Source organism: Oceanirhabdus seepicola (assembly GCF_023684385.1).
Lineage (GTDB): Bacteria > Bacillota > Clostridia > Clostridiales > Clostridiaceae > Oceanirhabdus > Oceanirhabdus seepicola.
Genome location: NZ_JAGSOJ010000002.1, coordinates 807,398 through 865,068, shown reverse-complemented (window position 1 = coordinate 865,068; position 57,671 = coordinate 807,398). Strand labels below are relative to the sequence as shown.

The following is a 57,671-nucleotide window of genomic DNA, read 5'->3' as shown; positions in this document are numbered from 1 at the left end:
TAATAAATCTTCTCTTGAAAATCCTCTTACACTTTTTTCTGTTCCAAGAACGTCATATTTCAAAGAATTGTTTGGAAAAGCATTCTCCTTCAAAACCCTATAGCTATAATCTTCAATATCATCATAGGAATTTTTAATCTCTGATAAAATAACTTTTCGCTCTTTTTCAATTTCTTCCCCCTTAAAATCAGAATTCAATAGCATGTCACTTAATATATCACAGGACTTTTCAAATTCTTCTTTAAGGGCAGTGATACTGATAACAGTACTTACACTATCTGTATATGCATCATACTCTCCACCAGTCTCTTCAAGCTCATCAATCAACATTTTATTATCTCTTTTCTCAGTACCTTTAAAAATCATATGCTCAATGAAATGAGCAAGACCTCTTTCATGATCTTCCTCATGAAGTGAGCCAATTTTCATTGCATTAATTAAACAAACAAGATCAGTTTCTTTCTTTATAGATACAATTTCTAATCCATTATCTAGGGTTGTATTCTTATAATCTAAATATCTTTTCAAATAAAATTTCCTCCAACTCTATTTTAAATTGCTTATTTTAAAACTTATATTACTAAATTTATTCTCTGTTAATTGTTATTTTATATATAAGATAACCAAATTCACACTAATATTCAAGCGAACTAACAAAAAAATACCCAAAAGGGTATTTTATTTATTTATTTCTAAAATGTCTTTTATAACCTCTCCACCAATAATCATACCTGCTACAGGTGGAACAAATGAAATACTTCCTGGTATCTGCCTTTTATGAGAGCATCTCTTACTACTAGTTGAGGAACAAACACACCCTTCTTTGCATGTTATTACATCATCAACCTTAGGCTTAATTGGTAGTTCTTCTGAATAAAGTACTTTAACCTTCTTTATTCTTCTCTTTTTCATCTCCTGCCTCATAACCTTTGCTAAAGGACATACTTTTGTCTTTTCTAAATATGATATCTGAAATTGAGTAGGATCTAGTTTATTTCCTGTTCCCATACTGCTTATAATTTTAATATCTCTTTCATGACAGTATTCTATCAACGCAATTTTTGAAGACACTGTATCAATTGCATCCACAACATAATCAACTGTTTCATCAATTATTTCATGAATATTACTTTTATCCACAAATGTTTTATGAGTAATAACTTCGCATTTTGGATTTATAGTCAATATTCTTTCTTTCATAACATCAACCTTAGGTTTTGATATAGTATCATAAGATGCTATTATTTGTCTATTTAGATTTGTTAAACAAACAGTATCATCATCTACAATTATAAGTCTCCCAACGCCACTTCTAACTAAGGCTTCAACGGTGAAACTCCCAACTCCTCCTATACCCAAAACTACAACTGTTGAATTTTTTAACTTCTCTAATCCTTCTTTTCCTATAAGTAACTCGGTTCTTGATAATGAATGTTGCTTAATCATAAAAATAACTCCTTATTTATCTTTTTTTCATCTTTTTGTTATCTTTTTCTTATCTTTTGAGAATCACTATTAATTATATATAATTTATAATGTAATATCAATAACAGCTATTTCCTTTTAGGCATGTGAAAATAAATAACAAGTCAAAGATGCGAAGTATATTTTGCAAACTACGAAGAGTTGGGTTCCGCTGATAGTGGTTCTCTCAGTGGGTTCCAAGGATGAAGTAGTTTACAAAATAGACGAGTATACTGACTTGTTATTTATTTGAACTTGCCTTATGTCTAAAGTTTATTTATGATACTAGCAGAATATCCTGCACCGAATCCATTATCAATATTCACCACAGTTATCCCACTGGCACAACTATTCAACATAGTCAACAATGGGGCTAATCCGCCAAAGTTTGCTCCATATCCAACACTGGTTGGCACAGCTATAATTGGTTTATCTACCAGCCCTCCAATTACACTAGGTAGAGCACCTTCCATTCCAGCTACCACTATGATTACTTTTGCATTTTTTATTATATCCAATTTTCCAAACAACCTATGTATGCCCGCAACTCCAACATCAACAACTCTTTCAACTCTATTTCCAAACAATTCAGCTGTAATTGCTGCCTCTTCTGCAACTGACAAATCGGATGTACCAGCTGTTACCACAGCAATATAACTCTCTGACTTTTTTATTTCTTTATTCCTTATAACGATAGTCTTTGCCAATTCGTTGTATTCTACGTGATTACATATCTTCTTTACTTCTTCATAAGCCTCTCGGGATGCTCTAGTACCTAAAATATTATTGTTCTTTTTAAGCATAACACTTACTATTTTACTTATTTGTTCTTTTGTCTTCCCTTCGCAATATATCACCTCTGGGTATCCAACTCTAATCTCCCTGTGATTATCTATGGTTGCTATACCAATATCAGTATATGGTAATTCTTTAAGTTCACCAAAGGCATCTTCAACACTTACATCCCCGTCTTTAACCTTTTCAAGTAGATTTTTTATTTCATTATTATTCATATTAATTATTTCTCTCCTCAATACTTCTATTCATCTTACCCATAGAATATCCTCCTAGGTCTAAAGTTACAACCTTATATCCCAATTCTATCAACTTCTCATTTATGTCTTTAATATTTTCGTAGTTCAAAAATCTTTCCATATCCTCTTTGAATATTTCAATTTTAGCTGTATCTCCGAAGCTTCTCACTCTAATTCCTTTAAAACCTTTATCCATGATGAATTTCTCAGCCAATTCAATTTTTCTAAGTTCATGTGTGAATATTTGAGTATTGTATGGTAGCCTAGATAGTAAACAAGCATACGCTGGTTTATTCCATGTTGGCACTTTTTGTTGCTTAGATAACTCTCTAATTTGTGCCTTAGTAAGCTTACTCTCCAATAAAGGACTCCTTACATCAAGCTCTTTTAATGCTCTCATTCCAGGTCTATAATCTTTAGTATCATCGTAGTTTGAACCATCAACCACATATTTGAAATCTATTTCATTTTTGTACTTAATTATATTGGAGAATATCTCCTTTTTACATAAATAACATCTATCTTCTGGATTATTTGCTATGTTATCCGGAATATCAACTTTTATTATATGATGTTTTACGCCAAATAAAGAAACAAGCTCTTTACTTTCCTCTATCTCCCACCTTGGAATGTATGGAGAATCTACCGTTACTGCTATAACATTATCTCCTAGTACTTGCTTACATGCATACAAGAGAAACGTACTATCCACGCCTCCTGAAAAAGCAACAACAACACTTTCTAAACTTTCTAAATTTGTTAGTAAATCAATATATGCTTCATTCATAAACTTTCTCCATTCCAGTTATTTATAGATTCAAGTTCAACTATTAATTTATACAAGTCCAAAACTCATTAATTCATTGAGATTTTGGACATGATAAATTAAGTTTCATTATAGAATCTATATAATAGTCAGTTCCTTATTATATTCATTAAGAACTTTACATCCTTCATTAGTCACAACAACTAAATCCTCTATTCTAACTCCAACTTCCCCTGAAATGTATATTCCTGGTTCAATGGAAAATATCATACCCTCACTTACAGTATCGTGATTTACTGAGCTTACATTTGGTCCTTCATGTACATTTATTCCAATATTGTGTCCTGTTCTATGAGTGAAGTATTTCCCATATCCACACTCTTCTATATAATCTCTTGCTGCCAAGTCTATCTCGCTGAACTTAACTCCAGGTTTAACTTTAGCAATTGCCCTTCTATTAGCCTCTAAAACAATATTATATATCTTCTTATGTTCTTCACTACACTTTTTATAGAAAACAGTTCTAGTCATATCCGAACAATAATTATTTGTACGTCCACCAATATCTAGAATAACACTGTCCCCTTCTTTCATTATGGAACCATCTGAATCGTGATGTGGCTCTGCTGCATTAGCTCCATAAGCAATAAGTGGATGGAATGAAAAACTTTCCGTGCCATACTTTCTATATATTTCACCAAGTCTTTTACATACATCTAACTCGTTCATATCTCCATTCAATTCATTTATTATATCTCCCATTACAGAATCATTCACTCTTGAAGCTTCTTCCATGAGTTCAATTTCTTTTGTATCTTTTATATTTCTCGATTCATCAACCGCAATAGACCCTATATCTACCTTAATATCTTTATTGATTTTCATAAGTCTTATTAAGAAATGTGAAGGCCATTCTTTATCAATACCAATGGTACCCTCTGTATTTATGTTATTATGTAATATTTCAATATCATTATCACTATCTTTAAATATTATAAGTTCATCTGCTATATCATTTTCTACTGGAAATAACTCATTTATAAACAACTTAGTCTTTCCATCTTTACTCACAGCGAGAACCATCATTCTCTCGCCAGGCTCAATCCACTTTCCAGTTAGATAAAAAACTGAAGCTGGTGAAGTAATCATTACCTCATTAAACCCGTGCGACTCCATATGTTTACACACTTTTCCAATTCTTTCATTAAACATTCAAACACCCCTTAATACTTATTCTTATTTTCCTCTTTTACCAGCAAGATTTATTGGATCCCATACATTTGAGAATGGCGGAGCATAGCATAAATCAAGCATACCTATTTCTTCAACAGTCATATTATTATATATAGCTGCAGCAATAACATCTGTCCTTATCCCAGCTTCACTTTTACCGGCTATCTGACCTCCAATAATAGTTCTATTATTCTGATTATATATAATTTTAACATATATATCCTCACTTTTGGGATAATATTCTGGACCAGTTTTTGACTTTATAAAACTTACACCATACTCAATATTATTATCTTTTGCTTCTTTCTCCGTTAATCCTGTTTTCCCCACTTGAAGATCAATTATTTTTACAACTGTTGACCCTAATATCCCTTGAATTTCATGTTTATCTCCATTCAAAATATCTGACAATGTTTTCCCTTGCTTGTTTGCATTTGTCCCAAGTGGTACATATGAATTTTTCTTCAACATTAACCTTTACAACCTCATGATTAAGAACTACCTGAATATTACTTTCTCTAAATTCCTCAGGTGTTCTTACAATCATATCTCTCCAATCATCAAATTCTCCTCCAATATAATAAGGAATTCCACAAGCACTATATGAAACCACTCTCGTCTTTTCAAATACCTTGATTTCTATATTCTCATTTAACCTTCGTAGTTTTGATGCACAACTCATCCCTGCTGCATCTCCACCAATTATAACAAGCTTCATATCCTTTTTTTCCGCCCTTTCATCTCATTATTTTCTATAACTTTAATATTCCTATAGATATAAAATAAATGCAGATACTAAAGGACTCTATTGTATAATGTAGAAATCTTAATAATACAGTAATTTCGTAATTGTATGAAATAAGACTAATTAATATAATAGGAGGAAATAATGAAACAGGAAAACATAATAGAACAGGAAATGTATCGCAGAGCCATTGAATTTATTCCAAAAAGGTATACTAAAGGCTGGGGTGGAGTAGCGATAATCCATTCAGAAGATGACCAATATTTTACCAGTGTTTCAATTGACACAGCAAATAGTAGTGTAGATTTATGTATTGAAGTAGGAGCAATGTGTGAAGCACATAAATATAATGTACGTGTAACCCATTGCTTGTGTGTTGTTAGAGATGATGAAAACAGTCCTTTTAAGATACTTTCTCCATGTGGTGTTTGTCAAGAGAGATTGCGTTTTTGGGGTACAGATGTTAAGGTTGGTATTACTACTCCAGATAATACCTTGAAGTTTGTGACATTAAATGAGTTACAACCACATCACTGGACAAATGCTTATCCATCAGAAGAATTAGAACATTATCATAAATAATCAATATTAATTCAAACGAAATTAGTGCAATAAGTAGTTAAGTTAATTCGCATCTTTCTTATTTTACGAAATAAAGCTATTCCTATTTCTTTAGGGATAGCTTTATTAATTTAAACTTTTAATTCAATTAGTTTTTATTTTTTTGAATAAGCTTCAATTAAATCAGTAATAGCTTTAACCGCATTAATACTATTCCTTGATTTTATATTACTTATATACTTTTCTCTATTACTATATAAATCATCTATTTCTTTACATATTCGTTCATTACTCATATCTTTTTCCAATAATACTTCGCTATATCCATTCTTTTTTAAAGACTGAGCATTTAATATCTGATCATCTCTCGTAAATCTTGCCTCCATCGGAATTAACAAACTTGGTTTGTTCAAAACTAATAATTCATTTGCAACTGTTGCCCCTGCTCTAGTTACAATAATATCTGCCATTTTATAAAAATGGGCAAGCTCTTCATTTACGTATTCATACTGCACATATCCATCTATATTTGAGAGTTCTTTGTCTAACTTATTTTTACCACATAAATGACATATTTGATAGTTCTCCAATAATTCAGGTAAATTATCACGTATTGCAGAATTTATTAATCGTGAACCTACACTTCCCCCCATAACTAAGATAACTGGTTTTTCCTTAGAAAAATTACATATCTCAAATCCTTTATCAGCACTCCCATTTTTTATTGATTCTCTAATAGGAACACCAGTAAATATTCTTTTTGATTTAGGAATTTTTTCTGATGCTTCTGGAAATGAATAGCATATTTTTTTTGCAAATGGGAAAACAACTTTATTTGCTACTCCTATACATATATCCGAATCGTGAATAATAACTGGCACTCTATAAATCCAACAAGCGATCACTACAGGGAAAGATACATAACTTCCTTTACTAAATAAAACATTAGGCTTGATTTTTCTAACAATATGTAAAGATTTAAAAATACCTAAAATGGTTTTAAAAACATCAGTAAAATTTTTAATAGAAAAATATCTTCTTAATTTGCCCACACTTATACTATGAAATGGTATATTAATTTCTTTTATTAATTTTTTTTCAATACCTTCTTCTGTGCCCACATAGTGCACTTCATAATTTAAATTTTTTAATTCTGGTATTAAAGCTATATTTGGATTAACATGACCAGATGTCCCTCCGCCTGTTAGTATGATTTTTTTCATTATTTCACCCCATGTCTAAAAATACCCTTTATAAAATAAAGAACTTTAGCAAATTACTAAAGCTCTTTGATATTTATTATTTAAGAAGTTTTTGTTTCATTTCACCATTCATCTCTTGAATTCTCTTAGTACCTTGAATTCTTAATTGATTATTTTCTTCTTGAATTCTCTTTGTTTCATCAATACCTTCCATGATTGTTTGCCAAGTCTTCTCAAGAGTGTCTAATTTCACACTACTTCCACCTGATAATCTCTCAATATCAATACTTTGATTCTTAATACTTTCAGCATTTTTCATTAGAAGTTCATTAGTTGTCCTATCAAGTTCACTTAAAGAATCAGAAACTAACTTTTGTCTCTTTAAAGCAATTGCTTGAATAATTCCATTTTTAAATACTGGTATAGTAATTACAAATGCAGAATGTATTTTAGAAACTAATCTATAATTTCCTTTTTGAATCATTTTTATTTGCGGAGCAGTTTGCAATGCAACCATTTTACCCATTTCTAAATCATAAATTCTCTGTTTTAACATTTCTAATGAAGATTTTGCATTTTCCAAATTCATAACTTCAACTTGATCACCTGTTGCTGCTAATTGTTCCATCTTAGGAATCTCTTCTTGTTCAATTCTTTCAACCATTAAATTTCCAGCAGCAATATATTTTTCTAATTCCTTATAGTATTCAAAGTTTTGCTCATACATGTGTTCTAGCATTAAATTTGAATCATTAAGATCTTTTTTATACTTAGTTATTTCTGTGTATATTACGTCTATCTCTCCGCCTATTGTCTTATATTTATTCATCATCTTTGCTATTTTGTCTTCACCTTTTCCAAACATCTTAGCAAAAAATCCTTTTTTCTCTTCTTTCTCAAAATCATTTCTATCAAATTTATTCATTATACCTGTAAGCTGTTTTATCATTACACTAGTACCTTGAGCACTAGTAGCTTTAATATTATTCAAAATATTATCAGCAAATTTTGATACTTCTTCCGCTGGCTCATTACCAAAATTAAGTACTGCATTCGCATCTTTAAAATTAATAGTTGTGGAAAGGGCTTTAACCTCCTCAGACTCTTTAAGCTGAACTTGATATTCTACAGCCTTTTTTTCAAGATTAACTTCTTGCACTTCAATTATTCCTGAATTATTGTTTTGTACATCACTCATTCTAATCTCTCCTTATCATTATCTTTCTATTTTCCAAAGAATTTCTTAAAAAATCCTTTCTTCTCTTCTGTTGCTTTTTGATAATCAAGTTTAAATCTCATTTTTTCTAGAGTATGATTATCATATTCTGTTTTGCTAATAAATCTTTCAATATCTGAATATCCAGATGGATTGAATATCATTATATCTACTCCCATTTTATTCAAAAATGCAAGCATAATGCTATCTTCATAAGTAAGATTACCATTCTTTTCATTATTATATATGATTATTTTTGGAACTTCCCCTGGATAATCGAAGCCCTGAAGCAACTCCATTATTTTAGGTTCTAAATTTATTAATACTGAGAAAAGGTACACTTGAAAATCTCTTAGTTCCTCATCATCAATATTTTGAATTACTGGATTAATTATTATTTCTTTAATTTTTTCAGCAATATTTCTTTGAAGCCCTAACCTTAAATCCTTATATTTCCACCATGGAGCTCTAAGTAATTTATAAATATCAAATTCTGAATAAGCTCCTCTTGGATAGATATCACAGAACTTATTATATTCAATATGAAAAACTTTTTTATTTAAAGGAAGTTTATCATAGAACAATACATTCTTAAGCTCAATTATTTTGGATATTTCTCTCCAATATTCTTCTAAATCATTATGCGTTCCAGAAATTTTTGCAAAAATATTAGGAATAAACAACTTCTTTCCTTCTATCTTCCATCCATCTCTGAATTGTGTATTCTCTTTTATCCAAATTTTTATTTCTTCATAAGTTGTCTTTAGAGTAACATTCTCAATCTCATACTCAACAAACTGCCAAGGTCTATAAAACCCTGATTCATCTGTAAATAGACTCTTATTCATATATTCTTTTGCTTCATATGCTGATGTTTTGTATCTGTCAGTATCTTCCCTTGGAAATTGTTCTAATGCTTCGCGAGTATTATATAAAATCTCTGTAGAAAAAATTCCATTAGGGTCAAACTTATCAAAACTTTCATCCCCTTGAGGATTATAATATAAAACATCTACCCCAAGTGTTGAAACAAAATTAAGAAAAATAACCTCATCTATAGATATATCCCCAAAATATAATATCTTTGGATTAATAGATGTATAATCAAAGTCTTTTATAAGTTTTTTGAAATAGAGATTTAGCCAATGAGTAATATTATTTATAATCAATTTAATCTTTGATTTTTCAATATCTTCATTGTTTCTTATATAAAACTCTAAAAGTCCTCTTAAGTTATTTTTTACTTGTAATTCTAAAATTTTATTATTGAAAATAGGTATTAAACCTTCTTTTTCAATTTCCTCAATTATGGTATTTGAATTTATTCCTCCTAATGCATATATCCTATTCCAAGCATTATCTAATTTTCCAAGAGTCCCTAAACTTATCTCTCTATTTAATCCCTTGTCAAATCTTACGTATAATGCTCCAAACTTAGATAATTCTTTGTCAATTTTAAACAGTTCTGCCTTATAAGAATTAATATTTTCTTTTATTCCTATAAATCTATAGAATATTCTAGGAATTTTAACAGCATTAGAAGAATAATTAAATCCATCCCTATTACTTACAGGTACTTTTGCATTTGTAATAACATCTCCCGATATTTGCCATTTTATTCCTTCTACTTCCAAATGATTTAAACTCCAATTTTTCATTAACATCTACCTCGTGTTTGCTTTTTAAGAGTTTTATGATAAAATTTAAATGATTTAATTATGTATTGTTTTCCAAATATTCTCTATATAAGCGTTAATATATTATTAATATAGAAAATAATAAGGTATTATTTGTAATATAATTGTCCAATAATATTATACCATAAAATTGAAATAATGAATAATATGTTAGATTATATTTTTATTAATAATTTTTGAATTTTTGGAGTAAGAGTAGTTATTTATTTAAATATGCCTTATATAATCAAATTAACTAAGAAAGGATCGTTGCATATGAAAAATTCTTTTATTAAAGTTTCTTCAGCTTGCCCAAAGACCAATGTATCTGATATAGCATTTAATTTAGAAAATATAAAAAATTGTATAAATATGGCTCATGAAGATGGTTCTAAAGTATGTGTTTTTCCTGAATTATCTATCACTTCATATACATGTAGTGATTTATTTTTGCATAATCAACTACTTAAAGCTTCAACTGAAGCCCTTAAGGATTTGTGTGATTTTTCAATTTCTAAAGAAATGCTAATCATAGTTGGTGCTCCAATTTTGCACCACTCTTGTTTATATAATTGTGGTGTTGCCATATACAAAGGTAAAATACTAGGTATAGTTCCTAAAAGTTATATACCTAACTATAGTGAGTTCTATGAAAAAAGATGGTTCACTGAAGGTTTTGAGGTTGTTAACAGAGAAATAAACCTATCATTTCAAAAGAATATACCTTTTGGGGTGGATTTACTTTTCAAATGCGATACTTTTGTTTTCGGAATTGAAATTTGCGAGGATTTATGGGTTACAATTCCTCCAAGTAGTTACCTTGCCCTTCAAGGCGCAAATATCATATGTAACCTTTCTGCCTCTAATGAACTTGTAAGTAAATCTGATTATAGACGTTCATTAGTAAGCAATCAAAGCGCAAGAGGACTTTGTTCTTACATCTTCTCTTCTGCAGGCGTTCATGAGTCAACTACTGATTTATTATTCGGCGGTCATTTATTAATAAGTGAAAATGGTAGTATATTGAAAGAAAACGAAAGATTTCAAAGAGATAATGAAGTTATAACCTCCATAATTGATGTTAGTAAATTAAACGGAGAAAGAATAAGAAATATGAGTTTCAGAGATAGTTTAAAAACTTGCCCCTACCAATGTAGAACTATTGAATTCACTTTAAATAATAAGGCAATTACTTCTTTTGATAGATATATTGCGAAACATCCTTTTGTGCCTAACAATAAAAACGAGACTGAAACTAGATGCAAAGAGATTTTCAACATTCAAAAAAATGCCTTAGCTAAACGACTTACTCATACTAATCTTAAGAAAGCAGTAGTAGGTATTTCTGGGGGACTTGATTCAACTCTTGCCTTACTGGTTATAATAAAAACTTTTGATATGTTGAACATACCTAGAGAAAATATAATTACAGTTACAATGCCAGGATTCGGAACTACTGATAGAACATACAACAATGCTGTGTCTTTATGCAACAACCTAGGCTGTGATTTCAGAGAGATAAGCATTGTAGATGCTTGCCTTCAACACTTTAAAGACATTGGTCATTCTGTAGATATACATGATGTAACATATGAGAACGTTCAAGCTAGAGAAAGAACTCAAATATTGATGGACCTAGCTAACAAAGAAGGTGGAATTTTGGTTGGAACAGGTGACTTATCTGAATTAGCCTTAGGCTGGTGCACTTTCAATGGAGATCATATGTCAATGTACTCAGTGAACTGTTCTATACCAAAAACTCTTGTTAGATTTTTAGTTCAATATGTTGCTGATTATGAAGTTTCTGAAACTATAAAGACTGTACTGTACGATATAAACAATACACCTGTGAGTCCTGAACTATTACCTAAAGATGCTGAAGGTAATATATCTCAAAAAACTGAAGATATTGTAGGACCTTACGAACTTCATGATTTCTTCCTTTACCATTTCATGAAAAGTGGAGCATCTTATGAAAAAATTTTATTCTTAGCAAAACATGCATTTAAAGAAGATTATGCGCCTGATCAAATAACAATGTGGCTAGATAAGTTTATTAAGAGATTCTTCAATTCTCAATTTAAACGTTCAACTCTCCCTGATGGTCCTAAAGTTGGTACTATAAGTTTATCTCCACGAGGCGATTTAAGAATGCCTTCTGATGCTAGTTATAACACATGGCAGTAATATGCCCGCTTCGCGTGCATTAATGGATAATTGAGAATGATTGACATTTCACTCCGTGAAATTTTAATTTTGTTGTTCCTTACTGAAAATGCTTCATCTTTGATGAAACATTTTCAGCATTAAAAAAATCCCCCCATGTTCTTTGGCATGGGGTTTGTTGTAATATAACTTTATGGAGGAAAATTATGAGACAGATTTTTCAGATGTTTTTTTGTTTTTTTAAGATTGGTGCCTTCACTTTCGGTGGTGGGTATGCAATGATACCTCTCATTGAAAAAGAATTCGTTGATAATAAAGGGTGGATTTCTAAAGATGATTTTGTAGATATTATAGTGTTATCACAAAGTTTACCTGGTGCTTTGGCCGTTAATTCATCTTTATTTGTTGGTTATAAAATTTGTGGAGTACTAGGGGCAATTCTTGCATTACTTGGTGTAGTTATTCCGTCCTTCTGTATAATAATTATTATTTCAATTTTATTTATGAAGTTTAGAGATAATCCAATTGTTATTCAAGGTTTCAATGGAATTAAAGCTGCTGTACCTATGTTAGTGTTATTTGCCATAATATCTTTAAGCAAATCACTAAAAAAGAACATTCCAACTTTATCAATTATGGTTATTTCAATTTTTCTTTTACTCTATTTTAATTTACATCCTATTTTTTTGATTATTTTCTCAATTTTTTGCGGCATTATATTTTTTAGGAAGAAGGTATAATAAATGGATATATTATTAAAATTATTCTTAGTATTTTGGAAAATTGGAACCTTCGCTTTTGGTGGTGGTATGGCAATGCTACCTCTTATTGAAAGAGAAGTTGTAACAAATTATCATTGGATTTCCAAAGAGACCTTTATTGACATTATTGGTATTTCTCAAATGACCCCAGGTCCCATAGCCATTAATTCAGCAACCTTTGTAGGCTTCACCTCAGCTGGTGTTATTGGCTCCATTGCAGCAACCTCTGGTGTAGTACTTACTTCTTTTATATTGGTTTCTATATTACATCATTTTGTTTCAAAATTTAAAGATTCCAAACTACTAAAAGCTTCATTGTTAGGTATGAGACCCGCAATAATAGCTTTAATATTTTCAGTTTTCATTAAACTTTCATACACAAGCTATAGCGATATATCCGGCTTAATTATTGCTTCAATCTCGTTATTCTTGCTATTTAAAAAGGCTCATCCAATATTAGTTATACTAATTTCTGCTACATTAGGCATAATATTATACTAAAGCCTATTCTATAAAATAACTAGCTAGTATGCTAGTCAATTCTATTTCATATACTAACGATAAATCATAACTTTTAATGGTTTTCAACTCAAATCTTAATTTATACTTGTCCATAACTCATTAATTCACTGAGATTTTAGACAAGTGTAAATTAATTTTCGTAATGATAAGCATGTAAAAGTTTAAAATCTAAAGATAAACAAATAATAGATTTAAGTGATTTAAAGGAGTGATAGCATGTGGTTCAATAAAGATGTTACTGAAATTACTAAAGAATTGAATAGCAACTTGGTAAATGGTTTATCTAGCAATGAAGTAAAAAACCGTTTTGAAAAGTATGGTTATAACAAATTAAAAGAAAAAAAGAAAAAAACAATGATACGTATGTTTTTTGAGCAAATTAACGATGTGATGATTTATATTCTATTAGGCGCTGCAATAGTGTCTGGACTGTTAGGAGAGTTAACTGATTCAATTATTATTGGAATTGTTATAATTATAAATGCAATAATTGGAGTAGTACAGGAAAATAAAGCAGAAAAATCATTAGAAGCTTTAAAGAAACTCTCAACTCCTAAAGCTCTTGTTAAAAGAGATGGTACTTTAAAAGAAATTTCCTCTGAGGAAGTTGTACCAGGAGATATTATTGTAATTGACGCTGGAAGATTTATACCTTGCGACATGAGAATCTTAGAATCTGCTAATCTAATGATAGAAGAGTCAGCACTTACCGGAGAATCAGTACCCGTTGAAAAAAGCTCTAAAGTTATTTCAGATAATGAAAAAATACCTTTAGGTGATCAAAAGAATATGGCTTTCATGTCTACTCTCGCTACATATGGTAGAGGTGTAGGTATTGCTGTAGGTACTGGTATGGATACAGAAATAGGTAAGATAGCTAAGCTTCTTCATGAAGATATCGATACCAAAACCCCTCTTCAGAAAAAACTTGATCAGGTTGGCAAACTATTAGGTTTCCTTGCATTAAGCGTATGTGCTCTAATTTTTGTTGTTGGTATGTTACAGGGCAGAGATGTCTTTGATATGTTCATGATTTCAATTTCACTGGCTGTAGCAGCAATCCCCGAGGGATTAGTTGCAGTTGTTACAATTGTGTTGGCTATGGGTGTTCAAAAAATGATCAAAGAGAATGCAATTATACGTAAATTACCAGCTGTTGAAACCTTAGGATCCGTTTCAATTATATGTTCTGATAAAACTGGAACATTAACTCAGAACAAGATGACAGTAACCAAATTCTACTGTAATAACAGATTTGGAACTTTAGATGAACTTTCAAAAAATAATGCAACAGATTTATTACTTCTTGAGAATATGGTTTTAAATAATGATGCTACTTTTGATAAGAATAATTCTACTGGAGATCCTACTGAAATTGCGCTTTTAGAAGCTGGCTTTAAGTACAATATTTTTAAAGATGAAATTGAAAAAGTTCATAAAAGAATAGATGAGATTCCTTTTGATTCAGACAGAAAATTAATGACAACTGTGAATGAATATAATAATGAGTATTATGTTATGACAAAAGGAGCATTAGATAACCTTTTAAATCTCTGTAATGAGATACTTATTGATGATAAAGCTATAGAATTTACACCTGAATTAAAAGAAGAAATTCTTTCTAAATCTAATAATATGTCTGATGAAGCATTGAGAGTCATAGCATCAGCATATAAGGTCATTCCTAGCAAAGATATCAACATTTCAGATTTAGAAACAAACTTAACTTTTATAGGTATGGTAGGTATGATTGATCCTCCTCGTGAAGAGGTTAAGGACTCTATTAAGGTTTGTAAGGAAAGTGGAATAAAAACTGTTATGATTACTGGTGATCATAAAAACACGGCTTTTGCTATAGCTGAAGCATTAGGTATCGCCACTTCAATAGATGAGACAATCGATGGATTAACACTTGATAAATTATCTCAGGAAGAGTTAAATTCAAAGATTGATTCATTAAGAGTATTTGCTCGTGTATCTCCTGAGCATAAGGTTAAAATTGTAAAAGCACTTAAGTCAAAAGGAAATATTGTCTCAATGACTGGTGATGGTGTTAACGATGCTCCCTCTCTTAGAATGGCAGATATAGGTGTTGCCATGGGTATAACTGGTACAGATGTTTCTAAAGATGCTTCTGATATGATTTTAACTGATGATAACTTTTCAACAATAGTTAGAGCCGTAGAAGAAGGACGTAATATTTATACAAATATTAAAAAGACAATTGCCTTCTTGCTTTCTTGTAATATAGGGGAAATAATTGCTTTATTCTTAGCAATTATTATGGGTTGGTTTGCTCCATTAATACCAATTCACATACTATGGGTTAATCTTGTAACTGATACATTGCCAGCTCTTGCTTTAGGAGTAGACCCTGGTGATAGAGATGTTATGAAAGACACTCCTCGTAATCCAAAGGAGAGTTTATTTAAAGGTACAGGTCCATTTATATTCCTAAATGGCTTTATTATTGGTATCTTAACCTTAATTGCATTTATGATTGGTATAAAACATACAATGGGTATTTCAAATATTTTCCCATTAATGCCTGAAAATATACCATCTGAAGCACTTATCACTGGACGTACAATGGCATTTGTTGTTTTAAGTATGTCTCAACTAGTTCATAGTTTTAACTTAAGACATAGTAAAAAATCAATATTCCAGGTAGGTTTATTTACTAATAAGTTCCTTATATTTTCAATGTTAATAGGATTAGCTCTTCAACTTATAGTAATTTCAGTACCTCCTTTAGCAGCAATATTTAAGGTTAAATTCTTAACTGGCTCACTATTAGTGACAGTTATATTCCTATCATTAGTACCACTTATCATTAATGAGATAATTAAGATATTTAAACGAAGCACATCTAAATAGCAGAGATAAAAGAACAGAGAATAAAGAACAAATATTGTTGATATTCTTCATTCTTCAGAATATCTTAATTTTAATAAAAATAATAAAAAGCCCCTTTTGGGGGCTTTTTCAGTAAAATCAACTTTCTATAAATTAAAGGCTTTCAGCTCGTGTGAAAGGTATCATGATTTGTTCTTTGTTCTTTGATATTTGTTCTTTAAACATAAATATTACTTTTGAATTTCTTAATATGTTAAGTTTTCAATTAAGAAATCTATATTATTCTATTCCAATCAACATATTCATTTAAAAGATCTACGAACTTCACAAGATATTTTTCTTCTAATTCTGAGAATCTATCAAATTGTGGACTATCAATATCAAGCACTCCATACACAATATCATCTTTAATTAAGGGTATTACTATTTCAGATTTAGATGCTGCATCACAAGCAATATGTCCTGGAAACTTGCAAACATCAGCAATTCTCTGAACTTTTCTTTCCACTACTGCGGTACCACATACACCCTTCCCTATCTGTATCCTATTACATGCTGGTAACCCTTGAAAAGGGCCAAGTACAAGCTCATCATTTTTAATAAAATAAAATCCTGCCCAGTTAATTCTATCAATTATAGCATCAATTATAGCTGTTGCATTGCTTATATTGGCTAATTCGTCTTCTTCAGAGCTCAACTGTGCTTGTAACTTATTAATCATATATTTCATCTTTTGCTCTTCATTCATCTTTTCAATACCTTTTAATTGAAACATCTCTCTACTCCTATTCTACATTTACATCAATCTTTAATCTTCTAGCACTTTCACCATAAATATTCTTAGCATTTATTGTAATTATATGTGCACCATTTTTTAATACCTTATCTGGAACTGCTATCAATTCTTTAGATTTTTCATTATAAGAAAATCTTGCCTCTACTCCATCTACTAACACTTTAATAGAATATGGATCTATAGCAGTGACCTCATCATATAACTTAGCTTTTATAGCGAACTTTCTATTGTTTATACTCATATTATTTGATGGATATATTCCTTCTATTTTAGTTGTGAGTTCTTTTTTAGTATTCTTATATGCGTCTTTATAGATAAACATAATATCATCAATAAAGATTTCTCCAGATTTTTTCTCTATTTCTTTATGTGTTTCAACAAAATATATTTTTTCTAATTTAATAGGTAAAGCTACTTCACTTGGCATCTCGCCTCTTACTTCACGCCACCCATTCCAATCAATATTAGAAGCCATATCCACAATAAATTCTTCACCATTAGCATCAGTGAAACTAGCCCTCATCCACGGTGCTTTTCCATCTCCATATACCATTGCGGATATGTATTCAGGTCTTCCATATGATGTTTTTGGGCTCTCTTGTCCATTAATCTTTAGATTTATTGTTCCATTATATTCTTTGTTCCAGCTACTATAGTCATAGGTTATCTTAAATGAATTATTTCCATTGTATGCCTTTTCCTGAGATACACTTCCTTTTCCACCCATAAATCCATCAACATCATAATAAAACTTCTTTTCTTCAAAACCATCTATCAGTGCATGGTCTTGTCCAACTTTAACTTTCACCTCTGTAACTTTATCTCCTACAGAGCAAGATACAATACCAATTCCACTATTAGATGTTATAAGTTTACCAGCCTCATCTATTTTACCAATTTTCCCATTAAGCTTCCATTCTATATTGTTTTTATTTAATTCTATTTCTCCCAAATAAGAACTCTTACCAATTGCCTTAAATTGAAATTCATCCCCTTTGTTAAGATGCATCTCATATCCACTATTTATCTCAACTTTGTCCAGCTCATCAATTACTATTGCATATGTAACAGCTTTCTTGTTGTCATATTTACCTTCAATCATAACTAATCCATTGGCATTCCCAGCATTGAATATACCATTTGCGATTTCACTTGAGGAGTCTGATACCTTCCACTTAACCTCAGCTGCATCAACATTCACTTCAAATCCATACTTATTTTCTGCCTTAACATTTAAAGGGATTGATGAATTTTTCAGTATAACAAAGGGTTCTTTTAAAGAAATTGAATCTACCTTTTTATCACTTTTATTATCTTTAGTTGTAAAAAGTAATGAGTTGCTTATTTTTCTTTCTTTACCATCTTCAGGTTTATTAATAATTTTAAATTCTTCTTCTGCATAACTCTTTAAAGTTATCTCTGTAGAACCTCCACCATCTAAATTCACAGCTGTTTGTAATCCCATCTCTTCCAATATGAGTGCAAATTCACTTAAAGATGCTCCATCTGAGTATTCATTAGCAGCTGTTCCACCTTCTACAGTTACCGCTACTAAATTTCCTTTTTTATCAATCCCCAAAGCAGTTCTTGATCTCTGCAAAGTTAAAAGTCCACCTTGATATCCAGCTTCTTTTAATTTTTCTTCACTATATCCTTTACCATCTTCAACTAAATAAGAATATGCAGCCATAATTCGTTCAATCTCTTGATCTCCAAAACTTGCTTTAAGTCTTATTTGATCACCAATTTCAACATTCTCTTTAAGCCATTCAGCTTTATTACCACTTGCAGCTATTATAATTCCATTCTTAGGTATATATCCATCTTCGTTTCCTCCGATACTTACAACCTCACCTCTATACTCCTTGTCCAATTTTAACCCACTATCCAATAACTCACTTGATTGAGATTTTACGTTATTTAACACTACAAGAATCTCATTTGGTGCATAGGATGATTTTCTTAATCTTCTATCTTCACTATAGTTAGGTGTTGTTACAGTCATATAGTTGCTCACTTTGTACCTATTAACATCAAATTCTTCATATCTGTTAACTGAATCAAATGAGTATTTTAAGATCTCACTATCATCTATTACACCATCTGGAATATCCGAATCGCCATATCCTTTTAAAACTTTTAATCCTCCACTAAAGACTAATTTTTCAATAGAAACCTTATTGTTCTTTCTTTGTACAATAAGAGGATATTTATTTCTATCTGTTGTTGAAGTGAAAGAAGTTAAAATCTCTCCATATTCTACATGAGGTCCAACACTTACCCCTGCCTTTACATTAAAGAAATCTCCATTTATCCCAGCTACAACTCTATTTCCTTGTTCAATTGCCTCATTAACATGTTCTGATAGTTCAGATTTTCCTAATGAATACTGTTTCTCTTTTGCAAATATCACACCTACATCTTCATTATTTAAATCTATACTTAACTCATTAACTCTATATTTAGAATTATTTCCTTTAAATATTTCTTTCTCTATATATTCAATTCCATCGACTATTTCTCTATATTCGCTATTCACAGTACTTCCCAATGCGTATTGTGAACTCGCTCCAAACAAAAAAACAATTGCCGAAAAACAACATAATTTATTTCTAATACTCTTATTCATTATAATCACCTCTCACTACTTTCTACGAAATCTCAGATAAAAAGTCAGTCCTTCATCAATAATATTCGACAATAGTTATTTCATTTCCTTTTTATTCAATGTTCCAATTTGTTTCAGTGTTCCAATTTATTTCATTATTCCATGTATTTCTTACTTTTATCTATATAATGACTACTTGAATGTTCTATAGATTGAATTTCTTCTTGTGTTAGTTCTCTTATTACCTTTGCAGGTGATCCTAGACACAGTACTCCTGAAGGTATCTTTTTACCTGAAGTAACTAAGCTTCCAGCGCCTACTATAGTATTTTCTCCTATTTCCACACCATCTAGTAATATACTTCCCATTCCAATTAATGAATTATCGCAAACCTTACAACCATGCAATATTACATTATGTCCCACAGTTACTCCTTTACCTATTTCCACAGAATATCCTTCATCAACATGAACAGTACAATTATCTTGTATATTACTCCCTTCCCCTATCTTAATTAGTTCATTATCTGCCCTAAGAACTGTATTGAACCAAACACTAGCATCCTTTTCTATAATTATTTCTCCTATTAAAGTAGCATTTTCTGCACAAAATGCATTTTGTGCAATAAGTGGTTCCTTATCTAAATATTTTTTAATCATACTTTACCCTCCATTTTTACATATAAATATCTTACCTCAAAGTTTAATTTATCAAAGTAATTTGTATCAATATTTATTCTTATTCTTTGCTATTTTTTCTTTATAAAATACAATATTATTTTTCGAATTCTTAAATAAAATAAGTTTTAATGCAAGAAATCTATACCTAATATATTTATCCTACTTCTATATATTCATTATATCAAACCTACCTCTTATTTTTCACACAATTTCAACAAATTCCATGAAAATCATAAGAGAATATGTATACTAAAATAGTATTTACTAAATTATATTTTTATGTTAAATTAATAAGTGCATACAATATATAGTATTGTTCAATTTGTCCAACACTATATATTGTGTATTTTATTGAAAGGGGTACTTATATGCATTCAAATATTTCTGATATTTTCAAAAGAAGATTTACAAAAGAGCTCCTGGCTGATACCAGCAAGGATGTATATGATTTATTTCAATGGAAAAAAGTTAATGTTAAGTTAACGGATTATAAAACTGGTGATACTTTAGTACATATGACGGATTTAGAATTTCCTGTTCATTATTCTCAAAACGCATGTGATATTATTGCTTCAAAATACTTTAGAAAAAGTGGTATACCTGGTTCTCAAAATTACGAGAATAGTTTGAAACAGGTTGTTCATAGACTTGTTAACTTTTGGATGGAATCCCTTAAAAATGAGGGTTTAATTGAGACTGAGGAACATGCAAATATTTTTTATGATGAACTTGTTTTTGCATTACTATCTCAAATGTTTGCACCGAACTCACCACAGTGGTTTAATACAGGACTTAAATTATCCTATGGAATTAAAGGCTCCGCTACAGGATATTATTATGATATAGATTCTAAGAAAGTTGTTGAGACTGAAGATTTTTATACACGTACACAAGCTTCAGCATGTTTTATTCTTTCAATACAAGATAAATTACTAGGACCTCATTCCATCTCAGAACAGTATGTAACTGAAACTAAACTGTTCAAAGGTGGCTCAGGTACAGGTACTAATTTTTCCCCTATAAGAGCAAAAGGAGAACTTCTATCAAGTGGAGGAATATCTTCAGGTCTTATGAGCTTCTTAAAAGGGTTAGATAAGAATGCAGGAGCAATAAAATCAGGTGGTACTACTCGTCGAGCAGCAAAAATGCTTTGTTTAGATATTGACCATCCTGAAATTTTAGATTATATTACCTGGAAAGCGAAAGAAGAAGATAAGGTTCGTGCTCTAGGTAAAATGGGTTATGATATGGGCTTCGAAGGAGAAGCCTATGATACAGTATCAGGACAGAATGGTAACAACTCAGTTAGACTCTCTGATGAGTTTATGAAGAAAGTTGAAAATCTAACTCAGAATCCTGATTCTGAATTATTACTAGCCGGAAGAGTAGATAATACTGTTGATAAGAAGGTTAAAGTTTCTTCTCTATGGGATACTTTTAATGAATCTTCTTGGAAATGCGCTGATCCCGCACCTCAGTTTGATGATACATTTAACGCTTGGCATACCTGTCCTCATGGTTCAGATGGAGAGTATAATGCAAAACATAATAGAATCAACAGCACAAACCCTTGCGGTGAATATGCTTTCCTTGATGATAGTGCGTGTAATCTTGCTTCTATAAATTTAATTAAGTTTTATGATGAAAAAAGTGATTCATTCTTAATAGATGATTATAAACACTTAGTAGGACTAATTCAGTTAGCCTTAGAAGCTTCAGTACACTGGGGACATTTCCCAACAGAAGACATTGCTCTTAACACTCATATGTTCAGAACAACAGGTCTGGGAATATCCAATCTAGCTTCTTTATTGATGATGATGGGACTTCCATATAACTCAGCTGAAGCAAGATCAATTTCTTCTGCCTTAATAGGAATATTAACTGGTCATTCTTATTTTGTTTCATCTTTAATGGCTAAAAAATTGTCTCCTTTTGAAAAATATAATATAAACAAAAAGTCAATGCTAAGAGTTATAAAGAATCATTGTATTGTGGCTGGCGCTCAAAATGAGCCTTACTTAGATCTCCACTATACACCACTTAAACCTGATCATGATTTATTGATAGGCTTAAATCATTCTAATCTTTCCTCTACTCTTAAAGAGTGTTGGAATGATGCATATAAATCTGGTAAAACTAATGGTTTTAGAAATGCACAAGTTTCAGTGATTGCACCAACAGGTACTGTTTCTTTTGCAATGGATTGTGGTTCAACATCTATAGAACCATTCTTCGGTCACATTGTATATAAAAAACTTTCTGGTGGTGGATATATGACCATAGCCAATCCAGTAATAGAACCTGCTTTAAAAAAACTTGGCTATGGTGATAATGAAGTACAGGATATAATGAACTATATAACTAGAGTTGAAACTGTAAAAGAAGAAGGATATGAATATGAGAAAATAATTGACGGTAAAATTGAAGGTGCTCCTCACCTAAAAAAAGAACATCTACCTATTTTCGATACTGCTAATAACTGTGGAAGCGGAGAGCGATTTATACATTATTCAGGACATGTGTTTATGGTAGCAGCTTTAACTCCTCTTATTTCTGGAGCTATATCTAAAACCGTAAATCTTCCTTCAAATGCAACAATAGATGATTTTAAAAATGTTACACTAACATCTTGGAAACTTGGAGTAAAAGGAATATCTCTTTACCGTGATGGGTCAAAGGCAAGTCAGCCTCTCAACTCACAGCTTACTGATGGAAGAGAACGTTCTCTTGAAGAATTGACTTATAAAGAACTTCTTCAGAAGGTATACGATCAACAAGCTTCAAAATTTACAATGAGAGATAAACCTTCAGGTATTCGCACAGGAACAACACATCCAGCTCAAATAGATGATGTTAAAATATATACCACTGTAAATCGCCGTCCTGATGGGGAAATATGTGAAATATACATCACTACTGATAGAGAAGGAACAATAATAACAGGATTATTGAATTCACTTTCAAAGAGTATCTCTGTTATGTTACAACACCATGTGCACCCAAGAGATATAGCAAAAATGTTACGTGCTCAGAAATACGAACCTCATGGTTATGTTCAAAAACATCCATACATTAAATATGTTAGTTCAATATCTGATCTTATAAGTAAGGTCATAGATATTGAGTTAGATGATTACTCTCGCTGCCAGGTTAAACCTGAAACAATAAACGCTTATAGTGCAACCGACAGTATTGCTACATCTTCTTTAAATAATACTGAACAAACTGGCGAGAGAATATATACTGAATTATGTCCAAATTGCTCAAGTAACAAACTAGTTAGAAACGGAACTTGTAAAGTTTGCTTGGAATGTGGTTCTACTACCGGATGTTCGTAAAGATAAAAACAAATTGAGAATGGATAATGGAGAATTGAGAATGATGGATGTTTCTGCTTTAGGGCAGAAACTACATTATATCAGGCAAAGTGCTTGTTAGTGAAATTGAAACATTATCCTATATATAATAAATAAAAAAGAACTTATCGGAAATTCTATTCCTTTAAGTTCTTTTACTATGATATCAATATATCACTCTGCACTTACATTTAATACACATACTAATAGATCGTTTCGTAGAAATAGTCAGCCTAACAAGCTAAAGAATAGTTATCGGTTTTTCTCCAATACCATTTAAATGATTTTTGATATTTTCAAAAGAAAAGGCATTGAGCCCTTGTGATGGTAACTGTCTAAGCAGCTCTAATCTACAAATTTCTGTTTCTTTTGTATTTCCTAACTTCTTATAAAGTTTCCATAATAACCACCATGCATTAAAAATCTGATACTTATCTTCATTATTTTCTACAATTTTATTAAAACATATTTTTGCATACTCTATATCTTCAATTACCAAAGCAGCCTCCATTAAATTAGGATAAATCATACCTTGTTCTTCTATACTGAATGTTTCAATATAATCATCACCCCATCTGCGTATCTCTTCATATTGATGTCTTTCTCCAAGTGCAACTAATAGATAATTAAAGTCATCTACTGATTTTGTTATTTCAAATTTCTTCATATAATCTTCAATAAAACTATAGTTACCTAGCATAGCATCAATACGCATCAACTGAATTTTTGCACGTTTCCTCCAGTTTTTATCTTTCCCATCTCATGCTTTTAGTAAATTTTCACAAGATGCCTTACTTTTTAATAAAAATTCTAAAGCTCGTTGATATTCAAGATGACACAATAATCCCAAAGCTTTCATATCTTCACCATTCATATCTAAAAGTGTTTCTACTGCTTCTTTAGCCTCTTTGTAATTCTTTTCATTTCTTACAGTAGAATACTTGCTGACCAACAAATCTGTAGTATCAATATTTGAAGTACCAAATAAAGTATCTATTGATACATTGAAGAAAAAAGCAATTTTCGGGATGAGATAAACATCAGGTATTGCTGCTTCTTGTTCCCATTTAGAAACAGCCTGCGGTGATACACCTAAATATTCTGCAACTTGTGCCTGAGTCATTTTATTTTCTTTTCGCAGTTTTGCGATATTTTTACAAATCTTTATATTCATATGTTCACTCCTTTCTTATTGGTGAACCGTCGACTGTTCATAATACAATTATACCTTAACCTTATAAGACTTACTAACAATGGCTAGTTGATATTTACTCAACCACAATATAATACACCCACGGGAATAGAAATCTATACAAAGTCATTGATGAAGAAAGTAAATTTTTCTAAGCGCTTTTATGATTAATAAACCTAAATGTTCCAGCAGTTACGAACAAAGCTGCAAATAATAGAGGAACTAATATATTAGGGAATATACTTCCTTCTGTTATACCCTTAAACACCCAATATTGTGGTGTTATTTTAGCAAATCCTCTTAACACTTCAGGCATAAAATACAAAGGTATAAAAGTACCACTTAAGAATCCTGTAGCTGTTGCGAATATATTTGTTACCATTGTACCTATACCTTCATTATCTGTAAATCTTGAAACCATTACTCCAAGACACATTGATGCTAATGCTATAGATAAAATATTTACAAAGTAAGTAATTATATTTGTGTCTATGCTTATACCTAATAAATATTTTTGTATTACTATTATTACCAAATAAGATATTCCTTGCATCATTAGTAGTCCCAGTAGCACTCCTACTACTACATGTGAACTCTTATTTGGAGTTGATAGATTTCTAGTGAATATCTTTTGTCTTTTAAGGTCCATGAGTTCTGTGCATACATTTATGGAACAATACATAGCAAAGTTTAATAATAAAGTAATCATCAAGTAAGTTTTTATAGGAAGTCTGCTATTATCTTTTTTTTCAGTAACGACTAGAACCGATTGTTCTTCTTCAAATGCTTTATTGTCTAATTTATCTTCTTCTAACTTATAGCTTATAGAAAAATTCTTTAATAATCGCAATATTTTATTATCTAATGCAAATGTATTATTTGTATTAGACTTTTTTAACATTTCAATTTTGGGAACTTCTTTTTCTTCTAATAATTTAGAAAAATTCTCTGGAATAACATACGCTATATCATAATAACCTTTTCCTACTAATTCATTCGCGTCTTCTCTATCTTTAATCTTTACATTAGCTACCCCTTCACTAATAAGCTTTTCCTTAAATGCTTGCCCAAGAACCCCTTTATCTTCATTAACAAGTAATATATTATTCTTTATAGGTTTATCACTCATAAAAAATGCTAAACCTATCATTACTGTCATAGGTATTACAAATAATATAATAATGTTTAATTTATTTTTAATAATTCTTTTAAATTCAATGAGCCCTATTTTAAATAATTTCATAGCTAATCCTCCATAGATATTTTCAGTTTCATAAATGCAATAAGTGAAGTAATTATTCCAACTCCAATGATAACCAATATTATACTTAATAACTCCTGTAAGCAGTTACCTCTCATTAACTTATTATATATGCTCTGAATCCAATAATTGGGTGTTAATTTAGGAACTATTTTGAAAAATACACCATCGCCCACATTATCAATATTGAAAAATGTCCCACCTAACATTCCAAATATAGGTATTAATATTCCTGTAAGTAAATTTACCACCTTTGTAGATTTTATAAATGAGGACATTAATGATGCTATTCCACAAATCAATAAACTATGGACTAATATTGTAATAACAAGGGGTACTAAATCTACCTCAAAGCCTGAAACCATTACATTTTTAATAATGACGTATACACTTATTAACATGAAACAAAGAAAAAAATTGAATATGAATTTACCCGCAAATATCTGACTTTTTCTTATATTAGTTGAATATAATCTTTTTAATGTTCCATCTTCTTTTTCTTTTATAAATCTTCGTGCTAACTCAAAAATCATCAAAAGTGTTATAAAAGCTAATATAGCTCCTGAAAAATATTGGTGAGAAGTTAATGTTATTATTTTATCTATATTATTAACTTGAAGAACTTCACCCTCATAAAAAGCACTTAAATATTGAGAATATTCATTTATAACCTCTTCTTTTTCTTTATCTAACAACTGTGAATCATTTATGCTATTTAAAATTTGTTTATATGAAGTATTATATTCCACATAGTTTTCTACTATTGATTTTACAATAGAACTCTGAATCTCCGCATCTTTGTCTAACTTTTCCAATTGAACTGTAGTATTTTCTCCTGTGTATAGACTTTCTTCAAATCCATTTGGTATATTTATAGCAACTATACTTTCTTCCTTTGACGCTATTTCAATTACCTCATTAATTCCTTCATAGGTTAATACTTCTTTAAGATTCTTTGACAAGCTACTATTATCCTCATCATTTACATAAACATTAAATCTTTCTATGGTTCTATCAGGCTCAAATACTTTTTCATTAAATGCACCATATAAATGACTTAACAATACAGGAAATATGATAAATAGTAGAATATTACTCTTTATATTTGAAAAAAATATTTTTACATCATTTACAATAATTCCTTTAATCTTACCCATGACTCTTCCCCCTATACCTTAATCTCTAAGTTTCTTACCAGTAAGACTTAAAAATACTGACTCAAGATTAGGTTCAATTATTGATATTGATTTAATCTTCACCTTTGAATTCATTAACTCTTTCATAATATCCTCCATACTATATCCATCTTCTATAACAACAACATTTAAAGTTTTGTTTTTTTCATCATAGAAGCAATCCTTTATTCCCTTAATTTCTTTTAAAATTAAAACTACACTTTCATTAAAATCTTCAATTACAACTTCTATATTATTTTCATTTGATACTAATCTTTTAATTTCTTTCTTAGTTCCATTTGCTATTACATTTCCCATATCTATAATAGCTATATCATTGCAAATTTGCTCTACTTCCTCCATGTAATGACTTGTATAGATTATTGTAGTTCCATATTCTTTATTCATCTTCTTTGTAAACTCCAGGATGTGATTTCTTGACTGTGGATCAATTCCAACAGTTGGTTCGTCCATAATAAGAATCTTTGGATGGTGCATTATTGCACATGCAATATTCAATCTCCTTTTCATACCACCTGAGAAAGTTTTAACCTTATCTTTCTTTCTTTCCTTTAAACCAGTTAGTTCTAAAGCTTCCTCCATTCTTTCCTTTAATAACTTTCCTTTTAAGCCATACATTTCTCCCCAATACTTTAAATTATCTAAAAGAGATAGTTTCTGATGTAAAACTATTTCTTGAGGTACAAATCCAATATACTCTTTTGTCTTTAATGAATTTTTTTGTACTGAATTACTATCAATTAATATATCACCGTTACTTCCCTTTAATAGACCACACATTATATTTATTAATGTAGATTTACCTGCTCCATTAGGACCAAGCAATCCAAATATTTGTCCCTTTTCAATATTAAACGAAACATTATCAAGTGCTAAATTATCATTAAATCTCTTTGTTAAATTTTTTATTTCTATATAACTCATGCGAATTCTCCTTTTATATCTTTTTGTTTACATCTTAAATTAATTATATGAAATTAATGGTAGTATGAATAATGTCTTAAGTAATCACTCTACAAAAAAACCATTACTTTAGTCATTTCTAAAGTAATGGTTTTTAATTTGTTGAAAGGTTATTCTTAACAGCAAAGATTGCCACTTGCGTTCTATCTCTTAAGTTAAGCTTACTCAATATGTTACTAATGTTATTTTTTATAGTGCCCTCTGTTAAAAATAATATTTCTGCTATTTCCCTATTGGACAATCCATTCCCTATCTCCTGAATAATAGTCATTTCCCTTTTTGTTAAAGAATATTTTTCCTTAACCTCATCTTTGGTACTCTTGTCATCCCTTTGTTGTTTTACAAGACTATTAGCTATGTCTGGATGTACAACCACATTTCCTTTGTATGTGGATTTTATCCCTTCATATATTAAATCATAGGAACTCTCCTTTAAAAGATATCCTGATGCTCCATACTTCATAGCATCAAAAATATATTCTGTATCCTTAAAGGTAGTCAATATTAATACTTTTACCTTAGAATATTGTTCCTTTATAAGCTTAGTACCCATAACACCATCACAAATAGGCATCCTTATATCCATAAGTACAATATCTACATCTATTTCTCCACACTTCTCAAGTGCCTTCCTACCATTACATGCAGTTCCTACAACCTCAATATCTTCATATGTATTTAGTATAATACTTAACCCCTCACTAATTAACTTCTCATCATCTGTTATTAAAACCTTAATTTTCTCCATGATTCCTTCCCCCATCATTTTAAATCCCTTTTGGTATAGTTGCTATAAGTTCAAAGCCTTTATTTTTCTCACTATAAAGCGATACTTCACCTTTCACAGATGTTATTCTCTCTTGAACGCCTTGTAACCCAAAGCTCTTATTAATATTTGAGCACCCTACTCCGTTATCTTTTAAATTAATATATACTTCATTTTCATTAAAGGTCACGTTTATATTTATTAAGGATGCATATCCATGTTTTACAGAATTAGTCATGAACTCTTGTACCACTCTATACAATACAGTACATTGATCAGAGTTAAGGTTGTACTTTTTCTTTGAAACTCTTAGGTTTACATCTATGGATGTAATCTTCTTAAAATTTCTAACCAACTCCTCAATAGCCAGTAACCCTTCATATGTCTCAAGAGTTTTTGGTTTTAAATCTCTAACCATAAGACGTAATTCTTGAAGACTTTTTTGACAATATGTTGTTATATTTTGTGTCATAGCACTTGCTTTTTCTGGACTACTTGATATTAACTTTTCTATGGCACCTAGTTGAAATATTATAGCTGAAAATGAGTGCCCAACACTATCATGAAGTTCTCTTGAAAGCCTATTTCTTTCTCTTAATAATGTTACTTCTTCTATAGTATTAGAATAAGACTCTAGTTCTTCATTAGCTTTCTTTAAACTTTCTTGCGAAACTCTTAGTTTATCATATAGCTTCTGCGCTTCAGTTTTCCTATGTACTTCCTCTTTTATATATATACCTAATATTCCAATAAAAAATAACACTATGATGGTTTGAAATTTATCCTTGATTAAGTGATTTGAAAAGGATAAACCAATATAAGTAGTTACCATAATAAATATGCCTATACTATATCTTCTACATAATAAAATAGAACTATCTAAAACTATATTTGTAAAGTATAAGAAATATATTCCACCAAATATATCATTTAACTTTATAGCTATAAAAGCTTCTACTATAAGTGTTATTACTACCAGTAATGGTTTTTCGTAAAAATAAAAGAATCTCAGCTGCCCTACTATTAAAAATATAATAAAAATACTAATATTAAATAATGTAATCTGGAATTTATCTCCTGGATATAAAATTATTGATAATACTATAAACATAATACTTAAGTATCTAATTGCTATTAGAAATTTATTATTTGAATACATAGAATCACCACCTTAAATAAAGCAACTGTTTTTCTTAATGTAAATATTAGATAACCTGGTATTATTAGTATATCAAATCACACACTCTTTGAATATACTCATTTTACCTACTATTCTTAAGTCTTCTATTTATCTCCATCTACTATACTGATATAATATATTCATACACTATTTGGTGTTTCAAATGAGAGAAAGGGGAATTTGTTATGTCTATTTTTATTAACGGAAAAGTAGTTACTTTAGATGATAAACTTAAAATTGCTTCAGCTTTCAAGGTGAAAAACGGTCTTTTTTCTGCAATTGGAAATGATGATTTAATTCTTGAATTAAAGGAAGATTGTGAAGAGGTAGTTGATTTAGGTGGAAAGACAGTTTTACCTGGATTCAATGATGCTCATTTGCATTTTCTTAGCTATGCTATAACAAAGAATTCTGTGGATTTAACAAAGGTTACTTCCATTGATAATCTAATTGATACTGTGAAGAACTTTATTAAAGAAAGATCAATAGAAGATGGCGAATGGATTGTATCAAGAGGATGGAACGAGAATTTTTGGGATACCCCTACTCTTCCCAGTCGTTATGATTTAGATAAAATATCAAAAACTCATCCTATTTATTTTTCTAGAGCTTGTGGTCACATAGGTGTTACTAACTCATTAGCATTGAAAAAACTTAATATTGATAGAAACACTCCTGATCCTGATGGAGGAATCATAGATAGAGAAAATGGAGAACCAACAGGTGTACTAAGGGAGAATGCCCTTAATTCCGCACTTGAATACCTTCAACCCATGAGCAAAGAAAAAATCAAAACACTTCTTAGTTCTGCATTTATTGACGCTCTCTCAGTTGGATTAACATCTATGAGCACTGAGGATATATGGCAGAGTGGTTCAATAGAAAATACCATAGAAGCTTATGAAGAGTTAAAGAATGAAGATTTACTTCCTATTAGGATTGTTCAACAGATGTATCTTCCTGATAATGAAAGTTTTGATACTTGTAAGAGAATGAATTTAAAAACTGGATATGGGGATGATTTCTTTAAAATAGGACCTATGAAGTTGTTCCAAGATGGCTCTCTTGGTGGGAGAACAGCTGCAATGGAAGACGAATATAGTGATACAAAAACTAAAGGTGTTTCAATACATAATGACAAATCTTTGAACGAACTTATTCATAAAGGACACGATAATGGTTTCCAGATATGTGCTCATGCAATAGGTGATAGAGCAATGAGAGAACTCCTTAATGTTTATGAGGGTATATATGACTCTTCTAATAAAGATCTTCGTTTCAGCATAATACATTGTCAATTCACAAACGAGAATCTATTAAAAAGATTCCAAAGTAAGAATATTATTGCTAATGTTCAACCCTCATTTGTTATGACTGATTATCCAATAGTTGAAAAAGCAGTTGGTAAAAAAAGAGCAGAAACAAGTTACGCTTGGAGATCAATGCTCTCTAATTCAATACATACTGTATTCAGTTCGGATGCCCCTATTGAAAGCTTTAATCCATTTGAAGGTATTTACGCTGCTGTTACAAGAAAAGATTTAAAAGGAAGCCCTTCTGAAGGCTGGAATACACATGAATGTATTTCAGTGGAAGAAGCACTAAAAAGCTATACACTAGAACCTGCTTACAGTAATTTTGAAGAGAATAAAAAAGGAACTTTATCCACTGGTAAATTTGCAGATTTCATTGTTATATCCCATGATATCCTTGAAATTCCTGCTGATGATATAAAAGATATTACTGTTCTTGAAACGTACGTAAATGGAGAGAGGAAATTCAAAAAAACAAATGTATAATTGATAATGGATAATTGATAATGATTGATGTTTCTGCCTTATGGCAGAAACTACATCTTATTGGTCAATAGCTTTGAACATTTTACTTATTTTATCTGTGGTAAAATATTGTATTTAAATTACAATTTATCATCAAAGATTAAACAAGCAAAATTCTATTGATTCATAGCCAACTAAATATATCTGATGACCAATTTCATAAATATTATTAGCTCTTGAATTGATGTTTACTTAAATAGAATTTTATATATAACAAAAAATGATTATAGATTAAATCTATAATCATTTTTTATGTATTGGTTTTCTACAATAAAAGCTTAGCTTAAAACTACAATGTTTCATTCAAAATGAAACAAGTAAATCCCTATTGTCCAAAGAACAACAAAATTAAAATTTCACGGAGTGAAATGTCAATCATTCTCCATTGTCCATTATCAATTCTCCATTAAGGTTTTATGTTTTAGTCTTTCTTCGCTCTTCTTGGATTTGGTTTAGCCTTTGGCTTTATTGCCGTTTTCTTATCTACTTTATATTTAACTCTTTTAACTCCGCTTTTTTTCAACTTATCTTTTTCTGCAAGTTTCTGAGTAGCCTTTTCATTTCTTTTTCTAGTAAAGCCTGCTAAATCAAGGAACCATAATAGAAGAATAACCATTACCCCTTGAAGCACCAATACTACGTACTCATTAATACCTCCAAATGTAGTACCTATAACTGCTGGTAGTAATAATGTAAGTGCAAATAAACCTAAAACTATCCACTTGTTTATTTTTATCTTTTTAAGTACATAAGTGCTTAGTCCATAGTAAACCAGAAGAAATACTAATGCCAATCCTATTGTCTTTCCTGCCATTACGAGAAACTCCATACCCTTCCTCCTTCTTATGTGATATAGATATTATATCAGTTTATAGGTAGAAATTTCAAACTTAATTTCTTGTTTTGAAGTAATCCATTTCTCTCTTAAGTAAGTTTAGTTTTTCATTTAACTCCTCAATATCATTCAATCTGTCATTCATCTTTTCAATTATAATATTAGAAGTATCCAAAGTTTTATTTCCATTTTCTTCTATTTCACCAGCATTATAAGCAATACCTGAAACTGCTTTAGTAACATCTTGGGCAGCCATGCTCTGCTCTCTAGTAGATTCAGATATATTAATTATTTCATTGTTATTCTCCTCAGTAATTTCAATCACTTTAGTGATATTTTCTTTAACAACATTACTATATTCAATCCCCTTATCTACATCCTCAGATACCTTATTATTTGCATTTTCAACTGTTTTCACTTCAACTTGAATATTATTTATTATATTTCCAATCTTCTCTGTTTCAAGGTTTGTCTGTTCTGCAAGTTTTCTTATCTCATCTGATACAACTGTAAAACCTCTTCCTGCCTCCCCTGCCCTTGCTGCTTCAATTGCAGCATTAAGTGCAATTAAATTTGTTTGTTCTGATATACTTTGAATTGTACTTAGAATATCGCCAACATTTTCTGCAAGAGAAGTCAATTTATCAATCTGCTTCTTAGAATTCATTACGCTTTCATTTATCTTATTCATTCCCCCTACCATTTCTTCAGCATTATTGAAGGCTTCTCCTGCTAAAGTAACAGCATTCTGTGATGACATAAGTGTTTTTTCTGAATTTTTACCAATTTCATCAGCAGAAGCACTTATCTCTTCAATTGCAGCCAATGTCTCTTCTGTACCCGCCACCTGATTTTGAGTTTCAGATAGTACTTCCTTAATTGAATCTTTTAACTGTTTCAATCCATCTTCAACCTTATCATTTATCTGTTTATAATAATCACTATCTTCTCCTTTTGCAAAGTTATCCATTGCCATAGTGATTGCTTTATTCTTCTCTTCCACATCACCAACAACAGTTTTTACACTCATTATAATCCCATTTAATTTAATCATGAATGAGTTAAACTCTACTGCTAATTGACCTATTTCATCTTTTGATTTTATATCTATTTGTACATCAAGGTTCCCCGCTGCACCTTCTTTAAATTTATCCATGAATATCATAAGCATCTTAGAAATAGATTTTCCTAACAGAATTGCAATGAATATAGCTAAAATACTCAACACAGTAGCAACAATAATAATAAATGTTCTAAAATCATTAACACCTTTATTCATCTCTCCAACCTCGGGTGCTGCAGCTACTATCCAACCATTAGACATTTTTTCATATGCTAGAATCTTCTCATTCCCCATATATTCATAGGTTTCAATTCCATATGCTTCAGTATTATTCGTAATTTTTGTAGTTAAAAATTCAAAATCTCCATTTTGTATAGTTTTCATATTATCAAAATCTTTATTTGGATGATATAAAAAATCAAAATTTTCATTCATCAACGTCATATAACCATTATTATATATCTTAACCTTACTTACGTCTTCCTTAAGATCTTGAAAGAACACCTCTGATCCTATTACTCCTATCACTTCACCATCTAGTACCAGTTTTTTGCTATAAGTAATAACCTCAGCATTCCAAACTTCCCATTCATATGGTTCGCTCCAGTATTCACCTTTTTCTAAAGCCTCTTTCCACCAATCATCATTATTATTATTTTCAGCATACACATCGTATTCCTCAGCTCTGACAAGTTTACCCTGTTTTTCAAATATTTCGATTGTATGTCCTCCTTTAAATACTTTTGAATCAAATACCACCCATCCACTTTTTTTACCAAAAGTCTCTATTGTACCAAAAAACTCCTTAAGTATATCCTCTTTGAATTGTTCCATATATTCAGGATCATTTTTTGCTTTCTCTAAATCCATATTACTTACAACTAAATTTTCAAGATTATTTGTTAATAATTCTACTTCGTCTAATTCACTGTCTAATTCGGCATTATAATTTCCAACAAGTTGCCTAAGATATCCCTGTGCTTCCACTCTTATTAAGTTTTTACTCTTACCATAAGCCATAAATCCTATGATAAGTACTGAAACAAAAACACATATACCAATTGCAAGAGCAATTTTATTCGCTATTTTCTTCATATACCCGTCTCCTCATACGTAAGTATTTTCCCTATAATATATTCTTATCGTCGAATTTTAAGAAATCTTAATAAAATAATCTATATATTATATTTTTTTCTCAAATCACTATAATCTGATTATATATTTTTTGATATTTCCGTCATCTTTATTTAGTGTTAAATCCAAACTTTATTATTTAACTATAAATGGATTTGTGTTAAAATTACTTTGGGTGGTATCAAAACGAGCTGCACCGAATTGTTTTAACAAGTGTTAATATATTTTTATTTGCTTATATCCTTATATAGTTATACAGCGCATTAATTAATTTACACTTATCCATAACTCATTAAACCACTGAGATTTTGGAACGGTTATCGTATACCTTTTTCTAAGGTGTGCATAAATTAAATTTCGCTAAGATATAACTATGGAATGAGACAAATGAGGTGATAAAATTGAAAATATCTTTTGTTGGGGCAGGTAAGGTTGGTTTTACCTTAGGTAAATACTTTAAACTTAATGGCCTGCACATTGAGGGATTCTTTAGTAATAATCCCGAATCTGCTATGGATGCAAGTGATTTTATTGGATGCTCATATTTTTTGTCCTTGGATGAACTTGTGAAAAATAGTGAAATTATTTTTATTACAACAAATGATGATAATATAATAGAAGTTTGGAAAAAACTTAAGCATTTAAACATAGAGGGTAAGATTATTTGCCACTGTAGTGGTTCTCTATCCTCAGAGATTTTCTATGATATAAACAATTCAGGCGCATATCAATATTCCATCCATCCTATGTATCCGTTTAAGGATAAATATAACTCTTATAAAAACTTTAAAACCGCATATTTTTCTATAGAAGGTCACCCTAAACACTTTCACTATTTAAAAGGACTTATTGAGTCTTTAGGTAATAATGTATTAGGCATATCCAAAGAGAGTAAAGGAGAATATCATTTAGCAAACGTGATGGTTTCAAACTTGGTTCTTTCTCTGATAAACATTGGTGTTAATACACTAAGTAATTGTGGGGTAGATTCTGAAACTGCACTTAACGCTATGGCCCCTCTTATAAAAAGCAATGTTGATAATATTTTATCTCAATCCTTTGAAGATGCCATAACGGGTCCTGTAGTACGCGGTGATGTTAATACTCTTAATAAACATATTGAAAGTATTAGAAGTGAATATGACGAGTTATATAAAACACTTTCATTAAATCTATTAAAGATCTCAAAGACCAAAAATTCAGAGAAAGACTATTCTGACATAGAGAGATTTTTAGAAAATATTTAATAGAATGAAATTTTCTAACCATATTACATGACAACCAGCCTTAAAACGTTGGCTGGTTGTCATGTATCTGGAAACAAAATTTATTTCATTCTATATAGGAGGATGAATTTATGGCTTTTACAGTTAGTAATTTCTTAAAATGCAAAAATAATAGTGAAAAAATAACTATGTTAACAGCTTATGATTACTCGACAGCTAAGCTTTTCAATGATGAAAAAATCGATGCTATTCTTGTTGGTGATTCACTGGGAATGGTGTGTCTTGGTTATGAAGATACTCTAAAAGTGACTATGGAAGATATGATACATCATACTAAAGCTGTTTCAAGAGCATGTGATCATACTTTTGTAGTTGGAGATATGCCATTTATGTCTTATCAAACTAGTGTATATGATGCAGTAGTAAACGCTGGCCGACTTGTTAAAGAAGGTGGAGCACAAGCAATAAAATTAGAAGGTGGAGCACTATATTGCGACCATATAAGCGCAATTGTAAATGCTCAAATTCCTGTTATGGGTCATATAGGTTTAACCCCTCAATCAGTAAATGTATTCGGCGGATTCAAAGTTCAAGGGAAAAATGAAGATAATGCTAAAAAATTGATAGAAGATGCAAAAAAACTTGAAGAAGCTGGTGCTTTTGCTATTGTTCTCGAATGTATCCCTTCTCAACTTGCTAAGATAATATCAGAGTCAATCTCTATTCCAACCATAGGTATAGGCGCTGGGGTTTACTGTGATGGACAAATATTAGTTTATCAGGATATGTTGAATATGTATTCTAATTTTAAACCTAAATTCGTTAAAACTTTCAGTGATGTTGGGCATGCTATACATGAAGGTGTCTCATCATATATACAAGAAGTTAAAGAAGGAGTTTTCCCTGGTGAAGAGCATTCATTTTCATTAAAAGAGGAGACTCTGAAAAAATTATATTAAAAGGAGCAAGCCATGAATAACATAGAATCATTTTCATCAATTAATGATATAAAAAATAAAATATCACAGTGGAAATCTGAAGGGTATTCAATTGGATTTGTACCTACCATGGGATATCTCCACGATGGTCACACTAGCCTTATTCAAAGGGCTAATAATGAAAACGATAAGGTCATTGTTAGTATATTTGTTAATCCAACTCAATTTGGTCCTAATGAAGATTTAGACAACTATCCTAGGGATTTAAAAAGAGATACTGAATTATGTGCAGAGAATGGTGCTGATGCAATCTTTAATCCATCAGCAAGAGAAATGTATGGTGATAATCCATATGCATATGTTGATATTAACCAACTTTCATCTGAATTATGCGGTACTTCTAGACCTGGCCATTTTCGAGGTGTTTGCACAGTAGTGCTAAAACTTTTTAATATCATGACTCCAGATAGAGCATATTTTGGTGAAAAAGATGCACAACAACTTGCAATAATTAAGAAGATGGTTCTTGATTTAAATATGCCAGTTCAAGTTATAGGTTGCCCTATAGTAAGAGAAGCTGACGGACTTGCAAAGAGTTCTAGAAATACTTACCTTTCTAGTGAACACAGAAAAGCTGCAGTTGTTTTGAGCCAAAGCTTAGCTTTAGCAAAAACTTCTCTTAAAAATGGAGAAAGAGATGCAGAAAAAATACTCGCTATCATAGGCGAAAAAATATCATCTGAGCCTTTAGCAAAAGTTGATTATATTCAGGTTGTAGATTTAAAATCACTAAAAACTGTAAAATCTATTAAAGATGATATTCTAGTTGCTATAGCAGTACACTTTGACAAAACAAGATTAATTGATAATTTTTCTTTTAAAATAAAAAATAACTAATAAATATTGATATATAGATTCAACTTCAACTATTAATTTATACATGTACAAAACACGTTGAACCTTCGTGATTTTGATACAATTATAAATTAAGTTTCACTAAGGAATCTCTATAATTAAACATACGGAGGAAATACTATGAAAATTACTATGTTAAAAAGCAAAATACACAGAGCTACAGTTACTGAAGCAAAATTAAATTATGTTGGTAGTATAACAATTGATAGTAATTTATTAAAAGAAAGTGGAATATTACCCTATGAGAAGGTTCAGATAGTTAATAATAATAATGGAGCTAGAATTGAAACATATACTATTGAAGGTGAAGCTGGAAGTGGTGTTATTTGCTTAAATGGTGCTGCAGCAAGACATTTTCAAAAAGGTGATAAAGTCATAATCATGGCATATTGTGATATGGATTCTATTGATGCACCTAATCATAAACCTACAGTAGTTTTTGTAAATGATGATAATACCGTTAAAGAAGTTGGCCACTATGAAAAACATGGAGAAATAAAATAAAAATCTAATACTATTTTTAACTCTATTTCCCTATAGAATAATAACACTAATAATGGAAATACTATTAATGTTATTATCTAAAAAGGAGATGGAATAATTAATGAAAACTCTAGATATAATAGCACTGACACTAGTAATAATCGGTGCAATAAACTGGGGGCTTATAGGTTTCTTCGGATTTGACTTAGTAGCTTCTTTATTTGGAGAAATGAGCGCATTTAGTAGAGTTGTATATGCTCTAGTAGGAATTGCAGGGCTTTATTCATTGTCATTCTTCGGAAAAAGAACTGAATCTCCAAGAACATAAACCTAAACCACTTTATAGTGGCAATCTATAAAGTGGTTTTTCTTTGATGTCATATTTCTTCTACTCAATGACTTATCCACAGATTCAAAAATTTTAATTTTCTATTGAGTAAAAATTAAATAATTAATTCTCACATTAAGTATTTTTATGATATCATTAAGTTAAATATACAAGTTATATATAGATTTTTAGTTAAAAACTTAACTTATTCAAGAAATTCAAAAGTATAATTTGGTTGTAAATAACAACTATCAAAGAATAGAGAACAAATCACCTTCGGATAAAATTACATTTATACTATTTGAATAAATTAACTTTTACCATTAAATCTCTATATAGAGATTCCAACTCAAATCTTAATTTATACATGTCCATAACTCGTTGATGCGTCGAGATTTTGGAACAAGTATAAATTAATTTTCGTACTGGATTCTCTATATTAAATAAATCTAATTAAGATCATAAAATTATCATTTGAATGATCTGTGATGGTAGCATTATATTTAGGCAATTTCTTCATTAATTGTGACAAGTGTATGGCTTTCTTCCCTACTATTTCTCCTAATAATTGAGAATTGTTATTTAACACACTGATTCTAGAATTATCTTGTGATTTGAAGTTAATCCCTTTCCATGTTTCAATATTAGGGTTCTGTTTTGCTATTATTAACTTTAATCCATTTTGCTTATAATGTGCTATAATTTGCTTCATATTATTTTCAAGTTTTTCTTCTTCTTCTTTTAATGATGTATAATATTTTTTTTGATTTAATACTTTTTCATCTAATTCTTTTATTTGTTCCTTTGCTTCTACTATTTGTTTGTCCAATTTTAATATCTTTTTATTTAGAAAATTATAATATTGTTTACTCATTATAAACTCCTTATGGTGGTGATATCCTTGAAAGAAAGCATTGTTAAATTAATTGAAATTATTTTAGAAACATGCAACATTATCTATCATGAACTTAAGAAACTTTTTTATCTTACCCGAAAAAGAGTGCTATTCCTTTTACATAAACAAAGAACAATGAAAGAATTAACTTCTCCCTTAATTACTGAACGGGAAGTTGAACTTAAGAAATTGTGTAAAAAAAGAGATACACTTAAAACCTGTACCTCACACTATTCTGATTGCATATTAAAACATGAAAAAAATATTGAAGAATTAAAACATGAAATAGATATTTTAACAAATCTATAATTCTATTTATATATATCTATTAATAGTCCAGTTATATCATCAACTGTTGCAGCAATATTCAAATTTTCTTTTTCACCTTCTATCATTATTCTTGTAAGATCTTCTAATTTCAAATCTATAGTATCAACTGTGATGAAATATTGAGTTTGCCAGAATGATATATCCTTTTTTACATCATACATATGATTTAATACTGATTGAAGATATTCCTTTATCATATTCTTATACGCTTTTACATCTGAGTAGCATTTTGTTAATACCAATCTGCTGCCTTTCTTTCTTATATCCTCAATCATTTTTTTTAATTCTTGCTCATTTTTTTTCTGTCTTTGAAAACTAAAATTCTGAGAAAAATCTTTTTTTGTAGCAATCTTTTTATTTGATGATGTAACTACTCTATTTCTACCTACACCTTTAATCTCCACAAAATCACCTCTTAAAATATTATATCATAATTGTACAATGGCATTAACTGAAATATTTTCATACGCCTAATATTTTTTATAAAACTTAGAAAGAATAAGGAATATGACAATACCCAAATATGAGGTGATAACTTTGTTTGAGAATATAAAAAAAGAATACTGTTATGGTAATTTTTTAAATGGAGAATGGGCTTTTTTTGATAAATGTTTAGACATTATTGATCCAACTTCCAAGAAGTTGGTAGGTCGAATATCTCAAATGAAACATGAGGATGTAGATAATGCTATTGAAAGTTGTAGCTCTGCTCAGAAAGAATGGGGAAAAATGCCCACAAATGAAAGAGCTAAAATTCTTCATAAAGCAGCTAATCTTCTTGTGGAAAATCAGGATCATATTGCTGATATATTAATGCATGAAATTGCAAAAGATAAGAAATCATGCCTCTCTGAAATTAACAGGACAGCTGATTTCATAAAGTTTACAGCTGATGAAGGAGAGAGAACAATAGGCGAAGCCCTTAATGCCGATAACTTCCCAGGTGTTAAAACAAACAAATTAGCTTTCGTTATTCGGGAACCTTTGGGCGTTGTATTGGCTATCTCACCTTTCAATTACCCAATCAATCTCTCAGCTTCTAAAATCGCTCCTGCTCTTATTGCAGGAAATTCAGTTTTACTTAAACCACCTACTCAAGGTGCTTTATCAGCTATGCATATGGTTGAAATATTTAATCAAGCAGGGCTACCCGCAGGAGTCCTTAATACGATAACTGGGAAAAGTTCTGAAATAGGGGATTATGTTGTTACTCATCCTAAAATAGATTTTATTAACTTCACAGGTTCTACAAAGGTTGGTAAACATATTGCTAGTATTTCAGGAATGGTGCCATTAATCATGGAATTAGGCGGAAAAGATGCTGCAATCGTTCTGGATGATGCTAATTTAGAAGATGCCGCGAATGATATCGTTTCAGGTGCTTTCAGCTATTCTGGACAACGATGCACAGCAATAAAAAGAGTTATTGCTGTAGATTCAATTGTTGATAAACTTATAGAACTTATACTCCCTAAAGTTAAAGAATTAAAAGTAGGTAATCCGAAAGATAGCACTATAACACCTCTTGTAAATGATAAAGCTAAAGATTTTGTCCTTGAACTTATGCATGATGCCGAAGAAAAAGGAGCTGTCCGGCTTATAGGGGGAAACTATGAAGATAATCTAGTTTATCCTACTGTATATGATAAGGTAACTGAGGAAATGCGCCTTGCTTGGGAAGAACCTTTTGGACCTGTTTTACCAATCATAAGAGTGAATAATATTGATGATGCAATCTCACTAGCAAATAAATCTCAATATGGTCTTCAATCTTCAGTTTTCACTATGAATATAAATAATGCATTTTATGTAGCTAAACGTCTTGAGGTTGGAACAGTCCATATAAATAATAAAACTGAAAGAGGACCTGATCACTTCCCCTTCAGTGGCATAAAAAATTCAGGTATGGGTACTCAAGGCATTAAGTATAGTATAGAAGCCATGACGAGGAGGAAGAACATTGTTCTTGAATACAATTGAAAACTTTAAAACAAATGTATAATTGATAATGGGCAATGGATAATTATGGATGTTTCTGTTTACGCAGAAACTTCATCTTATTGTTCTTTAGGACAATAAGTTTTAGCTCATTTTATCTACGATAAAATGTTGTATTTCAATTACAATGTTTCATTTTAATGAAACGAGTAAAACCTTTATTATCTAAGGGTCAATAAGATTAAAATTTCTCGAAGAGAAATGTCAATCATTCTCCATTATACATTTCCCATAGCATCTCCCTCATTTTTATTATTTAGAAGTTAATTTGATTTACTTAAGAACAAAAAAAGCTGATGTATCGCTAAACAGCAATACTCTCAGCTATATTTTTTCTTATTTTCTCATGTATATCAACAAGTTCTTCTTTTGATAATTCTTTTGTATCTATTGGTTCATTAAAAATTATTTTTGCATCAACTCTGTTGAATCCTTTAGTCTTCTCATAAGCTTTGTATGTTCCTTCTACTGATACCGGCACTATCTTTGCTCCTGCTTTTATAGCAATTTTCATACTACCTTTTTTGAATGGTGCAACCTCAGTTCCCTTACTTCTAGTTCCTTCTGGGAATATTACCATGCTTTGTCCATTCTTAATTTTATTCGCTGCTTCATTAATAGCTTTAAGTCCTTGTCTTGGATTTTTCCTATTAATAAATACACAATGGCCCTTTACTAACCAATATCTGAAATAAATTATTTTTTTCAATTCCTCTTTTGCCACAAATCCCACTGACTTGCCTACAGCATGTGTAATAGCTAGTACATCGAAATAACTCTGATGATTACTAACAAATAAACATGCTTCATCAGGTATATTCTCTTCTCCTACAACTTCATAATTCAATCTTATGCCTTTAGATATATTTGCTGTTACTTTTAATACAAAGCGTTCAACAATTGCATTCAACTTATCCTCTTTACCTATCTTTTCATAAATTTTCGCCCAAATTAAATAAAAAATACTACGTATTAAATTTATAACAACGAAAAAATAAAATGCCACTTTTCTCATAATGTAAACCTCTCTCACAATCTTCTTTCTAAAATATATGATTTTAAAAAAAGTTATTTAATAACTTAGGCTATCAAATAACTTCACTAGTATAATGCATATATTTTATTATAAAATATCTACTTAAAGTTGTCAATTTCACAAAAGAAGCGTTTCATGCGTTTTCTGCGCTTTTTTATCTCCAGTTTGAATCAATAATATCCCACATCATCTTAGCCAATCTTGAAATAATAGTTATTCCATATACATTACTTGGAAGGTTCTTTGTCATTACAGTAAAAACGAAATCGCCTTTTTTTATATTAAGTAAAGAAGAGTCAATCTCTACATTTTCTTTATGACCTGCTTTATTAGCAATGGAGCTCCAACTATCTATAGGCAAGTAAAAAGGTATCTTATTTCTAAATTGACTATTTGTAAGCAATTCAATTAATAACTTGCTATTTTTCTTGTTTAAATATTCTTCTCTATATAGTATTGAGAAACATTTTGATAATTCATAAGCTGTAGATAAATTATTACCATTTTCTCCAAGCTTACTGTTTATCACTGTGTTTTTTAACCCCATACTCTTTAAATGCATATTTATTTTTTCAAAACCCAAAATTTCTATAATTTTATTTGATGCAGTTAAATCACTCTGAACTGTAATAGCTATTAATAATTCATTTAATGTAAATTCTCTACTGTTTAAATATTTCATAATACCACAATAACTATCATACTTTTCATCATCACCAATTGTTACCTTATCTTCTAAAGATAAACTTTTGTCTTCAACTTCCTTCATAAGAGCTATAGCAATCGGTAACATGATGCTTTCAGCGGCATCCATCTGTTTTTTATGATGAAATCCATATGTGTATCCACTTTTTAAATCTTCGAAATAAAAACTAAATTCACCAATTCTGCTATCCAGATATCTTTTAAGCTCCTTCATTATGCCCTCCCCATTAAAACCTCTAAATTTTTTTATTATTTTTTCTTTTCTGAAAATTTTAGATGCACAATCTCTATTCTTAGGTCTATTATAATATTTTATTACCACATTTGTCAATTTATCCTACTAATGTGTACGCTTAAAACAAATGTATAATTGATAATGGATAATGTTAGTCCCCAAAGGAAATTCCTATACTTTTAGCAGTCTCAACTAACTCCCCTTTAGGGTCTACCATTTTTTGACTTCCTATAACATTTTCCAAGTGTACATAAGTCATTTTCCTTCCTTGAAGAGATACCATGTTACCAAATCTATTCTCTGCTAAGAGTTCCACAGCTTTAACCCCATATCTAGTAGCTAAGATTCTGTCAAAAGTGGATGTAATTCCCCCTCTTTGCGTATGACCTAATACAGTACATCTTATTTCATGGTTATTAACATACTTTTCCAAGTCATAAGCTAACTTGTTCCCAATTCCTCCAAGCCTAATTGGATCTGGACTATCATCTACAGTCTTTTTAACAACTACTTTCCCACCTTTAGGCTTAGCCCCTTCTGCAACTACAATTATACTAAATAATTTACCTCTGTTTTCTCTATCCTTTATTTTCTCCACAATCTTTTCAATATCATATTCTATCTCTGGAATCAAAATCACATCAGCTGATCCAGCAAACCCTGACTCTAGAGCAATCCACCCAGCATTTCTACCCATCACCTCAAGAATCATTACTCTATGATGTGATGCAGCTGTTGTATGCAACCGATCCAACGCTTCTGTTGCAACATTTACAGCTGAATTGAATCCAAATGTTGTATCTGTTGCATGGAGGTCATTATCGATTGTTTTTGGTACACCTATAATCTTTACCCCTTTTCTAGCAAAATCTCTTGCACTGGTTAAAGTCCCATCTCCTCCAATAATAATTAAGGCATCCACTTTTTCTTTATTTAAGTTCTGTACAGCTACATCTGAAACATCTTTTTTAACTTTCTTTCCGCTTTCCTCAACTGTGTAATCAAATAAATTATCTTTATTTGAACTATAAAGAATTGTTCCACCAATATGCCCTATCCCTGAAACTCTTTGCAAAGTTAAAGGCATATAATCATTATTATATAATCCTTTATATCCGAATTTATACCCTATAACCTCGAGACCATATTTCAAAATCGCTGTTCTGGTTACCCCCCTAATAACGGCATTTAACCCTGGACAGTCCCCTCCTCCAGTCAATACACCAATTTTCTTTATACCGTTTTTCATCATAACATTTACAGCTCCTTTTATTTTTAGCACATTTTCCCTAATTTTATATTACCATACACCTTCTTTGTTTTCAAAATATAATTCTTAATTTTCACAATTTTGTAGCAATGCACAAAATGCCAATGAAAATAAGTTGAGAACGTAGGATGTTTTCGCTTCTTAAAAACTATATCTGGTTGTTCTTTAGAAAATTAAATTTTTGCTCATTTTATCCACTGATAAAATATTACACTTGAAATATAATGCTTCTCTCTTAGTAAAAAGATTTAAATCTCATTGTTCCCTTGCAAAAAAAATGTAGTTTCTGACGCAAGTCAAAAACTACTTAATCTGTTCTCTATTCTCTATTCTTTATATATATATTGCGATAATTATAACCCCTACAATCAATCTATATATTGAAAACACCTTCATAGGCTTTTTCTTTAAATAATTTATAAACTTATCAATAACTATTAACGCTACTAAAAAAGCCGTAATAAATCCAACTATAAGTACAAATATATTAGCGCCCGTCAACTCTACTGATGTAGTTACTAATTTATATCCAGTAGCCCCCACCATAACTGGTAATGCCAAAAAGAAAGAAAACTCTGTTGCAGCGTATGTTGAAAGCCCTGCTATCCAGCCTCCCATGATTGTTGACGCTGATCTTGACATTCCTGGCCACAAGGCCATACATTGTGCAATTCCAATTATTATTGCTTGTTTATATGAAATGTGATTAATATCTCTTTCTACTTTTCTATTTCTTAAGCTTTTTTCCATTACAATCATCAAGATTGCTCCAACAATCAATGCAATCCCTACAGGCATTGGTTTAAATAAAACTTCTTCAATTTTATCATCAAACAATAAACCTAAAACCGCTGCTGGAACACATGCTATAAATATTGGTATCCAAAATTTCCATCCTTCTTTCTCTAATTTCAAAAAAGATATTATGGATTTATAGATTTTATTCCAAAACAAAACCACTACTGCTAATATAGCTCCTAGTTGTATAACAATAATAAACAAATTTGAAAAAGCTCCATCAAAGTTAATAAAATCACGCACTATTATCATATGACCTGTTGAAGATACTGGTAAAAACTCTGTGATTCCCTCAACAATACTTATAATTATGGCCTTTATTAATGTAATAAATAAATCCATATTTCCACTCCCTACTTTTTAATCTGATCATTCTTATATTCAAATACTATCTCTTTAAGTATTTCTCTTCCATCTAATGATATTTTCACTTTATTTTCTCCATTTTTTAGCTTAGGAAAAAAGTGATAATTCTCATCATCCTTTAACCAATCACTTCCATTAAATGAGTAATAATATTTTTGCAGCATCTCACTATTAGACATAACACCCACAGTTAAATACGTCTGATTTTCATCAGTATTAACAGCTTTCTTTTTCCCAAATATCATTATCGCTTCTTTATCTGATAATTCGTTTACATATTGAATATGAGGGGATTTTTCAAATAATGCAGTATTATTCACAAAAATACTTGGTGTATAAAATGTATTCTTTATCATCAGAAATGGTGTTTCCCCTGTGTAAGTTACTAATGAATTAATTATTCCCTCACCATATTTATTATTATCAATCTTTATAGAATATGCATAATTTAATTTACCTATAAATGACTTATATCCCTTATCTATATTTTTATCATGAATGGATACAAATTGAATATCTTCATTATTAGTTTTTATTAATTCACTTCCACTCAAAGGAACATCCTCTTTGAAAAACATTATCCCTTCGCTACTATCAACTGCTATCCATTTTCCATATTCACTACTCCAAAACTCATTTATCCTATATATGTATTCATTCATTTCAGAATTAATATCTCCAACAAGCATTCCAGTTCTACTATACACTTTAAAATATGCCATACCTTCATTGAATAATTCTGCAATTTCATCATTATTCATAGTAATTTTTTCATCTTCTTTAAACTCTATCTCGTATGCATCTTTTGATAAGTATATTCCATTTTTCTTATATTCAATATTCCCATTCGTCCATTTTAGCAATGCCTTACACTTATCAATTGTTGTTGAATCCTCTTTAACTAACTCTTCTAGATTATGACCGTTACCGAATTTTCGTATATTTTCATTATTATGGTTCATATAATACATTTGAACATTGTGACCATTATAAAAATTATTCCATTTTATTATTTTCAAACTTTCTTCTGCATCATTGGATATAACTTTTGAAAAATCATTATTAAAAACAAACCAATATAAACAAACCAATACTATCACTAGCGGAATCATCAATAACATCTTTTTATTCTTCATATATCTCTCCTTTCAATTAAAACATATTCAAATAAATAACTAGGCATAGATTTATTATGTGTATCTTTGACTTGTTATTTATTTTCTTACGCCTATATCACTTTAAAATGATTATATCATGAATACATTAAGACCTCCATTAGTTGTTACTCTAAATAACTTATTGAAAGTTTTTTTAACTTGTCCTTCTTTTAAATTTCAGATGTTGAAAAGGTTCAAGGTCAAGGAACAAGATGAGCGAGCAGCAGAGTATACAAGAACGCTTCGCGTTTCGCTAGGGAACCCTATGGTTCCCTTCGACGCAGCTACCGCTGCTGAGCACCCTCCTTAAACCGGCAGGGGAAATACTTCCCCTACAGCCCCTTCAAATTCTTTCAGAATTTAGTACTCGAGCAGCACAGCGAGTCTTAGTGACGATGAGATTGGGCTTTTTCAACGTCTGAAGACCTCTATTATATAATAGAGGTCTAAAAGAAAACTTATGGGAGATTATATGAAATGTAGAGATCACCGAACACAAGGTCCTGCTTCTCTAACTTCCATAGGCACATTTGAATAACGTTTAAAATTCTGTTCAAATCTTGTTGCCAGATTCATTGCAATATCTATATATTCCTCTTTATTGTTCCAAGTATTCTCTGGTCTTAAAATTTCACTTGGAACTCCAGGTATTTCCTTAGGTATATTGAGATTAAAAATCTCATGTTTCTCATACTCTACATTTTTTAATTTACCTTCTATAGCAGCATCAACCATTGCTCTTGTGAGCTTCAATTTAATTCTACTTCCTTGTTTATAACCACCATAGAGCCATCCTGTATTAACAAGATACACATCAACATCACTTTTATCTATTCTTTCACCTAATAACTTTGCATAGTCATATGGACTTCTTATCATGAATGGTTCACCAAAACAAGCTGAAAATGTAGCTTGAGGTTCTGTTATTCCTCTTTCAGTACCTGCTAACTTACTAGTGTATCCAGACATAAAGTGATACATTGCGCCCTCCTTAGATAACTTTGAAATAGGAGGTATAACTCCAAATGCATCCGCTGTTAAGAATATTATAGTATTAGGTTGTCCTCCTTGTCCAGATAATTCCGCATTTTTTATGAAATTTATTGGATAAGCCCCTCTGCAGTTCTCAGTGTATCTTTTATCATGGAAATCAGGTTTCTTCTCATTATCCAAAACTACATTTTCTAATATTGCTCCAAACTTGAGGGCATCATAAATATCCTCTTCATTCTCTCTCTCCAGGCCAATAGTTTTAGCATAACACCCACCTTCAAAATTAAAGATTCCAGCATCACACCAACCATGCTCATCATCCCCGATTAACTTTCTCTTTGCATCTGCTGAAAGAGTAGTCTTACCTGTACCAGAAAGTCCGAAGAATAAAACAGCATTACCTTCTTCATCCATATTTGCCGAACAATGCATAGGAAACACTTTTCTTTCAGGCATAAGATAATTCATCACAGAAAACATAGATTTTTTAATTTCACCGTTATATTCACTACCACCTATTAATATCACTTTTTCTTCTAAATTTATTATAACAAATGCTTCTGAATTGATACCATCTTTTTCACCATTCCCCTTAAACTTTGGCGCTGTAAATATTTTATATTCTGGATCAAAATCTTCTAATTCTTCCTTTGATGGTCTTACAAATAATTGGTTACTGAATATTGCACTTACAGGTTTCTCATTTATTACTCGTATTGGTACTCTATATTCTTCCATTGAACCTGCATAGCCATCAAAAACATATAATTCTTTATTAGACAAATACCCCATAATCCTATTGTATAATCTTTCATATACATCTTTCTCTATTGATTGATTAGTTTTTCCCCAGTTTATTGTGTCTCTATTAGAATCTTGCATTACAATAAACCTATCATTAGGAGATCTTCCCGTGTACTTTCCTGTTGCTACAGCTAAAGCACCACTCTCGGTAAGGACCCCTTGCTTCTTAGCCAAAACTTTTCTTATTAATTTCGGTACTGGTATATTTCTATAAATTTTTTCTTCAGTTGTTATACCCAATTGTTCAATATCTCTTTTAATATCCATAAGCACATCCCCCTGAAATACATCAGGTGATTTCCCCCCCTTATTCAACTGCTTTACCTTTACCTGGAATTATTACTCCTACAATTATGATACATCATTTATAAAAAAAATCAAGTATTATTTTCATATTTTACATATATATGACCTACTATTTACATTTATATGACACACAATAGGTTAAATTTTATCTTCTTACTGTTTATATCTTACTTTATAAATGGAATTCTCTTCCCATATTAAGTGACATTTTATACCATTATATTGAAAAAAGACAGATGAAATATTTCATCTGTCTTTTTTCAATATTAGGCATGTGAAAATAAATAACAAGTCAAAGATACGAAGTATATTTTACAAAGTACGAAGAGTTGGGTTCCGCTGATAGTTGTTCTCTCAGCGGGTTCCAAGGATGAAGTAGTTTGTAAAATAGACGAGTATACTGACTTGTTATTTATTTGAACTTGCCTTTATTTAATATAGTAGTTGGAACCCTTTTGGCAACTCAATTACTTCATTATCATCTGCATTTTTGAATTTCTCAGCGAATTCTTCTCCAATTTTGTAATTCTTTGTAATTACTTCAATTACTTCCTCGTCATAATCATCATTTATTCCTTTATAAGCCTTCATCAAATTATAAACACCTTTTTGTATCCTATCATCATTTTCATCTTCCTCAAAAGTATCATCATTCATAAGTATATGGAATACTCCAGCATTATTTAGAGTAAGTATATCATCTTCATCCAAATAATAAGCTTGTTTAATATATTTATAAGCTTTTTCTGAATCCCCTAGTTTCATATGCAAAATACTGGCCATCCTATAATATTTTGCTATAGGCTCATCTTCTGTAAGTTCAATACTCTTGTAAACAGATTTCAAAGCACTACTATAGTACTCAGTAACCATTTCTCTCTCTCTATCAGTAACATCATCTTTATTATATATATCATAACTTAACTTCTCAGCCATACTAATATATGTTGATGCTATTTTATATCTTACTTCAAAATTTTCAGGACTTATAGCCTTTGCTAAATCATAATAATATAGAGCCTTTTCATTCTCTCCACTTTTATCATAATATGATCCCATAAAAATTATATTAGATACAGAAATAGGATTCTTCTCTATACTTTTCTTAAAATATTTTTCAACATCCTCAACTTGTCCCAACTCTGTATAAATTTTAGGTAATAAAACCCCATAAACATCTTCATAGTCTTTATTCAATTCTAGTGTCTTTTCAGCCTCATCAAGTGCTTTATCATAATTACCAGTTAAATAATGCATAATTGAAGCTGTATAATGTGTTGTAAAATCATTTTCATTCCCTTTTACCAACTTATCTAACTCTTCCATTGCTTTTTCTGTTTCACCATTTAATAGTAATGTTGTCGCTTTAATTCTCTTTAGATTAATAGAATCTTCATATTTTTCTTCTAATTTACTTATTAAATATATTGCATCCTCAGATGATTTACTACTAAGTGAATATATTTTAGCCAACCACATCTTGTACATATTTTCATTGTAAACTAATCCTTTATTGTTTTCCTGTTCAGTTTGAACATCTACTTGTCTTCTGGAAATATTTTTTAATGTATTCTCTCTATTATCTGTAGCCATCCTTGATAATACATCATATACTTTATAATTATCATAATCATACTTCCATGCTTGTTCTAATGTCACAATAGCTTTTTCTTCTTTCCCAATCAAATAATACATCTCTGCAAGCTCTGCTAACTTTTGAGATTTTTCTGTTGGAGATAATGTTTTATATTCTCTAACTGGATTCAATAAACTCAAATTATACTTAACTGAAATTCCAAGTTTATTTATTAAATCAATTGCTTTTTCATTAACTCCATTATATAAATAAACCATTATCATTGTTTTATGTAGTTGAATATCATCTTCATATCTATCAAGTAATTTTTCCCCTACCTCTAAACTTCTGTAGTATTCACCATTAAAAAAATATGTTAATACTATTTCATTAGCAACTTCACTTTCAATGTATTCCCCTTCTAATGCCTTAGTTAAATATTTATTCCCACCATCTTTATCATTATTTTCATATGCCACTTTACCCATTTCCAAGTTCCAAATCGGTGATAAAAAATCTTTTGTATTTTCTTTTATATTTTTTTGATCTATTATTTTATCAATACTTTCCTTTTGTAATAAAATTCCTTCTGCTGTATTTAAATTCATACTGTTATTATCTTTACTCTTATCGCTATTACTCATAGCCAAAGGAATTGTAATGCATAGCGCAGCACCTATTCCAAGAATAGCCATTTTCATCTCCTTGAACTTCATTTTCATAAACTCAACTCCTCAAATTTAAACTCATCTATAAAAAAGGCGCTTCGCGCTTCGCTAGGGAACCCTATGGTTCCCCTCGACGCAACTATCGTTGCTGAGCCCCTTCCTTGAACCGGCAGGGGAAATACTTCCCCTACAACCCCTTCATTTTTTTACTCTATAAAAAATCACTTTCATTGAAATAGTTGTTCAAATCAATAACTTATCTACAGATTCATGAATTTATAATTTCCTATAGAGTAAAAAATATTACATTCTAAACAAATAACTCTTCAAATTCTAATCAATACTTTAATTTTATCAAAAAAACGCCATTAAATCCACTTTTATATGTTGAATAATTTATTAACTAAATAATAACTCTATAGACATGTCCAATTTAAACATATAAAATATTGATTATAAACAAAATACTACTGTGATGAAAAATTTCTAGAGTCATAAGTATGTATCAAAGGAGTTATTTCATGAGAAAAACATACAAGAAATCATTATTTTCCTCAATTTTAATTATATGTGTTATATCATTTTCATTAGGTTGTATTTTATATGGTTATTCAAAAAATAAGTATAGCAATGATATTTCAAGTGATCATGGTACTGAAAATGATAATTTATACGGTAATAAAGTAACCTTTGACGAATCAGCTGATACTTCATCTACTGATTTATTATTAACATTCATAGGAGATTGCACATTAGGAAGTGATCCTAATTTCAGTTATAATACTTTTCATCAAAAATATGAGGATGTGGAGAAGGATCCTAATTATTTCTTTTCTAATGTATCTCATGTTTTTGAAAAGGATGATTTAACTATTGCTAATTTTGAAGGAACTTTAACAACTTCCAATTTACGAGCTTTTAAAAAATTCACCTTCAAAGGACCACCTGAGTATAGTTCAATACTTACTGCTGGAAGTATTGAAGCTGTTAATCTAGCAAATAATCATTCATTAGATTTTTTAAATAAAGGTTTTATTGATACTAAAAATACCTTAGATGATGAAGGTATTAAACATTTTGGTTTAGGTGAGGTTTATAAAACAGATATAAAAGACTACAAACTAGCTTTTATTGGATATAAAGGTTGGCTAGATACTATCAGTATTGAAACTATGAAAAAAGAAATAAGTTCTCTTAAACAAGAAGGTTTCATTGTTATTGCTAATTTCCATTGGGGTCTTGAAGGGAGACATGTACCTATCGGTGATCAGAAACTGGTAGCTCACTCTGCAATAGATAGTGGTGCTGATTTCGTAATCGGACATCATCCTCATGTTGTACAAAGTATGGAAATTTATAAAGATCGTTTAATCGCATATAGTCTAGGAAATTTCTGTTTTGGAGGAAATTCTAACCCTAGAGATAAAAGGACGTTTATTCTCCAAATAAAATTAGCCCAAAATAACGATAATAATTTTTCTTCTTATTTTAAAATAATACCAGCTTATATATCTTCTTCTGACTCTATTAATGATTTTCGTCCAACAATTATGGAATCACCTGAAGATAGAGAAGGTTTCTTTCATTTTTTAGGAGATATTTCTCCTGATATGCCTTTCGAATTATCTGATGACTTGATAAATATATTTACAGAAACCTCATCTGATGAAACTAAAGGGGTATGATTTACTTCTTCTCTTACTGAGGGTATAATATATAAGAAAAACAAATGTATAATGGATAATTGAAAATGTAGTTTTGCATAGCAAAACATCCCTCATTATCAATTATCCATTAGTTTAAAGGGTGGTGTTTACGATTAATTTAAAATCAATTTTTAGTATCGTCATTTCAAAGGCCACATTATTCTTATGTGAAAAATTACTTAAAGGCGGGACTAATTTCCCGGGAAAAGTTGCTTTGAAGTTAGATAATAAAATATTAAAACATGTAACAAAGGGGTATAAAGTTATATTAGTTACGGGTACAAATGGTAAAACTACTACTACTAGTATGATTTATAACGTTCTTAAAAAAAGTGGGAAGAAAGTTATTACCAATGCGTCTGGTGCTAATATGCTTACTGGTATTGTAGCTTGTTTTATTAAAAATTATAGATTCTTTAATAAAGAAAAAGAAAGATTTGCTGTTATAGAAGTAGATGAAGCTAATGTTAAATTCATTACTCCAGTTATTTCACCTGAAATAATAACCGTTACCAATCTCTTTAAAGACCAATTAGATAGATTTGGCGAGGTATATACAACGCTTGAAAAAATCCTTGAAGGTATTAATCATTCTCCTTCCACTAATCTTCTACTTAATGGAGATGAACCTCTTCTAGGAAATCTTAAAGTTGATAATAAATGTACATATTTTGGTTTCACGCATGATACTGGAATAAAAAATGTAGATATAAATGCAGAAGCTAAATTTTGCAAGAATTGCCAAAAAGAATATTCTTATAACTTTATCACTTATAATCATCTTGGAGATTTTTATTGTACTAATTGTTCATACAAACGCTCAAGTTTAGATTATGCTGTAGATAATATACTTAATAAGGATTATAAAGGTACTTCTTTCACAATAAACGGTGTAGAAATGTTTATTAATCAAAGTGGAATATATAACATCTATAACGCCCTATGTGCCTATTCTGTTTGCGCTCAGTTGAATATTCCATCTGAAGATATTGTTACAGCTCTTCAAACGTCTAAGAGTTCATTTGGTAGACAAGAGGTTATAAATATTAATGGTAAAGAAGTTAAAATATTCTTAGTAAAAAATCCCGCTGGATATAACGAGGCAATAAATGTTCTTGGATTAGATAACAGAATGAAATCATGTGCTTTTCTGTTAAATGATAATTATGCTGATGGAAGAGACGTTTCTTGGATTTGGGATGTTAAATTCGAATCCCTTTCAAATAACGATATCAAACATATCTCTGTTGGTGGAATAAGAGCTTATGATATGGCTACAAGACTAAAAATTAGTGGACTTGATATTGACTCTAATAGCATATGTGAAAATTATGATATGTTACTTAAAAATATTGAAGAATCTCAAAGCGATATATTCTATATTTTTGCGACATATACTGCAATGACCTCATTACGAAAATATTTTCAATCAAAGAACTTTATTGATAAATTATGGGAATAAAGATAAAAGGAGGGTTTGTATGGAATTAAATATCTGTCATCTATATCCCGATTTACTTAACGTTTATGGTGATTTGGGTAATATTCTTATATTGAAATATAGAGCACAAAAAAGAAATATAACAGTTAAAATTCATAATATATCACTAAATGACGAATTCAAAATGGATGATTGTGATATAGTATTCTTCGGTGGTGGGCAAGATTTTGAACAGGGAATCGTAAGCCCTGATTTAATGAGTAAGCGTGAAGCTATCAAAGACTATATTGAAAATAACAAGGTTCTTTTAGCAATTTGTGGTGGTTATCAGCTTTTAGGAAAGTATTATACAACTCCTGAAGGAGAAAAACTTCAAGGATTAAATATATTAGACCTTTACACTGATGGAGGTGATACCCGTTTCATCGGAAATACAGTGATTTATAACGAAGAATACAACGAGACATATGTTGGATTTGAGAATCATAGTGGTAAGACCTATATAGGTGATTTAAAACCACTTGGAAAAGTCATAAAAGGATATGGTAATAATGGAGAAGATGGTTATGAAGGATGTATTTACAAAAATACATACTGTTCTTATTTTCACGGTAGTCTTCTATCCAAGAATCCTGAATTAGCAGATAGATTACTCTCAGCTGCCTTGTCCAATAAATATGATGAATATATATCTTTAGAACCACTTGATGATTCAATTGAATTAAAAGCAAAAGAGTTTATTATTAATAGAGAAACAAAGAAAGACTAAAGGTTTCATGAAAAAGTCTAAAACTGAAAACTTTAAAAGAAGTTGAGAGTGGTGAGTGGAGAGTTGAGAACGTAGGATGATTCTGACATTCGTCAGAATCTACATTTTATTGGTAAAGAAACAAGATGTTTTTATTCGTTTCATTTTGATGAAACATTGTATTTAAAACACAATATTTTATCGTAGATAAAATGAGTAAAATACTATTATCCTTAAAACAATAAAATGTAGTTTCTGCCCCTAAGGGCAGAAACATCCATCGTTCTCCATTCTCAACTCTCCACTCTCAACTATGTTTTTTATAGTATTACTATCTCTCCATCCTGTAACTCTACAGTAATATTCATTCCGGGACGGATTTCATTTGATATAATTTTTCTTGCTATTTGAGTTTCCAGAGTATTTTCAATATATCTCTGAAGTGGTCTCGCACCATATGTTGGGTCATATCCTTCTTTAGCCATTAGCATCTTTGCCTCATGGGAAACTGATATTGTTATATCTCTTTCCGATAATTTTTCATTCATATTTTCTAAGAATATCTCAATTATCTTCTCAATTTCATCTAAACTCAAAGTTTTGAAAAGTATTATATCATCTAATCTATTTAAAAACTCTGGTTTAAACCTTAATTTCATCTCATTAAGAACATTATTTTTAATATTGTTATCAATTTCTCCTCCATCTATATTTTTAAGGAGATAGGAACTTCCTATGTTTGATGTCATTATAATTATGCAATTTTTAAAATCTATCACTTTACCTTTATTATCTGTTAATCTACCATCGTCAAGAATCTGAAGAAAAATATTAAACACATCGTCATGCGCCTTTTCGATCTCATCAAACAATATAACACTATATGGATTTCTCCTAATAGCTTCTGTTAATTGCCCACCTTCTTCATATCCGATATATCCTGGAGGTGCTCCAATTAATCTGCTTACTGCAAACTTCTCCATATACTCAGACATATCAAACCTTATTAGGTTATCCTCACTATCAAATAGTACTGTAGTCAGAGTCTTTGCAAGTTGAGTTTTTCCAACACCAGTAGGACCCAAGAAAATGAATGAACCTATAGGCTTATTCTTCCCTTTTAATCCAGCTCTAGCTCTTATTACTGCATTGGACACTGCTGTAACAGCTTCGTCTTGTCCTATTACTCTCTCCCTCATTATTGACTCTAATTTCAGAAGTTTTTCTCTTTCTCCTTCTACCAACTTAGATACTGGAATTCCGGTCCACTTAGATACTATATCTGAAATCTCATTTTCTGTAACCTCTTGTTTCAATAATGAATTTTCAAAATATCCTTTAAGTTTACTCTCTTCATCTTCAAGTTCTTTTTCCATTTGAGGAATCATTCCATATTTAAATTCTGCAACTTTGTTTAAGTCATAATCTCTTTCCGCTTTATCAAGTTCACCCTTCAGGTTATCCAACTCTTCTTTAATATCTCTTACCTTTTGAATCGCACTTTTCTCTTTTTCATATTTAGCAGTAAGTTCATTATCCTTATCACGCAAGTTACTTAGTTCTCTCTCAATATTATCTAATCTATCTTTTGAATACTCATCCTTTTCCTTAGAAAGGGCTTCTCTTTCAATTTCTAATTGAAAAATTTTTCTTCTCACGTGATCCATTTCTGTAGG

At 30.4% G+C, this 57,671-nt stretch carries 49 protein-coding genes (2 of these 49 running past the window's edge); 17 read left to right on the top strand and 32 right to left on the bottom strand.

Features of this window, described 5'->3' with window-relative positions:
* The 7 genes from KDK92_RS11415 to KDK92_RS11385 all read right to left on the bottom strand — a co-directional run.
* On the bottom strand, window positions 1-528 hold the 5' portion of the coding sequence (locus KDK92_RS11415; RefSeq protein WP_250859383.1) for a M16 family metallopeptidase. 732 nt of this gene lie to the left of the window's left edge; the window shows 528 of its 1,260 coding nt (coding positions 1-528); its start codon is at window positions 526-528; its stop codon lies off the left edge, out of view.
* A 150-nt stretch (window positions 529-678) separates the two neighbouring features.
* Window positions 679-1,446, bottom strand: coding sequence for a tRNA threonylcarbamoyladenosine dehydratase (locus KDK92_RS11410; RefSeq protein WP_250859382.1), 768 nt, complete (start codon window positions 1,444-1,446; stop codon window positions 679-681).
* A 284-nt stretch (window positions 1,447-1,730) separates the two neighbouring features.
* Window positions 1,731-2,477 carry a nickel pincer cofactor biosynthesis protein LarB gene (larB, locus tag KDK92_RS11405; protein ID WP_250859381.1) on the bottom strand — a complete coding sequence of 249 codons (747 nt, stop codon included), beginning with the start codon at window positions 2,475-2,477 and terminating at the stop codon, window positions 1,731-1,733.
* A gap of 1 nt (window position 2,478) precedes the next feature.
* Window positions 2,479-3,285, bottom strand: a complete 807-nt coding sequence (gene larE, locus KDK92_RS11400) for an ATP-dependent sacrificial sulfur transferase LarE (RefSeq protein ID WP_250859380.1) — start codon at window positions 3,283-3,285, stop codon at window positions 2,479-2,481.
* Window positions 3,286-3,402: 117 nt separating this feature from the next.
* On the bottom strand, window positions 3,403-4,476 hold the full coding sequence (locus tag KDK92_RS11395) for a M24 family metallopeptidase (RefSeq protein WP_250859379.1): 1,074 nt from the start codon (window positions 4,474-4,476) through the stop codon (window positions 3,403-3,405).
* A 24-nt stretch (window positions 4,477-4,500) separates the two neighbouring features.
* Window positions 4,501-4,908, bottom strand: coding sequence for an NAD(P)/FAD-dependent oxidoreductase (locus KDK92_RS11390; protein ID WP_250859378.1), 408 nt, complete (start codon window positions 4,906-4,908; stop codon window positions 4,501-4,503).
* Window positions 4,883-5,215 carry an FAD-dependent oxidoreductase gene (locus KDK92_RS11385; RefSeq protein WP_250859377.1) on the bottom strand — a complete coding sequence of 111 codons (333 nt, stop codon included), beginning with the start codon at window positions 5,213-5,215 and terminating at the stop codon, window positions 4,883-4,885. Before KDK92_RS11385 ends, KDK92_RS11390 begins: the two co-directional genes overlap by 26 nt.
* A 171-nt stretch (window positions 5,216-5,386) precedes the next feature.
* Here KDK92_RS11385 and KDK92_RS11380 point away from each other — a divergent pair, with 171 nt between their 5' ends.
* A complete protein-coding gene (locus KDK92_RS11380; RefSeq protein ID WP_250859376.1) occupies window positions 5,387-5,824 on the top strand; it encodes a cytidine deaminase in 438 nt (145 codons plus the stop codon).
* 134 nt (window positions 5,825-5,958) lie between these two features.
* Here the strand turns inward: KDK92_RS11380 and KDK92_RS11375 are convergent, their stop codons facing one another.
* The 3 genes from KDK92_RS11375 to KDK92_RS11365 all read right to left on the bottom strand — a co-directional run bounded on the left by KDK92_RS11375 (window position 5,959) and on the right by KDK92_RS11365 (window position 9,879).
* The gene (locus tag KDK92_RS11375; RefSeq protein ID WP_250859375.1) at window positions 5,959-7,026 is read right to left on the bottom strand and encodes an undecaprenyldiphospho-muramoylpentapeptide beta-N-acetylglucosaminyltransferase; all 1,068 of its coding nucleotides are present in this window, start codon (window positions 7,024-7,026) and stop codon (window positions 5,959-5,961) included.
* A gap of 76 nt (window positions 7,027-7,102) precedes the next feature.
* Window positions 7,103-8,203, bottom strand: a complete 1,101-nt coding sequence (locus KDK92_RS11370) for a toxic anion resistance protein (protein ID WP_250859374.1) — start codon at window positions 8,201-8,203, stop codon at window positions 7,103-7,105.
* A 26-nt stretch (window positions 8,204-8,229) separates the two neighbouring features.
* The gene (locus KDK92_RS11365) at window positions 8,230-9,879 is read right to left on the bottom strand and encodes a YceG family protein (RefSeq protein WP_250859373.1); all 1,650 of its coding nucleotides are present in this window, start codon (window positions 9,877-9,879) and stop codon (window positions 8,230-8,232) included.
* Window positions 9,880-10,173: 294 nt separating this feature from the next.
* On the opposite strand from KDK92_RS11365, the gene KDK92_RS11360 reads away from it, so the two are divergent.
* From KDK92_RS11360 to KDK92_RS11345, 4 genes are all read left to right on the top strand, one after another.
* On the top strand, window positions 10,174-12,084 hold the full coding sequence (locus KDK92_RS11360) for an NAD(+) synthase (protein WP_250859372.1): 1,911 nt from the start codon (window positions 10,174-10,176) through the stop codon (window positions 12,082-12,084).
* Between the two features lie 185 nt (window positions 12,085-12,269).
* A complete protein-coding gene (locus tag KDK92_RS11355) occupies window positions 12,270-12,803 on the top strand; it encodes a chromate transporter (protein WP_250859371.1) in 534 nt (177 codons plus the stop codon).
* Between the two features lie 3 nt (window positions 12,804-12,806).
* Window positions 12,807-13,325 carry a chromate transporter gene (locus KDK92_RS11350; RefSeq protein ID WP_250859370.1) on the top strand — a complete coding sequence of 173 codons (519 nt, stop codon included), beginning with the start codon at window positions 12,807-12,809 and terminating at the stop codon, window positions 13,323-13,325.
* Window positions 13,326-13,562: 237 nt separating this feature from the next.
* A complete protein-coding gene (locus tag KDK92_RS11345) occupies window positions 13,563-16,223 on the top strand; it encodes a cation-translocating P-type ATPase (protein ID WP_250859369.1) in 2,661 nt (886 codons plus the stop codon).
* 253 nt (window positions 16,224-16,476) lie between these two features.
* Here the strand turns inward: KDK92_RS11345 and KDK92_RS11340 are convergent, their stop codons facing one another.
* The 3 genes from KDK92_RS11340 to KDK92_RS11330 form a co-directional block, all read right to left on the bottom strand.
* Window positions 16,477-16,977, bottom strand: a complete 501-nt coding sequence (locus tag KDK92_RS11340) for a GAF domain-containing protein (RefSeq protein WP_250859368.1) — start codon at window positions 16,975-16,977, stop codon at window positions 16,477-16,479.
* 10 nt (window positions 16,978-16,987) lie between these two features.
* The gene (locus KDK92_RS11335; RefSeq protein WP_250859367.1) at window positions 16,988-19,627 is read right to left on the bottom strand and encodes a phosphodiester glycosidase family protein; all 2,640 of its coding nucleotides are present in this window, start codon (window positions 19,625-19,627) and stop codon (window positions 16,988-16,990) included.
* A gap of 134 nt (window positions 19,628-19,761) precedes the next feature.
* Window positions 19,762-20,265 carry a gamma carbonic anhydrase family protein gene (locus tag KDK92_RS11330; RefSeq protein WP_250859366.1) on the bottom strand — a complete coding sequence of 168 codons (504 nt, stop codon included), beginning with the start codon at window positions 20,263-20,265 and terminating at the stop codon, window positions 19,762-19,764.
* 389 nt (window positions 20,266-20,654) lie between these two features.
* Here KDK92_RS11330 and KDK92_RS11325 point away from each other — a divergent pair, with 389 nt between their 5' ends.
* Window positions 20,655-23,627, top strand: coding sequence for a vitamin B12-dependent ribonucleotide reductase (locus KDK92_RS11325; protein WP_250859365.1), 2,973 nt, complete (start codon window positions 20,655-20,657; stop codon window positions 23,625-23,627).
* A gap of 259 nt (window positions 23,628-23,886) precedes the next feature.
* On the opposite strand, the gene KDK92_RS11320 is transcribed toward KDK92_RS11325, so the two are convergent.
* The 7 genes from KDK92_RS11320 to KDK92_RS11290 all read right to left on the bottom strand — a co-directional run bounded on the left by KDK92_RS11320 (window position 23,887) and on the right by KDK92_RS11290 (window position 30,182).
* Complete coding sequence (locus KDK92_RS11320) at window positions 23,887-24,363, bottom strand: hypothetical protein (protein WP_250859364.1); 477 nt, start codon at window positions 24,361-24,363, stop codon at window positions 23,887-23,889.
* A 42-nt stretch (window positions 24,364-24,405) separates the two neighbouring features.
* Window positions 24,406-24,819, bottom strand: coding sequence for a helix-turn-helix transcriptional regulator (locus tag KDK92_RS11315; protein WP_250859363.1), 414 nt, complete (start codon window positions 24,817-24,819; stop codon window positions 24,406-24,408).
* Between the two features lie 169 nt (window positions 24,820-24,988).
* Window positions 24,989-26,080: an ABC transporter permease gene (locus KDK92_RS11310; protein ID WP_250859362.1), complete on the bottom strand. Its 1,092-nt coding sequence runs from the start codon at window positions 26,078-26,080 to the stop codon at window positions 24,989-24,991.
* 2 nt (window positions 26,081-26,082) lie between these two features.
* Window positions 26,083-27,255: an ABC transporter permease gene (locus KDK92_RS11305; RefSeq protein ID WP_250859361.1), complete on the bottom strand. Its 1,173-nt coding sequence runs from the start codon at window positions 27,253-27,255 to the stop codon at window positions 26,083-26,085.
* 18 nt (window positions 27,256-27,273) lie between these two features.
* Complete coding sequence (locus KDK92_RS11300) at window positions 27,274-28,218, bottom strand: ABC transporter ATP-binding protein (RefSeq protein ID WP_250859360.1); 945 nt, start codon at window positions 28,216-28,218, stop codon at window positions 27,274-27,276.
* Between the two features lie 133 nt (window positions 28,219-28,351).
* Window positions 28,352-29,005 carry a response regulator transcription factor gene (locus KDK92_RS11295; RefSeq protein WP_250859359.1) on the bottom strand — a complete coding sequence of 218 codons (654 nt, stop codon included), beginning with the start codon at window positions 29,003-29,005 and terminating at the stop codon, window positions 28,352-28,354.
* A gap of 19 nt (window positions 29,006-29,024) precedes the next feature.
* Window positions 29,025-30,182, bottom strand: coding sequence for a sensor histidine kinase (locus tag KDK92_RS11290; RefSeq protein ID WP_250859358.1), 1,158 nt, complete (start codon window positions 30,180-30,182; stop codon window positions 29,025-29,027).
* A gap of 206 nt (window positions 30,183-30,388) precedes the next feature.
* On the opposite strand from KDK92_RS11290, the gene KDK92_RS11285 reads away from it, so the two are divergent.
* Entirely contained in the window at window positions 30,389-32,002 is a 1,614-nt protein-coding gene (locus KDK92_RS11285; RefSeq protein ID WP_250859357.1) for an amidohydrolase, read from the top strand.
* A gap of 460 nt (window positions 32,003-32,462) precedes the next feature.
* Here the strand turns inward: KDK92_RS11285 and KDK92_RS11280 are convergent, their stop codons facing one another.
* Both KDK92_RS11280 and KDK92_RS11275 read right to left on the bottom strand, forming a co-directional pair.
* The gene (locus KDK92_RS11280) at window positions 32,463-32,870 is read right to left on the bottom strand and encodes a hypothetical protein (protein ID WP_250859356.1); all 408 of its coding nucleotides are present in this window, start codon (window positions 32,868-32,870) and stop codon (window positions 32,463-32,465) included.
* A gap of 61 nt (window positions 32,871-32,931) precedes the next feature.
* On the bottom strand, window positions 32,932-35,034 hold the full coding sequence (locus KDK92_RS11275) for a methyl-accepting chemotaxis protein (protein ID WP_250859355.1): 2,103 nt from the start codon (window positions 35,032-35,034) through the stop codon (window positions 32,932-32,934).
* Window positions 35,035-35,465: 431 nt separating this feature from the next.
* Between KDK92_RS11275 and KDK92_RS11270 the strand changes: the two genes are divergently transcribed.
* The 5 genes from KDK92_RS11270 to KDK92_RS11250 all read left to right on the top strand — a co-directional run bounded on the left by KDK92_RS11270 (window position 35,466) and on the right by KDK92_RS11250 (window position 38,963).
* On the top strand, window positions 35,466-36,320 hold the full coding sequence (locus KDK92_RS11270) for a Rossmann-like and DUF2520 domain-containing protein (RefSeq protein WP_338115256.1): 855 nt from the start codon (window positions 35,466-35,468) through the stop codon (window positions 36,318-36,320).
* A gap of 110 nt (window positions 36,321-36,430) precedes the next feature.
* Entirely contained in the window at window positions 36,431-37,258 is an 828-nt protein-coding gene (panB, locus tag KDK92_RS11265; protein WP_250859353.1) for a 3-methyl-2-oxobutanoate hydroxymethyltransferase, read from the top strand.
* A 21-nt stretch (window positions 37,259-37,279) separates the two neighbouring features.
* Window positions 37,280-38,134: a pantoate--beta-alanine ligase gene (panC, locus tag KDK92_RS11260; protein WP_250859918.1), complete on the top strand. Its 855-nt coding sequence runs from the start codon at window positions 37,280-37,282 to the stop codon at window positions 38,132-38,134.
* A 138-nt stretch (window positions 38,135-38,272) separates the two neighbouring features.
* Window positions 38,273-38,656 carry an aspartate 1-decarboxylase gene (gene panD / locus KDK92_RS11255; RefSeq protein WP_250859352.1) on the top strand — a complete coding sequence of 128 codons (384 nt, stop codon included), beginning with the start codon at window positions 38,273-38,275 and terminating at the stop codon, window positions 38,654-38,656.
* A 100-nt stretch (window positions 38,657-38,756) separates the two neighbouring features.
* Window positions 38,757-38,963 carry a DUF378 domain-containing protein gene (locus KDK92_RS11250; protein ID WP_250859351.1) on the top strand — a complete coding sequence of 69 codons (207 nt, stop codon included), beginning with the start codon at window positions 38,757-38,759 and terminating at the stop codon, window positions 38,961-38,963.
* Window positions 38,964-39,402: 439 nt separating this feature from the next.
* Here KDK92_RS11250 and KDK92_RS11245 read toward each other — a convergent pair whose 3' ends face one another.
* Complete coding sequence (locus KDK92_RS11245) at window positions 39,403-39,837, bottom strand: hypothetical protein (RefSeq protein WP_250859350.1); 435 nt, start codon at window positions 39,835-39,837, stop codon at window positions 39,403-39,405.
* Window positions 39,838-39,864: 27 nt separating this feature from the next.
* On the opposite strand from KDK92_RS11245, the gene KDK92_RS11240 reads away from it, so the two are divergent.
* Entirely contained in the window at window positions 39,865-40,167 is a 303-nt protein-coding gene (locus KDK92_RS11240) for a hypothetical protein (RefSeq protein ID WP_250859349.1), read from the top strand.
* 2 nt (window positions 40,168-40,169) lie between these two features.
* Here the strand turns inward: KDK92_RS11240 and KDK92_RS11235 are convergent, their stop codons facing one another.
* Window positions 40,170-40,592 (bottom strand): YaaR family protein, encoded by a 423-nt coding sequence (locus tag KDK92_RS11235; protein ID WP_250859348.1) that lies wholly within the window; start codon window positions 40,590-40,592, stop codon window positions 40,170-40,172.
* Window positions 40,593-40,725: 133 nt separating this feature from the next.
* Between KDK92_RS11235 and KDK92_RS11230 the strand changes: the two genes are divergently transcribed.
* Window positions 40,726-42,168, top strand: a complete 1,443-nt coding sequence (locus KDK92_RS11230; protein ID WP_276575944.1) for an NADP-dependent glyceraldehyde-3-phosphate dehydrogenase — start codon at window positions 40,726-40,728, stop codon at window positions 42,166-42,168.
* A 322-nt stretch (window positions 42,169-42,490) separates the two neighbouring features.
* Here the strand turns inward: KDK92_RS11230 and KDK92_RS11225 are convergent, their stop codons facing one another.
* The 7 genes from KDK92_RS11225 to KDK92_RS11195 all read right to left on the bottom strand — a co-directional run bounded on the left by KDK92_RS11225 (window position 42,491) and on the right by KDK92_RS11195 (window position 52,154).
* Window positions 42,491-43,201, bottom strand: coding sequence for a lysophospholipid acyltransferase family protein (locus KDK92_RS11225; protein WP_250859347.1), 711 nt, complete (start codon window positions 43,199-43,201; stop codon window positions 42,491-42,493).
* 175 nt (window positions 43,202-43,376) lie between these two features.
* The gene (locus KDK92_RS11220; protein ID WP_250859346.1) at window positions 43,377-44,141 is read right to left on the bottom strand and encodes a serine hydrolase; all 765 of its coding nucleotides are present in this window, start codon (window positions 44,139-44,141) and stop codon (window positions 43,377-43,379) included.
* Between the two features lie 172 nt (window positions 44,142-44,313).
* Entirely contained in the window at window positions 44,314-45,411 is a 1,098-nt protein-coding gene (locus tag KDK92_RS11215) for a 6-phosphofructokinase (RefSeq protein ID WP_250859916.1), read from the bottom strand.
* A gap of 354 nt (window positions 45,412-45,765) precedes the next feature.
* Window positions 45,766-46,572, bottom strand: a complete 807-nt coding sequence (locus KDK92_RS11210; RefSeq protein ID WP_250859345.1) for an undecaprenyl-diphosphate phosphatase — start codon at window positions 46,570-46,572, stop codon at window positions 45,766-45,768.
* 11 nt (window positions 46,573-46,583) lie between these two features.
* The gene (locus KDK92_RS11205; protein WP_250859344.1) at window positions 46,584-47,732 is read right to left on the bottom strand and encodes a hypothetical protein; all 1,149 of its coding nucleotides are present in this window, start codon (window positions 47,730-47,732) and stop codon (window positions 46,584-46,586) included.
* A gap of 507 nt (window positions 47,733-48,239) precedes the next feature.
* Window positions 48,240-49,817, bottom strand: coding sequence for a phosphoenolpyruvate carboxykinase (ATP) (pckA, locus tag KDK92_RS11200; protein ID WP_250859343.1), 1,578 nt, complete (start codon window positions 49,815-49,817; stop codon window positions 48,240-48,242).
* Window positions 49,818-50,288: 471 nt separating this feature from the next.
* Window positions 50,289-52,154 carry a tetratricopeptide repeat protein gene (locus KDK92_RS11195; RefSeq protein WP_250859342.1) on the bottom strand — a complete coding sequence of 622 codons (1,866 nt, stop codon included), beginning with the start codon at window positions 52,152-52,154 and terminating at the stop codon, window positions 50,289-50,291.
* A 467-nt stretch (window positions 52,155-52,621) separates the two neighbouring features.
* Here KDK92_RS11195 and KDK92_RS11190 point away from each other — a divergent pair, with 467 nt between their 5' ends.
* The 3 genes from KDK92_RS11190 to KDK92_RS11180 all read left to right on the top strand — a co-directional run bounded on the left by KDK92_RS11190 (window position 52,622) and on the right by KDK92_RS11180 (window position 56,016).
* Window positions 52,622-53,785 (top strand): CapA family protein, encoded by a 1,164-nt coding sequence (locus KDK92_RS11190; protein WP_250859341.1) that lies wholly within the window; start codon window positions 52,622-52,624, stop codon window positions 53,783-53,785.
* Window positions 53,786-53,909: 124 nt separating this feature from the next.
* Window positions 53,910-55,268 (top strand): MurT ligase domain-containing protein, encoded by a 1,359-nt coding sequence (locus KDK92_RS11185; RefSeq protein ID WP_250859340.1) that lies wholly within the window; start codon window positions 53,910-53,912, stop codon window positions 55,266-55,268.
* A gap of 19 nt (window positions 55,269-55,287) precedes the next feature.
* Window positions 55,288-56,016, top strand: coding sequence for a type 1 glutamine amidotransferase (locus tag KDK92_RS11180; RefSeq protein WP_250859339.1), 729 nt, complete (start codon window positions 55,288-55,290; stop codon window positions 56,014-56,016).
* A 299-nt stretch (window positions 56,017-56,315) separates the two neighbouring features.
* Here KDK92_RS11180 and clpB read toward each other — a convergent pair whose 3' ends face one another.
* A protein-coding gene (gene clpB / locus KDK92_RS11175) for an ATP-dependent chaperone ClpB (protein WP_250859338.1) crosses the window boundary here: on the bottom strand, window positions 56,316-57,671 show its 3' portion. It continues 1,239 nt past the right edge of the window; the window shows 1,356 of its 2,595 coding nt (coding positions 1,240-2,595); the start codon falls outside the window, past its right edge; it ends in the stop codon at window positions 56,316-56,318.

What these genes read in the sequence shown, in the direction of transcription:
- KDK92_RS11280 (WP_250859356.1), bottom strand. Translation starts at nt 32,870, where the DNA reads ATGGAGTTTCTCGTAATGGCAGGAAAGACAATAGGATTGGCATTAGTA.
- KDK92_RS11350 (WP_250859370.1), top strand. Translation starts at nt 12,807, where the DNA reads ATGGATATATTATTAAAATTATTCTTAGTATTTTGGAAAATTGGAACC.
- panD (WP_250859352.1), top strand. Translation starts at nt 38,273, where the DNA reads ATGAAAATTACTATGTTAAAAAGCAAAATACACAGAGCTACAGTTACT.
- KDK92_RS11325 (WP_250859365.1), top strand. Translation starts at nt 20,655, where the DNA reads ATGCATTCAAATATTTCTGATATTTTCAAAAGAAGATTTACAAAAGAG.
- KDK92_RS11245 (WP_250859350.1), bottom strand. Translation starts at nt 39,837, where the DNA reads ATGAGTAAACAATATTATAATTTTCTAAATAAAAAGATATTAAAATTG.
- larE (WP_250859380.1), bottom strand. Translation starts at nt 3,285, where the DNA reads ATGAATGAAGCATATATTGATTTACTAACAAATTTAGAAAGTTTAGAA.
- KDK92_RS11290 (WP_250859358.1), bottom strand. Translation starts at nt 30,182, where the DNA reads ATGTATTCAAATAATAAATTTCTAATAGCAATTAGATACTTAAGTATT.
- KDK92_RS11330 (WP_250859366.1), bottom strand. Translation starts at nt 20,265, where the DNA reads ATGATTAAAAAATATTTAGATAAGGAACCACTTATTGCACAAAATGCA.
- larB (WP_250859381.1), bottom strand. Translation starts at nt 2,477, where the DNA reads ATGAATAATAATGAAATAAAAAATCTACTTGAAAAGGTTAAAGACGGG.
- KDK92_RS11355 (WP_250859371.1), top strand. Translation starts at nt 12,270, where the DNA reads ATGAGACAGATTTTTCAGATGTTTTTTTGTTTTTTTAAGATTGGTGCC.
- KDK92_RS11195 (WP_250859342.1), bottom strand. Translation starts at nt 52,154, where the DNA reads ATGAAAATGAAGTTCAAGGAGATGAAAATGGCTATTCTTGGAATAGGT.
- KDK92_RS11250 (WP_250859351.1), top strand. Translation starts at nt 38,757, where the DNA reads ATGAAAACTCTAGATATAATAGCACTGACACTAGTAATAATCGGTGCA.
- KDK92_RS11375 (WP_250859375.1), bottom strand. Translation starts at nt 7,026, where the DNA reads ATGAAAAAAATCATACTAACAGGCGGAGGGACATCTGGTCATGTTAAT.
- KDK92_RS11360 (WP_250859372.1), top strand. Translation starts at nt 10,174, where the DNA reads ATGAAAAATTCTTTTATTAAAGTTTCTTCAGCTTGCCCAAAGACCAAT.
- KDK92_RS11285 (WP_250859357.1), top strand. Translation starts at nt 30,389, where the DNA reads ATGTCTATTTTTATTAACGGAAAAGTAGTTACTTTAGATGATAAACTT.
- KDK92_RS11315 (WP_250859363.1), bottom strand. Translation starts at nt 24,819, where the DNA reads ATGAATATAAAGATTTGTAAAAATATCGCAAAACTGCGAAAAGAAAAT.
- KDK92_RS11385 (WP_250859377.1), bottom strand. Translation starts at nt 5,215, where the DNA reads ATGAAGCTTGTTATAATTGGTGGAGATGCAGCAGGGATGAGTTGTGCA.
- KDK92_RS11310 (WP_250859362.1), bottom strand. Translation starts at nt 26,080, where the DNA reads ATGAAATTATTTAAAATAGGGCTCATTGAATTTAAAAGAATTATTAAA.
- KDK92_RS11410 (WP_250859382.1), bottom strand. Translation starts at nt 1,446, where the DNA reads ATGATTAAGCAACATTCATTATCAAGAACCGAGTTACTTATAGGAAAA.
- KDK92_RS11295 (WP_250859359.1), bottom strand. Translation starts at nt 29,005, where the DNA reads ATGGAGAAAATTAAGGTTTTAATAACAGATGATGAGAAGTTAATTAGT.
- panB (WP_250859353.1), top strand. Translation starts at nt 36,431, where the DNA reads ATGGCTTTTACAGTTAGTAATTTCTTAAAATGCAAAAATAATAGTGAA.
- KDK92_RS11210 (WP_250859345.1), bottom strand. Translation starts at nt 46,572, where the DNA reads ATGGATTTATTTATTACATTAATAAAGGCCATAATTATAAGTATTGTT.
- KDK92_RS11340 (WP_250859368.1), bottom strand. Translation starts at nt 16,977, where the DNA reads ATGTTTCAATTAAAAGGTATTGAAAAGATGAATGAAGAGCAAAAGATG.
- KDK92_RS11305 (WP_250859361.1), bottom strand. Translation starts at nt 27,255, where the DNA reads ATGGGTAAGATTAAAGGAATTATTGTAAATGATGTAAAAATATTTTTT.
- KDK92_RS11275 (WP_250859355.1), bottom strand. Translation starts at nt 35,034, where the DNA reads ATGAAGAAAATAGCGAATAAAATTGCTCTTGCAATTGGTATATGTGTT.
- pckA (WP_250859343.1), bottom strand. Translation starts at nt 49,817, where the DNA reads ATGGATATTAAAAGAGATATTGAACAATTGGGTATAACAACTGAAGAA.
- KDK92_RS11365 (WP_250859373.1), bottom strand. Translation starts at nt 9,879, where the DNA reads ATGAAAAATTGGAGTTTAAATCATTTGGAAGTAGAAGGAATAAAATGG.
- KDK92_RS11395 (WP_250859379.1), bottom strand. Translation starts at nt 4,476, where the DNA reads ATGTTTAATGAAAGAATTGGAAAAGTGTGTAAACATATGGAGTCGCAC.
- KDK92_RS11380 (WP_250859376.1), top strand. Translation starts at nt 5,387, where the DNA reads ATGAAACAGGAAAACATAATAGAACAGGAAATGTATCGCAGAGCCATT.
- KDK92_RS11225 (WP_250859347.1), bottom strand. Translation starts at nt 43,201, where the DNA reads ATGAGAAAAGTGGCATTTTATTTTTTCGTTGTTATAAATTTAATACGT.
- KDK92_RS11220 (WP_250859346.1), bottom strand. Translation starts at nt 44,141, where the DNA reads ATGAAGGAGCTTAAAAGATATCTGGATAGCAGAATTGGTGAATTTAGT.
- KDK92_RS11215 (WP_250859916.1), bottom strand. Translation starts at nt 45,411, where the DNA reads ATGAAAAACGGTATAAAGAAAATTGGTGTATTGACTGGAGGAGGGGAC.
- KDK92_RS11190 (WP_250859341.1), top strand. Translation starts at nt 52,622, where the DNA reads ATGAGAAAAACATACAAGAAATCATTATTTTCCTCAATTTTAATTATA.
- KDK92_RS11370 (WP_250859374.1), bottom strand. Translation starts at nt 8,203, where the DNA reads ATGAGTGATGTACAAAACAATAATTCAGGAATAATTGAAGTGCAAGAA.
- KDK92_RS11300 (WP_250859360.1), bottom strand. Translation starts at nt 28,218, where the DNA reads ATGAGTTATATAGAAATAAAAAATTTAACAAAGAGATTTAATGATAAT.
- KDK92_RS11180 (WP_250859339.1), top strand. Translation starts at nt 55,288, where the DNA reads ATGGAATTAAATATCTGTCATCTATATCCCGATTTACTTAACGTTTAT.
- KDK92_RS11345 (WP_250859369.1), top strand. Translation starts at nt 13,563, where the DNA reads ATGTGGTTCAATAAAGATGTTACTGAAATTACTAAAGAATTGAATAGC.
- KDK92_RS11335 (WP_250859367.1), bottom strand. Translation starts at nt 19,627, where the DNA reads ATGAATAAGAGTATTAGAAATAAATTATGTTGTTTTTCGGCAATTGTT.
- KDK92_RS11205 (WP_250859344.1), bottom strand. Translation starts at nt 47,732, where the DNA reads ATGAAGAATAAAAAGATGTTATTGATGATTCCGCTAGTGATAGTATTG.